Below are 57,252 nucleotides of genomic sequence, written 5' to 3'. Positions count from 1 at the left end.
GACTGGACTCAATGGTCACATTGCCGCTCAGTGCCTGCGCAATGGAGTGAACAATCGCCAGGCCGAGTCCACAGCCCCCTGTGGCGCGATCGCGGCTGGGGTCAAGCCGGACAAAGGGTTCAAAAACCCGTTCACGTTCCTCGGGTGGAATGCCAGGACCGTCATCCTCCACCTGCAGACACCCAACCGGACCGTCGAACCACAGACTGACGCGGAGGCGCTGCTGCGCATAACGCAGCGCGTTATTCACCAGGTTATCCAGCACCCGCTCCATCAGCCGGGTGTCAGAAACGCCGATGTTTTCACGCTGCGGCAGGTCAAGATCAAGCCGCACGTCGGGATTAATGGTGCGGAAATCGTCAAGCCGCTCGCGAAGCCAGCTGGCAAGATCCAGCGATTTCAGGTTGAGATCAACGCGCGGGCGGTCAAGGCGCGCATAGGTCAGCAGTTCCTCAATCAGGCTTTCAAGCTGACCGATATCACGATTCAGCGCTACCCGTTCGCCATCGGTGAGGTTGTCACTCATCTCCAGCCGGTATCGCAGGCGCACCAGCGGTGTACGCAGCTCATGCGCAATGCCGTCAATCAGCTGTTTCTTGCTGACGACCAGCGTATTGATGTTCTCGGCCATCTGGTTAAAGGCGATGCCAAGCCGGAACAGGCTGGAGGTGCTGTCAAAATGGGTGCGCACATCCAGCTCGCCCCGGCCAAAACGCTGCGCCGCTTTTTCCAGTCGCTGCATCTCCTGCCAGTGAGGGCGGAGCCAGATAAATACCGGCAGCGCCAGCGACATGCCAATAAACACCAGCAGCGCAATATCCAGCAGTCGCATCTGATGCAGATAGAAGAGATACGGAATCGGCCCTACCGACAAGACATAGTGGCTGCGCGGAATATGCTGCAGAAAGGTGTATTGATCGTCCAGCGCCACGATCTCCCCGGCGCGTAACCGGCGCATGTTGGCTTCATCAAGCTGATATTTGTTCATCGGCTCAATGTGCAGGTCGAACGACAGGCCAAGATCGAGGCTCTTAATGGTTTTGTTCCAGTCGCGCGGCGGGATCTCTCGCAGTTCACTGCGGATCAGGTAGAGCGAGCTGGCCATCAGGTCATTCATTGACTGTCTGCCCGCACGCTCAGCGGTGAACTTGTAGACCAGCCCCACCAGCAGCGCCATTACCAGAAAGCAGACAAACAGCAGCAGATAGAACTGAATAAAGAGCTTTCTCATAGGTCGCGGGTGTCCCAGGCCTGGGGCGCAAACAGATAGCCTTTGTTACGGATAGTTTTAATGCGGAAGGGCTCGGTGGCGCTGTCGTGGAGCTTTTTGCGCAGACGTGAGATGGCGACGTCAATGCTGCGATCCAGCCCGTCGTAACTGACGCCACGCAAGGTTTTCAGCAGCGCATCCCGGTTAAGCGTCTGACCCGCATGACTGGCGAGGACCCACAGCAGATCGAAATCTGCGGTGGAGAGGGCGATCTGCTCATCAAACAGCGTCACCTGGCGATTCAGGGCATCAATGGTCAGCGAGCCAAAACGCAGCATACGGTTTGCAGCCGGTGCGGTGGGCGTATCTTCCGGCTGCCCATGCTGGGACTGACGCAGATGCAGACGCAGGCGGGCCAGCAGTACGGCCGGTGGTGTGGTTTTCAGGATGTAATCCTGTGCCCCCATCTCCAGGGCCAGAATATGGTTCATATCGCTGTCCAGTGAGGTGAGCAGCACAATCGGTCCCTGCCAGTTGGCCCGCAGGTCGCGACAGATGGTCATGCCATCTTTGCCCGGCAACATGATATCCAGCATCACCAGGTCGGGCTGCTGTTCAGCGATTACCGCTTCAGCACGGTCGCCACGTGTTTCAACAATCACCTCAATATCGTGACGGCCCAGATAGGCCGCAATCAGTGAACCCACTTCGGGTTCATCTTCTACATAAACAATTTTGTTCATAGTTCACAAGGCAGAAACAGGGATGGGTGAAAGCATATCTTTTCCTGGTCCTGAGCTCTACGTTACCGCACGAAATATCCGTGGCTTGCTGGTATATAACCGGCAAAATGTGCAATCATTAGCGCGGCCTTTTTGCGCCAGGTTTGGGATATTGATGATTACCATGAGGAGCGTTAGTGTGTCTGATAAAGAGCTGGCATCAGCCATATACCCCGACCGCATCTGCTTCAATTACAGTGACTTTCTTTCCGCTTCCTGCAAAAAGCGCTGGAGCTTCGTCGATGCTATTTATGGTGTGATGCCGATATTTGGCATGGTGACACGTAAATCGGCACACCGCTTACAGGGCAGTGACGACCCGTTAAAAGAATTAGCATTACAAATCATTTCGACCCAGGTCAGCGACGAAATTAACATCGCTCGCCTGATTACGCTCGCAGAACAGCAGCAGATTAGTCGCTTCGATATCCAGCTCCCTTATCCGCTTTCGCTGGAGCAGCTGGACGCCATCCACTATGAATATGCGAAGCCGCTGAATCTCGCACAGCAGGATGACCTGCTGTGTGTCTCCCTTCCGGTACAGTCACACTAAGCGCCACTCCCCATCGGGTTTTTTATTCGGCAGACTGAACCCGGGCAGTGCTCACGATCCTTACGTATCAGGTGTACGCCAGGCTGTTTCGCACTGCCTGAATCAGGCCGGAAAAAGCGCTACGCTGTCAGCTGCCACACCGCGGGCAGCGTGGCGGCAATCAGCAATCCCATCGCAATCCGCTCCAGCGAAGTCAGCGCAACATCTGCGCGGCCGCCGCGTCGTGCAAACAGAAACAGCAGCAGGCCCGGCGTGTAGAGCACCACTGACATCATCAGGTGTAAGGGGCCCGAGGCGTACAATAACCAGATGCCATACAGACTGGCACCGAGGCCAGTCGCCATCGCCAGCGGCTTACGCTGTCCGCGCACGACTTTAATCAGGTATAACCCCACCAGCAGATAGGGCACCAGGATCATTTCAGAGGCGATGGTCAGCAGGTTGTTGTAGTCAGCCCCGGTCAGGGCAATCAGGATCAGGCATAACTGAATGCTGCCGTTGGTCAGCCACAGCGAGGCAGCCGGGGCGTTATGGCGGTTTTGCCGGGCGATACTGCGTGGAAAGGCGCCCTGTTGCGCGGCAATCAGCGGCACTTCCGCAGCCATGATCGTCCAGCTCAGGTAGGCACCGCACACAGAGATAATCAGGCCTGCCGCAATAACGGCATCGCCCCAGTTGCCCATCAGGCGGGTCATCAATCCGGCCATTGACGGGTTACGCATCTCTGCCAGCTCAGCGCGGGGCACTACGCCCAGCGACAGCAGCGTTACCAGCAGATAAACCAGTAGCGCAGCCAGCACGGCGAACAGGGTTGCACGGCCCACATCTTTTTTCTGGCGTGCGCGCGCAGAGACCACCACGGCACCTTCAACCCCGATAAAGACCCACAGGGTAATCAGCATCGTTTGTTTGATTTGCTCCCAGAGTGGTTTTCCCAGCGTGACGCCGGAAAAATCGAAGCGAAAGCGATCATAGTTGAACGCCATCACCGCCAGCACAATAAACAGCAGCAGCGGCACCAGCTTGCCCATCGTTGCCATCAGATTGATGCTGGCCGCGGTCTGCACGCCGCGCAGCACCAGCCAGTGAACCAGCCACAACAGCACAGACGCACCCAGCATCGCCTGCCAGGTGTTGCCATCCCCGAAAATTATCCGATCGGGCGTATCGGTGAAGAAGCTCAGGGCGGAGAAGACAATGACCAGATAGGAGACATTGGCGATAACGGCGCACAGCCAGTAGCCCCAGGCTGAACAGAAGCCCATCAGTTCGCCAAATCCGGCGCGCGCGTAGGTAAAGATGCCGCCGTCCAGTTCGGGTTTAAAGCGGGTCAACAGCAACATCGCCAGCGACAGAAAAATGATGCCGACACCGGTAATCAGCCACCCCAGCAGCAGCGCCGCCGGACCGGCTACTGCGGCCATGTTTTGCGGCAAACTGAACACCCCTGCGCCCAGCATTGAGCTGAGTACCAGCGCCGTCAGCGCACCGAGACCTAATTTTTTCTCCAAAACAACCTTCCCGCTAGCATATATGGCTGGGTAAATCGGATTTCATCACTGGGTTATCGCAGCGCAGCGGCAAATGACAGGGACAATATCCGGTAAAACAGGCGGAGGATTTTACGGAGAGTGGCAGGGGATGGCAATGCGTGACTATGCATAACAGCGCAGGAATTATGCAAACAGCAGGGCGGCAGGTGCCGCCCTGAGGGGATTACTTAAACAGGTCAGCCGTGACGGTCAGGTTACCGCCACTCTGGTTCTGCCACTGGCGGGTAACGTGATAGAACTTCGCACCTTTGTCTGCCGCACGCTTCGCCACTTCTTCAGAGATGGCGGTTGGCGTACCGAAGTGACCGGTGAAGGTAACCGTATCAAACGGCTGCATCTGTGCGGCAGTGACGGCGTTCACTTCCTGCACGGATTTACCGTTTGGCAGATTCACCGTGTAGCGCTTACCGGTAGAGCTTTGAGTTTCGAAGAAACGGCCCACTTTATTGCTGGGGGTTTCAGACGACGCGACGCCAGGAATTTCAACGTTAGCTGCCGCAGCGCCACCGGTTGCCAGCGCGGCTTTACCCGCTTCTGAATCGGCTGGAATGGCATTTGGGGTCTGGACCTTACGTTCTTTGGCATCCGCTTTGTAGACATAGGCAGTGACATACTGATTGCCGCCGCTGTTGGCATCGATCTGGCGAACGATAAAGAAGGAGGCCGCGCCTTTCTGTCTGGCGGCTTTCGAAATTGCGTCATTCACATCCGGCTGGCTGGCGAAGAAGCCGCTGACCGACACGGTATCGAACGGTTCGAGCTTGTAGGCTTCTGCTTTTGGCAGTTCATTCACGCCGTTGAAACGACGGTATGTCGTGGACTGCGTGGCAGCCGGGGCATCCGCTTTATAAAGGTCAGCGGTGACGCGCCAGTTTCCGCTGTTGCCGTTGCTGTCGTTGATCGCCTGGATGTAATAAGAGGCAGCGCCCATCTGATCTGCACGCTTAGAGACCGCATCGGCTGCGTCGCCAATTGCGTTGAAACGGCCGGTGATATTAATACGTTCGAATGGCTTCAGCGCGGCCGCTTTTTCTGGCGTTAACTCCTGCGCAGCGAATGCATTGGCTGCCAGCAGGGACAACAGAGTGGACGCCAGAATAGTGTTCTTCAGCTTCATAAAAATAATCCTTCGCCTTACGCAAAAATGAGTACGAAAACGTGCTGGACTCTTGATGTATAACAGATTAGGCGCTGATTATTGCATGTTATAAACAGACTGTCGCAGCGATTTTTTGTGTCAGATCGCGTTATTCAACCATGATTTTTTCATTTGTTTGTCATCAAACGCAGTTATGGCCCGTTTTAACGAGGGTTACCACTAAAAGCGGTAACTATTAACGCTTAAACAGTTAATGCATTGTTAAATAAAGGTTTTTATTGTTGATAAATTCGGCGGGTGACATTTTTTTCCGGCAGAATATCTGCCCGCGAGACTGTTTGGCAGTGGGATAAGGCCGGTTTTATACCGGAATCCTGAATAATCAGGTGAATATCATTACTGTGCGCGGACGCTCTGGATCGCTCGTCACATTTTCAGTAGGTTATAAACACTTTGAAATACATGCATTCCGACTATAAGCAGCTGAAAAGCGGTTTCAGTTGCGCTGTCGCAGTGCAGATGCGGGCCATCATCCTTAACCGATGAAAGGAAACACTATGTTAATTGGAATCCCCAAGGAAAGGTTGCCAAACGAGTCTCGCGTGGCCGCCACGCCAAAGACCGTTGAACAACTCATTAAGCTGGGTTTTAGCGTCACACTTGAGCATGACGCCGGTAAACGCGCCAGCTTCGATGATGAAAGTTACAGCGCTGCGGGTGCCACACTCAGCGACAGGGATCAGGTCTGGCAGGCCGATATTGTGCTGAAGGTGAATGCACCGGATGAGGATGAGATTGCACTGACCCGTGCGGGCAGCACGCTGGTCAGCTTTATCTGGCCTGCACAGAATCCTGCACTGCTGGAGACGCTGGCGGCGCGTCAGGTCACGGTGATGGCGATGGACTCAGTGCCGCGTATTTCGCGTGCGCAGTCGCTGGATGCCCTGAGTTCCATGGCGAACATTGCCGGTTATCGCGCTATCGTCGAAGCCGCGCACGAATTTGGTCGCTTCTTTACTGGTCAGATTACGGCCGCCGGTAAAGTGCCACCCGCCAAAGTCATGGTGATTGGCGCCGGTGTGGCCGGGCTGGCCGCGATTGGTGCTGCGGGCAGTCTGGGCGCGATCGTCCGGGCCTTTGATACCCGCCCTGAAGTCAAAGAGCAGGTGCAGAGTATGGGCGCCGAATTCCTTGAGCTCGACTTTGAAGAGGAAGCGGGCAGTGGCGATGGCTATGCCAAAGTCATGTCCGAGGCGTTCATCAAAGCAGAGATGGCGCTGTTTGCCAGTCAGGCCAGGGAAGTCGACATCATTGTTACCACGGCGCTGATTCCCGGCAAACCGGCCCCCAAACTGATCACCGAAGAGATGATTGCCAGCATGAAGCCGGGCAGCGTGATTGTTGATCTGGCGGCCCAGACCGGGGGCAACTGTGCCCTGACCGTGGCTGATCAGGTTACCGTAACCTCTAACGGCGTGAAAATCATCGGTTACACCGATCTGCCCAGCCGTCTGGCGACACAATCCTCCCAGCTTTACGGCACTAATCTGGTCAACCTGATCAAACTGCTGTGTAAAGAGAAAAATGGCGAAATCCAGGTCGACTTCGACGATGTGGTGGTGCGGGGCGTGACGGTCGTGCGTGAGGGTGAAATCACCTGGCCGGCACCGCCGATTCAGGTCTCCGCTGCGCCACAGGCTAAACCGGCAACCGCGAAACCCGCAGAGAAGAGTGAAGCAAAGCCCGTCTCACCGTGGCGCAACTATCTGCTGATCGCCCTGGCTATTGTGCTGTTTGGCTGCCTGGCCAACGTAGCGCCTTCAGGGTTCCTCTCTCACTTTACCGTGTTTGCGCTCGCCTGTGTGGTGGGTTACTACGTGGTCTGGAACGTCAGCCACGCACTGCATACACCGCTGATGTCGGTGACCAATGCTATCTCCGGCATCATCGTCATCGGTGCAGTGTTGCAGATGGGCCACGGTGGCTGGGTCACCTTTATCTCCTTTATTGCCGTGCTGATTGCCAGCATCAATATCTTTGGTGGCTTTACCGTCACCCAGCGCATGCTGAAAATGTTTCGTAAGGGGTAATACATGTCTGGCGGATTAGTCACGGCAGCCTATATTGTGGCTGCAATTCTCTTTATCTGTAGCCTTGCCGGTCTCTCGCGTCACGAGACGGCTAAGCGCGGGAATGTTTTCGGTATCAGCGGCATGGCGATTGCGCTGATTGCCACCATCTTCGGCCCCGACAGTGGTCATGTCGTCTGGATCCTGCTGGCGATGGTAATTGGCGGCGCGATTGGCGTTCGGCTGGCGAAGAAAGTTGAAATGACAGAAATGCCGGAGCTGGTGGCGATTCTGCACAGCTTCGTTGGCCTTGCTGCGGTGCTGGTGGGCATCAACAGCTACATCGATCATGCGCCGGGTCTGCCCGCCGTGCTGGAGAATATCCATCTGAGCGAGGTGTTTATCGGGATCTTTATCGGTGCCGTGACCTTCACCGGCTCACTGGTGGCCTTTGGTAAGCTGTGCGGCAAAATCTCCTCACGGCCACTGGCGTTACCGCACCGCCATAAGCTGAATCTGCTCGCGCTGGTGGTCTCATTCCTGCTGCTGCTATGGTTTGTTAACACCAGCAGTACCGCTGCGCAGGTGTTTGCACTGCTGCTGATGACGGTGATCGCGCTGGCGTTTGGCTGGCATCTGGTTGCTTCTATTGGCGGCGCGGATATGCCGGTTGTGGTGTCCATGCTTAACTCCTACTCTGGCTGGGCCGCTGCCGCTGCCGGTTTCATGCTAAGCAACGATCTGCTGATTGTGACCGGTGCGCTGGTGGGGTCATCCGGTGCGATTCTTTCCTACATCATGTGCAAAGCGATGAACCGTTCGTTCATCAGCGTGATTGCGGGCGGGTTTGGTACGGAAGTCAGCAGCAGCAATGAAAGCCAGGAAACGGGCGAGCATCGTGAGATCACTGCTGAGGAGACCGCAGAGATGCTCAAGGCATCCAGCTCGGTGATTATCACGCCAGGCTACGGTATGGCAGTGGCGCAGGCGCAGTACCCGGTCGCGGAAATAACCGCCCGTTTACGTGCGCTCGGCATCAACGTGCGATTCGGCATTCATCCGGTGGCGGGGCGTCTGCCGGGTCACATGAACGTGCTGCTGGCCGAGGCCAAAGTACCTTATGATGTGGTGCTGGAGATGGATGAGATCAACGAAGATTTCAGTGACACCGACACGGTGCTGGTAATTGGCGCTAACGACACCGTCAACCCGGCGGCGCAGGAAGATCCTCGCAGCCCGATTGCAGGCATGCCGGTGCTGGAAGTCTGGAAAGCGCACAACGTTGTCGTGTTTAAACGCTCGATGAACACCGGGTATGCTGGCGTGCAGAACCCGCTGTTCTTTAAAGAAAATAGCCAGATGCTGTTTGGCGATGCCAAAGCCAGCGTAGAAGCCATTCTTAAAGCGCTGTAACAAAAAAACGGGCGGCTAATCAGCCGCCCGCTTTCTCAGATAGGATTATTCATCCTCATCTTCTTCATCATCCAGATCAATTGGCGATTTGAAATCGTCAGGCTTGAGCGCCAGCAGATCGCAGCGCAGATGATCAATAACCTGTTCCGCCGTGTTGCCCAGGAAGGCTGCCGACAGGCCGGTACGTCCAATGGTGCCCAGCACGACCACACCAGCACCCAGGTGCGCCGCCAGATCGGGGATGACCTCTTCCGGCAGACCTTTAGCCACATGGGTGAACTCTTCACCAATCGAGAATTTCTGCCGCAGCGCTTTCATCGCCACCAGATGCTGACCCCGGATAGCATCGTTGTAGACGCTGGGATCAAAGTCGGGCAGTTCAATAGCGATGTTGATAGGGGTAATCGGATAAGCGCCAACCAGATGCACTTCAGTCTGGTTCACTTTTTCTGCCAGCTTCACCGTTTCCCGAATCAGCTTCTGATTCAGGCCATCGTGATGCGGCTCTTCACTGGCAAGATTGACCGCGACAATGGCTTTGCCGCCTTCCGGCCACGGCTGATCCTTCACCATCCACACCGGGCAGGGGCATTTACGCAGCAGATGCCAGTCGGTCGGGGTGAAAATCACGGATTCCAGTCGGTCATGCTGATGCGCCATCTTGAGCACCAGATCATGCTGATGGGCGAGCACTTCCTGGATAATGGCTTCATAGGGTCGGTTGTGCCAGATGACTTTGATGTCAATTTCGACACCGGCATCCAGATAAGCGCGGGCCTGCTCACGGATCCATTCTGTGCGCTGGCTGATGACGCCCTGGCGCATCGATGCGCGCTCATCCGGTGAAAGCAGGGTGGTCATCTCGTATGAGAAGTCATAGATAGGCAGGAAAGCTTTGATCCTTCCGCCAATACGTTGATTCAGATAGACCGCCCGTCGCAGCGCGGGCTGATCGTCTTGCTGGGCATCAATGGCGACCAGAATATTTTGGTACTGGGACATGAGGCGTTCTCCTTAAACCAGAGCGACTGGAATAAAGATAGCCTATGTTGCACAGCGGAAGAAGTGAAAAAGTTACTGCCGGATCAACAAAATAAGATTTATTGATCCGGCTACGGATCAGGCGGCCTGGTGGCTCTGACCCGCTAACTCTTCCAGCAGGGCGTGGTTTTCAATGGTGATGTATTTGCCTTTCACCGCCAGCATACCGGACTTCTGAAAACGGCCCAGCAGGCGGCTGATGGTTTCAACCGTCAGGCCCAGGTAATTACCGATATCGCCACGCGTCATGGTGAGGCGGAATTCGCGCTGTGAAAAGCCGCGCTGGCCGAAACGACGTGACAGGTTCCAGATAAACGCCGCCAGACGCTCTTCGGCATTTTTCTTCGACAGCAGCAGGATCATATCCTGGTCGCCTTTGATTTCACCGCTCATCAGACGCATCATCTGCTGACGCAGGGCCGGCATTTTGCCCGACAGGTCATCCAGCGTTTCAAACGGGATTTCACAGACCATCGCTGTTTCCAGCGCCTGCGCAAAGCTGGGATGGTTTGAACCCATAATGGCATCAAAGCCAACTAAGTCACCCGCTAAGTGGAAACCGGTGATCTGCTCATCACCCTGTTCAGTGATGGTGTAGCTTTTAATGGTGCCGGAGCGAATGGCATACAGCGACTTCAGTTCGTCTCCTGCTTTGAAAAGGGTTTGCCCTTTCTGAATCGGTTTTTTACGCTCAATGATGTTGTCGAGCTGATCCAGCTCATGTTCATTTAACGTGAAGGGGATGCAGAGCTGACTGATGCTGCAATCCTGGCAGTGAATGGCACAACCGCCCGACTGAATACGACGAATGCTGCGTTTTTCAGGGATCATAATGGTATGCTCGACGATTATTGACTGGGGTCAATTTTACCACTTTTCAGGCTGAAGGGAACTCATCCGAGCAGTTTAACACCCACAATCATTATGGATGAAGCACACATCGACAAACGCTGATGTGACGGGCTTCTCAGAATGCCGCTACAGAATCGTGTAACGAAAAGTTTCCGGTTTAATGATCCGTTACGCCTCAATTTCTCAGTAACACCCTTCGCAAAAGCGGGGTAGTCCGGTCATGGCAGCTTTTGCTACGCTAATGACTGAGACCTGTTTTGCATGTTCCATCAATTTAATCAGGTGTGAGAAAACCATGAACCTTGATGATAATGATCTCTTTCGGGATGCCATGGGCGATGTCACGCCGTTAAAAGACACCACCACAACCTTATGGCTAAAATCCCCCTCGACCAAAGCGCCGCGCAAACCACCGGGGGAGTCGGAGCAGGAGAATTTCCTGACCCGGGGTTATCTGGAGATCGTTCCGCTTACTGCACCGCTGGAATATAAAGCCGACGGCATTCAGCAGGGGATTCTGGATAAACTGCGCAGAGGGGAATATCCGCTGGATGCCAGTCTGAACCTGTTACGGCAGCCGGTCGAAACCTGCCGTCAGGCGCTGTTTAATTTCATGATGCAGGCGCACAAGCAGGGATTACGAAACCTGATAATCATTCATGGCAAAGGCCGTGATGACGAATCACATGCCAATATTGTGCGCAGCTATCTGGCGCGCTGGTTGAAGCAGTTTGATGACGTGCAGACTTTTTGCACGGCCCAGACGCGCCACGGCGGGGCCGGGGCGCTCTATGTAGGATTGCGTAAAACCGACAAAGCGCGTCTTGAAAACCGTGAGCGGCATGCGAAACGCAGCCGCTAACTGTGAAACTTACGGATGGTGGACATCAACACTTCGGCGCTCAGGCTCAGCTCTGCGCCGCTGCGGGTAATAATGCCGACCGGTTCGCCCGGTCCGGACGAATTGATCGGCAGCGCACAGACGGCATTGTGGCTGAGGTCCTCTTTAATTGCCCCGGAAGGGACAAACCAGATGTAGTCGTAGCGAAGCGCCAGCTGCCGTGCCAGTGAAGTCGAGGATGTTTCAATGCAGTGGGGCGGCAGAGAGCAGCCCTGTTCATCCAGCATCTGCTGGGCGATCCGGCGCGGCGCGGTGCCTTCGGGAGAAATCACCACCGGCCACTGCATCGCGCGGGACAGTGTGACGTTGTCACTTAAAAGCGGATGCTCAGGCCTCACAACCAGCTTCAAGGACTCCAGAAACAGCAGTTCATAGGTCAGCCCGGTCATCATGTCGCTGTCCGCCATCCGGCCGATACCAATGTCAAACTCGCCAGCGCGTAAGCCTGCCAGTAACACATTATTATGCAGCGTCGCCACCTGAATGGTGGTGTTGGGCTGCAGCTGATGAAAACGATCAAGGATGCGTGGCAGCATGCCCATCGCTGCGGTGGTCAGTGCGCCAAGCCGGATAATCACCGGCGCATCCCCTGGTTGCTCATTGAAGCTCTGCCCGGCATGGTTCAGCGCATCGAGCACCCGCACCGCATGGGTCAGAAACTGTTCGCCCATCGTGGTGAGCTGCGCACCCAGGCGGCCACGCTCAAACAGACGAACGCCCGTCAGCTCCTCCAGCTCATTCAGGGTCTTGGACAGGGCAGGCTGACTCAGGCTAAGCGTCTCTGCTGCCCGGCCCAGTGTGCCTTGTTGCGCTACGGCAACAAAGGTATGTAAATGGCGCAAGCGAATGCGCTGATTGAAAAGGATATTTTTTTCCATATCGTCAACTTAATGAGAATGACCGCTCTGAGGCAACTGTTTAAAATGAAATTTGTTAACTTTGCTGCAAATTTATTTTAACAAACAGACCAGGATGAGTGCATTATCCGTTAACTGACTGATAAACAAGCACTCGTCGTAAATGCCTGCTGATCCGGCTGATTCCGGACGTACCGTAATTCAGGAACTTAACCGCTCAAAGCTGAATAATTCTCACTATCAAATAAAAATCTGACCGCTTAAGGTTAACGATGGGCTATCATAAGCGCCGTTTTTTTTACTTAAACTGATGTCAGACTGCGCAATTGCCAGGGAGTGTTCATTGACCAGCGTCGAGACGGTAGATGTCCGCCAGCTTATTAATCAGCAGGGCCTGAGCCACTGGCAAAAGCGGCTCATTGCGCTCTGCTTTATTGTGGTGGCACTCGATGGCATGGATATTGCGATCATGGGATTTATCGCGCCCACGCTTAAAGCCGCATGGGGCGTAACGAATCATCAGCTCGGGGTTGTCATCAGCGCAGCACTAATCGGGCTGGCGCTGGGGGCTATGGTCGCGGGGCCGCTGGCTGATCGCTATGGTCGTCGCATGATGATCATCTGGAGCGTTTTCTTTTTTGGCCTCTGGACGCTGGCAACGGCGCTGTCTCAGAACATTGAGCAGATGATGCTGTTCCGCTTCCTGACCGGTCTGGGACTGGGAGCGGCCATGCCCAACGTCGGCACGCTGGTGGCGGAATATGCGCCTGAACGCCGCCGGGCCTTCATCATCACCATCGTGTTCTGCGGGTTTACCTTTGGTGCCGCCAGCGGCGGGTTTGCCGCGTCCTGGCTTTTACCGCGCTACAACTGGCACTCGGTACTGCTGCTGGGGGGCATCCTGCCGCTGCTGGTGTTGCCCCTGCTGATCCGTGGCCTGCCGGAGTCGGTGCGATTTCTCATCAGCCGCGGTGCACCGGCTGCACGCATTCACGCCATTCTCGACCGGATGATGCCGGGCAAAACCGCGCCCGATTGCGCGTTTCACGCCCCTGAGGCCATCCTGCCCGCAGGGAGCGCGATCGGCACCGTCCTGTCACGCCGCTATCTGTTTGGCAGCACGATGCTGTGGGGCGGCTATTTCATGGGGCTGTTCCTGGTCTACCTGATTGGCAGCTGGCTGCCGTCACTGGTGAACACCCTGGGCATGTCAGTCACCGAAGCAGCGATTATTACCGCAATGTATCAGGCAGGCGGAACGCTGGGGTCACTGTTTGCGGGCTGGATGATGGATCGCTTCAACGCCAACCTGGCGCTGGCGGTGATTTACGGCTGTGGCGGGCTGTTCATTGTGGCACTTGGCTTTTCGCCAGCGGAAGTGGGCATGATGAGCGCCATCGCTTTTTGCAGCGGCTTCTGTTTCAACGGGGCCAATACCGGCATGAATGCCTTATCCGCCAGCTATTATCCTACCCACGCACGCGCCACCGGCTCCAGCTGGATGCATGGTGTGGGACGCATTGGCGCAATATTAAGCGCTTTTACAGGGGCCGAAATGCTGTCACTCGGCTGGTCCTTTAACCTTATCTTTCTGCTGCTGGCGATACCGGCTGTGATCACCACCCTGATGCTGCTGTTAAAAAACCGCTACGGCTTTAAGCCGATCACAGATTCATGATTTTTTCCGCTGAGGCCAGCGCGTTGCATTACATTAGCAGCAACGCTCATGGTGTCAGGTGGATAAGATGGACAAGTTTCTCAGTGCGGATCTCATCCGCACCCGTTTCTCTCAGGCAATGTCAGCGATGTATCAGCAGGAGGTGCCGCAATATGGCACGCTGATGCAGTTGGTCGCCACCGTAAACGATCGCACTCTGGAAGCCGATATCGCGCTGAAGGATCGTCTCACCGCTGCGGATGAAATTGGCCGACTCAGCCTTGAACGTCACGGCGCAATTCGCGTAGGCACGGCAGAGGAATTAGCCACACTGCGGCAGCTGTTTGCGGTGATGGGAATGTACCCGGTGGGCTATTACGATCTCTCTCAGGCGGGTGTGCCGGTTCACTCCACGGCGTTCCGGCCGGTCACCGATGCGGCGCTGCGGCGCAATCCCTTCCGGGTCTTTACCTCGCTGTTACGCCCTGAACTGATCGACGATGACGCGCTGCGTCAGAAAGCCATGGAGATTCTGGCTGCGCGCAACATTTTCACCGCCCGTTGCCGGGCGCTGTTGCAGCTGCATCAGCAGCAGGGCGGATTAACCGACGATCAGGCCACCGAGTTTGTTACCGAAGCACTGGAAACCTTCCGCTGGCATGCTCACAGCAGCGTGGACAGTCAGACCTATCAGGCGCTGAACCAGCAGCACAGGCTGATCGCCGATGTCGTCTGCTTTCCCGGCTGCCATATCAACCACCTGACCCCGCGCACACTCGACATCGACCGCGTCCAGCAACTGATGCCGTCGCGGGGCATCGATCCGAAAACCCTGATTGAGGGACCACCGCGTCGTCAGGTGCCGATCCTGCTGCGTCAGACCAGCTTCAAAGCACTTGAAGAGCCGATTATCTTTAAGGATGGTCATCAGGGAACCCACACGGCGCGCTTCGGTGAAATTGAGCAGCGCGGCGCGGCGCTGACGCCTGCAGGGCGCGCACTCTACGATCGGCTGCTCAGTGAAGCGGGCAGCGGGCAGGACAATCAGCAGCACCAGCAACAGCTGGCGGCCATTTTCCGGGACTTCCCCGACGATGAGACCACACTGCGTCTGCAGGGGCTGGCCTGGTTCCACTATCGCCTGAGTGAAAAGGGCGTCATGACGCCGCCGGATCAGGATGAATCGCTGGAGGATCTGATCCGGGAGGGGCGTGTGCTGGCAGACCCGATTGTCTATGAAGATTTTCTGCCTGTCAGCGCAGCGGGGATTTTTCAATCCAACCTTGGCGATCGGGCGCAGGTCCGTTCGGCGGGACAGGCGAGCCAGCAGGCATTTGAAGCGGCGCTGGGGTCTGCAGTCCTGGATGAGATGGCATTGTACGAAGAACGACAGCAGCGCTCGCTGGCGCAGTGCGGAATACGGACGGCCTGATTCACTCTCCGGGCAACACCTCTGTTGCCCGCAACCCTTTTATTGTGTCGGTTTAGCCAGCGCTCATGGTCCTGAAGCGGCGCAATAAGGAAGAATAGTCTTACCTCTGAACAGAAAAAGGACGCTTTACCTGCCAGCGCAGGTTTCGCGGTGTGAGTATCTTAATTCGTTAATAATCTGACTGCTTCACGCTCGCGGAACGGCCCCGGTTCGCGGCTGGATAACGCTCAGCGGCGAACTGGCACGGCATTTATCGCGGGCAAAAAGATAAACAATGTTTAACCCTGGCTACAACTGACGCGCTGAACCTGTTGATGCGCAGATTCATGCCTGCCTCTGGCTCTTCGGCATATTCTGCAAATCCCCTCTGTACCTGGACAATAGTGGTGGGCCTGCAAATAATGGAGGAACGTCTGAACAGGGAAACAGGAATGAAAAACGAAACAGGTCTGAGGATCATGACGGCCGAGGGGGAGTTGCGTGGATGCATGGACGATGACCTTTTCGTATTCAAAGGCATACCTTATGCGGCGGCTCCGGTTGGCGCACTGCGCTGGCGTCCGCCGCAGCCGGTCACACCCTGGCAGGAGGTACGTGATGCCACCGCTTTTGGGGCGTCCGGCTGGCAGAATCGCACTTACTGCCAGGCCGTGGGTGGCGGCGATCCCGGTGAGTTCAGTGAAGATTGCCTCTACCTGAACGTCTGGACACCCGATGTCGCACCGTCAAAACCGCTGCCGGTGATGGTGTGGCTGCACGGAGGAGGCTTCACCATAGGCGCTGGCGGGCTGGCACCCTATAACGGCAAGCCGCTGGCTTCACGCGGCGCGGTCGTAGTCACGCTCAACTACCGTCTGGGTCACCTCGGTTTCTTTTCTCATCCCGCCCTGGATGCTGAGTATCCTGTTGCCAGCACGGTAAACAATTTTGGCCTGCTCGATCAGATTGCCGCCCTGCAGTGGGTACAGCGCAACATTCCGGCATTTGGCGGAGACCGTCGCAATGTGACCCTTTTCGGTGAATCCTCTGGCGCGCGCAGTGTACTGTCACTCTGCTGTTCGCCGCTGGCTGAAGGACTCTTCCATAAAGGGATCGTGCAAAGCGCCTACAGCCTGCCGGATACGCCGCTGAAAAAAGCGCGTCAGCAGGGAGTCGCCGTGGCCCGCCATTTCGGGTTGCCGCCTGATGCCAGCGCGGAAGATCTGCGGGCACTGCCTGCCGATGCCTTCTGGCCGCTGGAAGGGGCGCTGGCGATCCCGCCAGTTCCGATTGCCGGTGATGCTGTCCTGCCTGAACCGATGCTGAAAACCTTTATGGCAGCAAAACAGCACCGTCTGCCGCTGATGGCGGGCAGTAACAGCGATGAGGCCAGCGTACTGGAATATTTTGGCGTGGATGCCACCGCAGTGTTGCAGCAGTGGCGCGCTAAAAATCGTCTCACTTACCGGACGCTGAAATGGATGTATGACATCCATGACGATAGGCTGCTGGGTCGTGCCGTGGCGCGTGATATGGCCTTCAGCCTGGTGCCGTGGCTGGTCATGCGGGCGCAGCACAATACCGGCATGCCGGGCTGGCGCTACTGGTTCGATTATGTTTCGGAGCATGCTCGCGATCTCTATCCCCACGGTACCTGGCACGGAAACGAAGTGCCTTATGTTCTGAATACCCTAAGTCAGATGCCGGACCCTGATGAAGCGCGGCCCTTCAGTGAAGCCGATCGGACCTTTGCCGCGCGTGTCAGCGACTACTGGTTTACCTTTGCCCGCGATGCCACAGAATATAAGCATCAGCTTGAAGGCGAGCCCGTCTGGCCAGCGTGGCACTCCGGTAATGACGTGACAATGTCACTAGGTGAGGGGCGTCAGAGCGGGCTGGTTCTGAAGCGAAACTTTATGCGCGCCCGCATGCGACTCTTCCGGCTATTAATGACGCGGATGGTCAGGCTTTGAGTCGCAAGTGATAGTTAATCTGCTAACCATTAAATTGCCTGAATGGAATTTTTCTGGCAGCTGAAGACTAACTCACTGAAAATATTGCGCTTTAGCGAAATGCACCCAGAATGACGCTGTAAAAAATCAGGTAACAAAACAGTTACATTTTCACTATCCCATGCCGATAAATCTCCTATGCCCGACGCTTACGGGTCAACGTGTATAGGATTTTGGTATGGGAATGCTCAAAAATTTTACCATTCGCGCAGTGATGCTCTCTATTCTGGGCCTGTTTTGTTTACTGTGGAGTGGCGTCGGGCTGTACAGCATCCACTCTCTTGGCGCGCTCAGCGAAGGCAACGATGTTGACCGTCATCTGGTTGAGCAAATGACGGTGCTGAGCAAAGGTAACGATCAATATTTTCGTGTTGTCACGCGGCTGTCCCGTGTGATGGAAAGCAAAGCCGCAGGAAAACCCCTGACCGATGAGGCTTATGCCCCTGTGCAGCAGGCGCTGGACAGCATGACTCAGCAACTGGCGCGTTTCAAACAGCTGGCACCCGGTCCGATGAACCCGGACGTGGTGGATGGCGTGATTCAGAGCTGGCAAAAGCTGCTGGACGAAGGCGTCACGCCACAACTTCAACTGGCCCGTCAGGCGTCACCTGATGCCTATCGCCAGCAAGCAAATAACGTCACACCGCCTCTCAGCCGGGCTTTTGGCGTCAGCGCAGAGAAATTTAACCAGGGCGCAGCCGAAAAGCTGGATACAACGCGTATTGAAGTTGACCATCTCACCGCGATGACCAAAACGATTATTACCATCACGGTGATTATCGGCCTGCTTATTCTGCTGTTTACCGACCGCTATCTGGTGGCGATGCTGGTGCGTCCGCTGGAAAGCATTCGAACCCACTTCGCGGTGATCGCGACGGGCGATCTCAGCCAGCCCGTTTCCGATTTCGGCCGCAACTGTGTCGGTAAACTGGTGCCGCTGCTGAGCGCCATGCAGGACAGTCTGCGTGAAGCGGTCAGCGCTATTCGCAGTGGTACCGAAAACATCTCGCGGGGTGCAGCAGAGATTTCTGCCGGTAACAATGACCTCTCTTCACGTACCGAAGAGCAGGCCGCTGCGCTGGAGCAGACTGCGGCCAGCATGGAGCAGTTGACGGCCACGGTGAAATTCAACGCCGACAATGCCCGTCAGGCCAGCCTGCTGGCAGAAACGGCCACCACCACGGCGCAACGTGGCGGTCAGCTGGTCAGTGAAGTGGTCAGCACCATGGATGGCATCTCCGGCAGCTCGAAGAAGATCGCTGAAATTACCAACGTGATTAACGGCATCGCCTTCCAGACCAACATTCTGGCATTGAACGCTGCTGTTGAAGCAGCACGTGCGGGTGAACAGGGCCGTGGTTTTGCGGTCGTGGCGTCTGAAGTGCGTAACCTGGCACAGCGTAGCGCCAACGCCGCCAAAGAAATCGCGACGCTGATTGAAGATTCGGTACAGCGTGTCGGTAAAGGTGCCGAGCTGGTCAGCACGACCGGTGGCACGATGAATAACATCCTGAAATCGGTGCAGGATGTGGATGCGATTATGAAACAGATCGCCTCTGCGTCGGAAGAGCAAAGCAAGGGCATTTCGCAGGTGGGCACTGCGGTCACCGAAATGGACAGCGTGACGCAGCAGAACGCCTCACTGGTTGAGGAGGTCTCTGCCGCCGCGAGCGCGCTGGCACTGCAGACGGAAGCACTGCAGGCCTCAGTATCGAAGTTCCGCCTCTCCGGCAACCGCCAGACCGCGCCTGCTGTCAGCAATAAACCTGCTGCGCCAAAAGCCCCCGTGCTGAGTACGCCTCAGGCTAAACCTGCTGATAATGGCGACTGGGTAACGTTCTGATCCCGGCAGAGCCACGTCACCAGTTCTGCCAGCAACGGTGACGCCTCCTGCGTGGGCCGTTGCAGTAAACTGTAAACGGCTCCGGTTTTGACCTCGCCAGCGAACGGCTTAATCAGCCTGCCGCTGGCGATATCACTCTCCACCAGATTGCTGTCGGCAATCGCCACCCCGAATCCCTGAATCGCTGCACTTATCGCTAAATCCATGGTGGAAAAATGCTGGTTTCGCTTCATGCTGAGCGTCACCTGCTGCGCCTGTAACCAGCACTGCCAGTCACGCGTATCTGCCGTGGGATGCAAAAAGGTCATTGCGGCCAGCGCCGCCGGCGTATCCGGGCAGGGCTGATCAGCCGCCATCACGGGCGTCAGCGACTCGCTGAAGAGGGCGATCCCGTCCGGATGCGGTTTGCCATAGACAATCGCCGCATCAAAATTCTCAAGCTGCACCGCGTGATCCAGGGTGGTCGTCAGGGCGACATGCAGTTCAGGGCGGTGAAGCTCCAGCGCCATCAGCCTTGGCACCAGCCAGCGCATTGCACAGGTCGGCGCTTTCAGGCGAAGGCTGAGCTGACTGCGACGGACCTTCTCGCTGGCCTGAACCATCAGCGCAAACCCCTGGCTGAGTTCGGGCAGCAGGGCGGCACCCTGCGGGGTCAGCCGCAGGCCGCGCGCGTGGCGGTCAAACAGCGTCACGCCCAGCCACTGCTCCAGCGCAGCAATTTTACGGCTGACAGCACCCTGCGTCAGGCACAGCTCGCGGGCAGCATGGGTCAGATTGAGATAACGGGCCGTCACCAGAAAGGCGTGAATGGCATTGAGCGGCAGCGATGCGCGTGACACGGTGAACCTCAGCTATGCGTTTTTGTCATGGCTATTATGACGACATTTCGCTTGCCGACTCAAGTCGCAGCCCGTTGAATAATGTCTTATCCCATCTGACCGGTTATGCACCTGACGGAGAAAATATGTCCCTGAAAACGCCTGTCGCTATCCACTCAAAATTGCCGGACGTCGGCACCACTATTTTTAGCGTCATTGGCCAGCTTTCGGCGCAGCATCAGGCGATTAACCTGTCGCAGGGCGCGCCAAATTTCCCCTGTGATCCAGTGCTGATCGAGTCAGTCAGTCGTGCGATGCAGGCGGGGCATAATCAGTATGCCGCCATGATGGGCCTGCCCGCCCTGCGCGACGCCCTCGCCAGCAAAGCCGAGGCGCTTTATGGGCAGAAATATGACGCCGCCAGCGAGGTGCTGATTACCGGCAGCGCCAGTCAGGGGCTTTATATGGCGATTACCGCGCTGGTTCATCAGGGCGATGAGGTGATCTTCTTTGAACCGGCATTCGACAGCTATGCGCCGGTGGTGCGACTGCAGGGCGGTACGCCCATTGGCCTGAAGCTGCAGGTGCCGTCGTTTGCTATCGACTGGGATCAGCTGCGGGCCGCCATCACGCCGCGCACCCGGATGATCATTATCAATACGCCGCACAACCCCAGCGCGCAGGTGCTGACCCCCGACGATCTCAATAAGCTGGCAGCCCTGATCCGCAATACCGGCATCGTGGTGCTCTCCGATGAGGTTTATGAACATATTCTGTTCGATGATCGCCCGCACTGTGGGATGGCGACGCATCCGGAACTGGCGGCGCGTAGCGTCATCGTCTCCTCATTTGGTAAAACCTTTCACGTTACCGGCTGGCGGGTAGGCTACTGTCTGGCACCGGCAGAGCTGATGACCGAGCTGGTGAAAGTGCATCAGTTTATGATGTACGCCGCCGATACGCCGATGCAGGTAGGGTTCGCGCACTATCTGCAAACCCCGGAGAACTATCTGTCGCTCGGCGCTTTCTATCAGCAGAAGCGCGATCGACTGATCGCCCTGATGGAGAACTCCCCGTTCCGGCTGCTGCCGGGTGCCGGTTCGTTCTTTATGCTCGCCAGTTATGGACATTTCAGTGACGAACCTGACAGTGAAATGGTAAAACGTCTTATCGTTGATCACGGTGTGGCAACCATACCGCTGTCGGCGTTTTATATGGATGGCACAGACAACAAACTGATTCGTCTCTCTTTTGCAAAAGACGAGGCGACACTAGAGGCTGGCGCGGCTGCGCTATGTGCCTTTTCCCACTGAATCGCGCCATCGCGTGAGACAGTTCGGGGAACAGGTAACCAGGACTTTTCGGGGTAAATGAATAATGAGAAAACTGAACGCGCTTTTTCTGGCTCTGGGCATGATGACAACGGTACAGGCCGTGGCACAGGATTTACGTTACGGCGTAGAGTCACAGTATCCGCCTTTTGAGAGCCGCAATGCCAAAGGGGAGCTGGAAGGCTTTGATATTGAACTGGGCAATGCCATCTGTAAGGCAGGCAATTTTAGCTGCCATTGGGTCGAGAGCAGCTTTGATGCGCTCATCCCGGCACTGCAGGCAAAAAAATTCGACGCCATTAACTCGGCGATGAACATTACCGAAGCGCGCGCCAGAAGCATCGCGTTTACGCAGCCGATCTACCGGATTCCGACCATGTTAGTGGCGAAAAACGGTGAAAACCTGGCACCGACCGCTGAAAGTCTGAAAGGTAAAAATATCGGTGTGCTGCAGGGATCGATTCAGGAAACCTATGCGAAGAAGCACTGGGAAACGCAGGGCGTGACAGTAACTTCGTATCAGGATCAGAACCAGGTCTATAACGACATGGTCGCAGGTCGTCTTGATGGCACTCTGGTGATGTCGGCTGCGGGGCAGTCTGGCTTCCTTGATAAGCCACAGGGCAAGGGCTTTGGCTTTGCCGGCAAACCTGTCGAAGATGATGCGATTCTGGGCTCAGGCATCGGCTACGGACTGCGTAAAAATGACGTACAGCTCAAGCAGTCACTGGATGGTGCCATCGCCAAAGTGCAGGGCGATGGCACCATCAAAAAGCTGGCTGAAAAATATTTCCCGGGTATTGATGTGAGTGCTAAGCCATAACGTTAATCGGGCGCGTTCAGCGCCCGATTTCTCCGCTTAACCCGCCGCCAGATAACACAGTTTTTCCGCCACCTGATAAGACTTCACAAACGACGTAACCGGCAGAAATTCAAAACGGGAATGGAAGTTATGCGCGCCGGTAAAGAAGTTCGGCGTCAGCAGCCCTTTGGCTGAGAGTGCCGCGCCGTCCGTGCCGCCACGCATAGGAATGACCTTCGGCTCGATCGCCAGCGCGGCGAAGGCGCTGAAGATCAGGTCTATAGCCCGACGATCTTCACCCAGTGCATTGCTGATGTTGCTGTAAATATCGCTGATGGTGATGCTGACCTTGCCGGTCGGGTAGCGTGCTGCAAGCTCTTCCGCGGCCTGTTGCAACTGCTGCTTACGGGCCGCGAAGCTGGCGAGGTCAAAGTCACGGATTGAGACCTTCAGCGTTGCCTTGCTGGCGTTAGCCTGAATCTCATTAAACCAGATATAGCCCTCACGGCCTTCGGTATGTTCCGGGGTCTGCTGCCGATCAAACAGGCTGATATAGTCATGGGCCATCAGCAGCGGATTGACCAGCACGCCTTTGCCCGACATCGGGTGAGCCGGTACGCCGGTAAACTCAATTTCAGCCGCCGCACCATTAAAGTTTTCATACACCACTTCGCCCAATTCGCAGCAGTCGATGGTCCAGGCAAAATTGACGTTGAAGCGCGTTTCCAGATCCAGCGCTTTTGCACCGCGCAGGCCAATCTCTTCGTCCGGTACAAAGGCCACCACGATATCGCCGTGGTCACCTTTAAGGTTCGCCATCAGCGTCATCACCACGGTAACCGCCGCTTTGTTGTCCGCGCCAAGCACGCTGGTGCCGTCGCTGAAGATGACCTGCTGGCCCAGATAGGGCGCGATTTCCGGATGTTCATCGCGGCGCAGCCAGATATCCTGCTCCGGATTCAGACAGAGATCTTCGCCCTGCCAGGTGAGGATCTGCGGGTGAATATCGGGCGATAAACCCACATCAACGGTATCGATGTGCGTAATAAACCCGATGCGCGGCGCGTCTGGACGGTTGCCGCGTTTCACCGCCGTTACCGTGGCATGCTTATCAATGACCACGTCATCCAGGCCCAGCCCACGAAGTTCGTCCGCCAGCAGTTCCGCCATGGCGTGCTGGCTTGTTGTGCTGGGCAGAGTAGTGGATTTTGCATCGCTCTGACTGCTGACGGCGAGGTAACGGAAAAAACGTTCGGTGAGTTGCGACTCAAGTTTGTCTGTCATCACTATTCCTTATTAGTCAGCCACGGGCGGGGTTCGTTATGGTGCCGAATCGTGCTATCAATGAAGCATCTGAATGATTCATTTAGATATTGTGATCACCGGAAGTCAATACAAAGCGAGGATGATAATGAAAATCAAGATAGCCACCTTAGCGCTTGTTACTGCTGGGATAGCGCTGGCTGGCAGCGTGAACGCAAAAACGCTGGTCTACTGTTCTGAGGGATCGCCAGAGAATTTTAACCCTCAGCTCTACACCTCGGGAACCAGTGTTGACGCCAGTGCGGTGCCGGTGTTTAACCGTCTGGTGGACTTCACGCCGGGCACTACCGACCTGGTGCCCAGCCTGGCGGAACGCTGGGAGATCAGCCCGGATGGCACCGTCTACACCTTTCATCTGCGCAGGAACGTGAAGTTCCAAAGCAACAAACAGTTCAAACCCACCCGCGATTTCAACGCCGATGATGTGATCTTCTCTTTTATGCGCCAGATGGACCCGCAAAATCCTTACCACAATGTGTCTGGCGGCACCTACTCCAACTTTGAAAGCCTGGAGCTTTCCACGCTCATCAAAGGTATCGACCGGGTGGATGACCATACCGTGCGCTTTACGCTCGCCCATCCTGAAGCGCCGTTCCTTGCCGACCTTGCCTGGTATTTCGCCTCAATCCACTCAGCAGAATATGCCGACGCTATGCTGAAAGCGGGGACGCCGGAAAAGGTCGATATGAACCCGATCGGAACCGGCCCGTTTGAGCTGGTGCAGTACCAGAAAGATTCCCGCATCCTCTACAAAGCGTTCCCGGACTACTGGCAGGGCAAGGCGAAGCTCGACCGGCTGATATTCACCATTACGCCGGATGCCTCCGTGCGCTATGCCAAGCTGGAAAAGAATGAGTGTCAGGTGATGCCATTCCCTAATCCCGCCGATCTCGACAAGATGCGCGCTAACCCGGATATCACCCTGGAACAGAAGGCGGGTCTGAACACCGGCTTCCTGGCGTTTAACACCACCAAAGCGCCCACCGACAACGTTAAAGTGCGGCAGGCGCTGGCAATGGCAATCAACAAACCGGCGATCATCGAGGCGATATTTAAAGGCACCGGCACGGTTGCAAAAAACATCCTGCCGCCGGGCGTCTGGAGTGCTGATAAAGATCTGAAGGATTACGATTACGATCCCGTGCAGGCCAAAGCGTTACTGCAACAGGCTGGTGTGAAACCGGGCACCGAAATTGCGCTCTGGGCAATGCCGGTTCAGCGACCTTACAACCCGAATGCGCGTCGAATGGCGGAGATGATTCAGGCGGACTGGGCCAAAGTCGGCATTAAAGCCAGTATCGTCAGCTATGAGTGGGGCGAATACCTGAAACGCGTGCGCAGCGGCGAGCATCAGGCGGCGCTGATGGGCTGGACCACGGCGACCGGCGATCCGGATAACTTCTTTGGGCCTCTCTACAGCTGCACCTCTGCTCAGGGCGGCTCGAACTCCTCGAAATGGTGCTATAAGCCGTTTGAAAAGTTGATTACCGAAGCGCGTGCCGAACCGGAGCAGGGCAAACGCACCGCGCTCTACCTGCAGGCGCAGCAGATGATGCATGATCAGATGCCCGCCGTGATGATTGCGCACTCCACCATCTTTGAACCGGTGCGTAAATCAGTCAGTGGCTATGAGGTCGATCCGTTCGGCAAGCACATTTTCTATCAGGTGGATATTAAGCAGTAACGGATAGAAGCCCATACGCGTTGAGCTTCTGTGGTTCAACTTAACGGAGATCTGCCGCAATAAATAAACTCAACGCGAAGGGAACATGACCCGAAGAAGAAAGCGTCCCACGCCAGGACGGTGTGGGCCGGGCATGCCAGGGAGGGCGGCCTTTACGACTTTCCGACCGGGTCGTGTTCCCTTCGCCAGCACGAGCTGACAGCTATCCGGCACAGATTCAGATACCAGTCGCCATGCCCACGCCAGGGTCACCCTTATCCCATCCTTACCTGCTGACCCATCTCCGTCAGCCGCTGCTGCAAAAACTGCAGGAACAGCGTCAGGGCGGCGTTGCGCTGACGGCCCGACACCGTCTGAAGCTGCAGCGTGCGCTGACTCAGTTGATCCACGCCCATCGAACGCAACACCAGATTTTGCGTATCACGCTCAAACAGCAGGGTAAAAGCGCTGCAAATCGTTACCGCCTGCGGCGTGTGCAGCAAAAAGTGATAGAGGGTAGCGAAATAGTCGCAGGTCAGCACCGGCTCGACCACGCAGTCATTCATCTGACAGGCGAGATCAAACAGCTGTCGCACGGTGGTGTGATGGCCCGGCAGCGCCAGCGGCCAGCGATGAAGATCGGCCAGCGTGACCTCACGCGACGCCAGCGGATGTGACTGATGCATCGCCAGCAACACCGGCGCAGGCCATGAGCCAAGCACCTCAACGCTGCGCTCCGGTTGCAGACTGAACTGAAGTGCCACATCGCATTCGCCCGCCCTGACGCACGCCGCCACGCCCTGCGAGTGCGTCACGTTAATGGCAAACAGTGCGCCAGGGTTCGCCAGCCGGAACGCTGCCAGCAGGCCGGGCAACAGACTGAATGCCATTCCATCCGTGCAGGCGATACGGATCAGGCTACGCCGTACCGCTTTTAACCCCTTAATTTCGGCCAGCGCATATTCCATATCGAGCTGACTCTTGCGCACATGATGGGCAAAAATCTCACCTGCCTCATTGAGCACCATACCGCGCGCATGGCGCTCAAACAGCGGCACACCGACCTGCGCTTCCAGCCGCTGAATCTGACGACTGATTGCTGAAACCGCAACAAACAGTTGCTCACTGGCGGCGCTGAGCGAGCCGCACTCAACAACCGCCAGGAAATAACGAATCTCGCTGCTTAACATGGTCACTCCGGCTGGATGCCTCATAAAAGGGCAGAACAGCGTTGCTTTAAAAGCAACGTTCACTCGATAAATTGATAATTGTGGCAAAGGGGGAAGTTTGTCAAAGATAAAGCACGATAAAAATAACAGACAGGGCAAACATGACAGAACAACAGGCAGTTGACCAGGCAATGCACTACATTGACAGCGGTGAGTTTCAGCAACTGCTGGCACGGCGTGTCGCCTGCGTGACCGAAAGCCAGCACGCCAGCCAGCAGGCTGCGCTGCATCACTATCTTGAGCAGGAAATAGGCCCGCAGCTGGCGGCGATGGGGTTTACGCTCCATCCGTTTGAAAATCCCCAGCCTGGCAGCCCACCGTTTCTGATTGCCACCCGCATAGAAGATCCACGAAAACCGACGCTGCTCTGCTACGGCCACGGGGATGTGGTGTCAGGTGACGATGAAAACTGGCGCGAAGGGTTATCGCCGTGGCAACTCACGGCGGAAGATGACTGCCTGTATGGCCGCGGCAGCGCGGACAACAAAGGCCAGCACTGCATCAATCTTGCGGCGCTCGAGCAGGTGTGGCAGGCACGCGGGGGTGCGCTGGGCTTCAACTGCAAAATCCTGTTTGAAATGGGCGAAGAGATCAGTTCGCCGGGCCTGGCGGCAATCTGCCAGCAGCAACAGGCGCTGTTGCAGGCCGATCTTTTCATCGCCTCTGATGGCCCGCGACTCAACGCGCTGCGGCCGACACTGTTTCTGGGTTCACGCGGTGCCGCTAACTTTCGTCTGACGATACGGGCGCGTGACAACGCTTACCACTCCGGTAACTGGGGCGGGCTGCTCAGTAATCCCGGCACCCAGCTTGCCAGTGCGATCGCCTGCCTGGTGAATGCGCAGGGTGTATTGCAGGTCGCTGCGCTGAAACCGGACTCGCTGACCGACGCCGTACGCGGCATCCTCAGTGACATTGAGGTCGGCGGCATGCCGGGCGATCCGGCACTGGCTGAAGGCTGGGGCGAGCCAGGTCTGACGCCTGCCGAGCGGCTCTACGGCTGGAACACGCTGGAGGTGCTGGCGTTCGAAACCGGTAATCCGGCGCAGCCGATGAATGCCATCCCTGGCAGCGCTACTGCGGTATGCCAGCTACGTTTTGTGGTCGGCACCGACTGGGAAAATCTGGTGCAGCATGTCGAAAGTCATCTGCGTCAGCACGGCTTCGATAACGTCAGTGTGGAATTTTTGCGCGGCTCAACGGCAACGCGGCTCGATCCGCAGGATCCGCTGGTGGCGTGGGCGCTGGATACGCTGGCGCGCAGCAGCGGTAAAAACCAGCGCTGTTGCCTAATCTTGGTGGTTCACTGCCCAATGAGGTGTTCGCCGATATTCTGGGCCTGCCGACGTTATGGGTGCCCCATTCCTATCCCGCCTGTGGTCAGCACGGCGTTAACGAACACCTGCTCACTTCGATTGCCCGTGAGGGGCTGGCGATCATGACCCGGCTGTTCTGGCAACTGGGTGAAGAGGGGGAACAGCTGATGACGCGCCACCATCAGTGGCGGAGAGGTGAACAATGAGCAGCATCACGCAATTCACCGCGCAGGTAAAACCGAGCCTGCACAAAACGCTGTTCGCGACCTGCATCGGTAATGCCCTGGAGTGGTTCGACATCGCGGTTTATGGTTTTTTCGCCAGCTACATCGCGCACGTCTTCTTTCCGGTCAGCGATCCCTCGGTGTCGCTGCTGCTGACTTTCGGCAGCTTCGGCATCTCCTTTCTGATCCGCCCCCTGGGTGCCATTGTGCTGGGCAACTATGCCGATCGTCATGGCCGCAAAAAGGGGCTGCTGCTGTCGATTAATCTCATGATGCTGGGCGGGGCGATCATTACTTTTATGCCGGGTTACGCCACGATCGGTCTGGCGGCACCGCTGTTGATCATCCTGGCGCGTCTGATTCAGGGCTTCTCTGCCGGCGGTGAATTTGGCAGTTCGACCGCCTTTCTGGTGGAACATTTTCCCGAGCGTAAAGCCTTTATCGCCAGCTGGCAGTTCGCCACCCAGGGGGCCAGTACGCTAATGGCATCAGCGTTCGGACTGGGGCTGACCCACTGGCTGAGCGAAAGTGAGATTCTGGCGTGGGGCTGGCGCATCCCGTTTGCTTTCGGTCTGCTGATTGGCCCGCTGGGGATCTACATTCGCCGTCATGTGCAGGAACCTGCCAGCTTTGCGTCGCAGGAGAAAGAAGCCGCACCGCTTAAATCCCTGTTCGGACGGCAGAAAGCACTGATCATTCTGGCGATTGGCGTGATGGTGATTTCGACTGCGGTCAACTACATGCTCAACTACATCCCGACCTATGCCACCAAAACGCTGCATCTGCCGGGGTCGGTTGCTTTTACCGCCACGCTGGTGGCGGGGATGATCCTGACGGTCGTGACGCCCATCATGGGATTGTGGGCCGAGCGGATTGGCCGGTTGCCGCTGATGTGGGGATCGCTGCTGTTGCTGGTGGTCACCATCTATCCTGCTTTCAAATGGATGGTTGATCACACGACGCCCACCACGCTGATCCTGCTGGTGGCCTGGATGGCGCTGCTGAAGTCGATCTACTTTTCCACGGTGCCGTCGGTGATGGCGGATCTCTTCCCGGCAACCACGCGCGCCAGCGGCATGGCGATCAGTTACAACGTGGCCGTGACCGTATTTGGCGGGTTTGCGCCGCTGATTTGCAGCATGCTGATTACGGCCACGGGCAGCAGTCTGGCACCAGGCTATTACCTGATGGCGGTAGCGGTGCTGAGTGGCATCGCGCTGCTGCGTTGCAGTAAGCGGGTGGCCTGACACGGTAGCTGATGAGAAAAGTATCCCGCGTCAGGGACGACGCGGGACGGGCATGGCATGAAGGGCAGATTTTGAAGCTTTCCGATGTGCCCCGGCTTTCTGTGCAGGCCCGATCTCACCATGAAACGAACCTGACTGCGTCAATCATTACACCGGGCCGGTAAACCGGCCCGTTTTTAGTTAACTGAACTGCACATAAGCAACATGGGTCTGCAGATACTCCTCCAGACCATGTTTACCATCGGCACCGCCAACGCCTGATTTACGCCATCCGGCATGAAAACCCTGCATCGCCTCGAAGTTTTCGCGGTTAACATAGGTTTCGCCGAACTTCAGCTTTCGCAGCGCAATCAGGGTGGTGTTGAGATTCTGCGTATAAATTGAAGAGGTCAGCCCGTACTCGCAGTCGTTAGCCAGCGCGATGGCCTCATCCAGCGTTTTAAACGTCATCACCGGCAGCACCGGGCCAAAAATCTCCTCCTGCATGATCGCCATCTCCTGACGCACATCTGTCAGCAGCGTGGGCTGGAAGAAGAAACCTCTCTCTCCGGCACGCTTGCCGCCCAGCAGCACTTTTGCACCTGCGGCAACGGCATCAGCCACTTTCTGCTCGACCCGGTCCCGTGCGGCGGCATTGATCAGCGGTCCCATATCGATGTCACTGCGTTCGGCGGGATCGCCAAAGGTCACCTGTTGAAACGCGGCAGAGAGTGCGCTGATAAAACGATCGTAAATGCCTTCCTGCACATAGACGCGTTCCACGCAGTTACACACCTGACCACTGTTAATCATGCGTGAGCTGATAATGGATCGCACCGCCAGATCCAGGTCAGCATCTGCCATCACGATGGCGGGGGCTTTGCCGCCCAGTTCCAGCGACACTTTCGTTACATTCTTCGCTGCGGCTTCCATGGTGGCGATACCTGCGCCAACGCTGCCGGTCAGACTCACCAGCCCGACCTTCGGGTTTGCCGCCAGTGCCTGTCCCACTTCCGGCCCCAGGCCATAGACAACGTTGATCACGCCAGCGGGCAGGCCCAGCGTCTGAATGATACCGGCAAACAGTGCCGCATTGTTCGGCGTCAGCTCGCTGGGTTTAATCACGATCGTGTTGCCGGTGATCAGGGCTGGTGCCGCTTTGCGGGCAATCAGGAAAAAGGGGAAGTTCCACGGTAAAATTCCGGTGGTCACGCCAATCGCTTTTTTAAACAGGAAGATGTTTTCGTCAGGCCGGTCGCTGTTGATGATCTCGCCTTCATAACGCCGTGCCCACTCTGCCATGTAATCGAGGTAGTCGGCAGTGAACAGCACTTCTGTCTTCGCGAGTCCCTGGGTTTTTCCACCCTCCGCCACAATGGTTGCCGTCAGCTCCGGTTCGCGCTGGCGGATAGCGTCGGCGATTTTGTGCAGCCAGATGCCGCGCTCGACCGCGGGCAGCGCTTCCCACGCTGGCTGAGCGGCTTCTGCGGCACTGATGGCAAGGTTTGCCTCTTCACGACTGCCCTGGGGAATGCGTGACAGCAACGCTTCAGTGGCCGGATTGATGACGTCAATCCACTGGTCACCCTGATGGGCGACAAACTCGCCATTAATGTAATGTTGATGATGTGTTGTCATTCGCTTAACTCTCCGCTATCGATACGTTGCAGTAATGTGATGGCAGGGTGAAGCAGAACGCCAGGCGTGACCTTTTCCTGATTGCCAGTTGCCGGGATCGGCTGGCAGCCAATCACAGATATCGGTGAGTTCTGCGGCAAAAACGTCAATCTGTTGTAGATTTAAAGGAGTGAAGTCGTGAAAAAGGGGTTAAATCATGGCAAATGGATGGGCGTCAGAAGGCGCTGTTCAGGAACAGATTGATAGCACCGTTAACGACGGGATTGAGCGGGTAAGACAATCGCTCGGGCAGGGCGAAAGCGCCACCGAATGCGAGCTGTGCGGCGAACCGATTCCGGAAGCGCGCCGTCAGGCACTTAAAGGGGTGCATTACTGCGTGGCGTGTCAGGAAAAAATTGATAAGCAGCAGCAGACCAGCAGCTTATATAACCGTCGGGGCAGTAAAGACAGTCAGCTGCGCTGACCATCAGGAGCCTGGCATGGCCAGGCCGCTGCCGATAAACCATGCCAGAAAACCCACGCCCGCCACGATGATGGCGATTGGAAACAGAATGCCTATTCTCATATTCAACCTGCTGTAAACAGCTATTTCAAAAGCGCGATCTTATCATGAGATCCGGAGGACTGCGCGGTGGGTTTTCAGCAACGTAAAGAGCTGAAACTGCGTGGCATCGTTCTCCTCACGTAACACTTCGCCTTTTTTATAAAGTATGTGATGCACATGACCGAGCTGGCGCCAGACCACGATCGCTGAGGCAATCAGGGCGCAATGTTGCTCAGCCTGTACACACTCGATGGTGGCATAGTGCGTTTCATCCAGACCATTTATAAACACCTTTATCGCATCTGCAGGCAATATTGCCCGGAGATCATCCAGCATCACCTGGCTGACTGACTGCGAAAGAAACAGCGTTAACCACTTCGTTGTCATCTCAATCCCTGATCCCAATCAATTTGATCCAGTTTATACGACCTTGTCCGGCGTAATGAAGGCTTCTTTATTTTCTTGCCACCATACCAGCTTAAATGGCAGTCAGCTCAAAAGTGGGCTGCGCCACACAGCAAAACGGTAAAAAAAGCCCAATAATAAGTCACTTACCTGAATGGTTGTCCAATTATCTCACAACTGTGAAATTGTGATCCCCAACGTTAATAAAGGGTAAATATTGCCACTCCGTTACGGCTTCCGGCATTTATCCAAAGGCTGAGGAATTCCTGCAAAACGTAGACTGCCTGCTGAACGGAAGCTTAACGGTTTCCGACAGGACTCAACCTAACCGGGGAATAACAATGAACAGTGCCATTATTGCAGGTATCTTCTGGCATTTTGTCGGCGCTGCCAGCGCCGCCTGTTTTTACGCGCCGTTTAAACAGGTAAAAAGATGGTCATGGGAAACCATGTGGTCGATTGGTGGCCTGATGTCGTGGCTGATCCTGCCGTGGGCGGTCAGTGCCATTTTACTGCCTGACTTTATGGCCTATTACAGCAGTTTTACGCTGACGCAACTGACGCCGGTGTTTCTGTTCGGCGCGATGTGGGGCATTGGCAATATTAACTACGGGCTGACCATGCGCTATCTCGGCATGTCGATGGGAATCGGTATCGCGATTGGCATTACTCTGGTGGTTGGAACACTGATGACGCCGCTTTTGCAGGGGCGTTTTGGCGAGCTGTTCGCTTCGGCAGGGGGCCGTTTAACCCTGCTGGGCGTGCTGGTGGCGCTGATTGGCGTAGGGATTGTGACACGCGCCGGGTTATTAAAGGAGCGGGCGCTGGGGATAAATGCCGAGGAGTTCAATCTCAAAAAAGGACTGGTACTGGCGGTGATGTGCGGCATCTTCTCTGCCGGTATGTCCTTTGCGATGGATGCGGCGAAACCGATGCATCAGGCCGCAGCCAGCCTTGGTATCGATCCGCTCTATGTAGCCTTACCCAGTTACGTCATCATCATGGGTGGCGGCGCACTGGTCAATCTGGCCTTCTGTTTCTGGCGGCTGGCCACCCGGCCAGAGCTGTCGCTGCGTAAAGACCTCTCCGTCGCAAAACCGCTGCTAATCGCGAATACGGCTTTTGCGGTGCTCGGTGGCACCATGTGGTATCTGCAGTTCTTCTTTTACGCCTGGGGACACGCCAGAATTCCGGCGCAGTATGACTATGTCAGCTGGATGCTGCACATGAGCCTTTACGTCCTGTGTGGGGGGCTGGTGGGCCTGCTGATGAAAGAGTGGAAGTCAGCGGGGCGTCGCCCGGTCAGCGTGCTATCGATTGGCTGCGTGGTGATTATCATTGCCGCTAACATTGTCGGTCTTGGTATGGCGGCCTGATTCTTACGCAAAGGCTGTCTGAATAGAGAAGGGGTCTGCTTTGCAGGCCCGTTAAAGCAGAAGAAAGGCAGTTACATCGTGCTGGTCAGATTGTTGAATCGTAACACTGCTCTTCAGTGCATGCCTGACCCACGCGGCTACGCCCCTCATGAGGGGCGTCCGCTGGCGGCGTGTGCATAGTTCAAAATGCTCCAGACATTTACCTTGGCGCTGGCCGCTTTCTTCTTAACGTGTTCCCCGGACTTTCTGGCTGATTTATTACGGCTGTATTTTTCACGGCTGAATTTTTACGGCTGAATTTTTTACAGAAAAAATCACGCCGGAAGGGTTTGCTTCAGCGCTCACTGCTGACCCGGATTATTCAGATTCAGCACTTTTCAATGTCTGCCGTGGTGCGATAAATCGCTGACGCCAGGCGCTGGGGGTTAAACCGGTATCACGGGTGAATACCACCGAAAAATAGTTACTGTCATCAAACCCGCAGCGGGCGGCGACCTCACTGATCAGACAATCCCGGGTGCGCAGCAGATATTTTGCCTGACAGAGCTGCAACTGACGCAGGTAATGACCGATGGTCATCCCGGTCTGCTGACGGAACAGCTGCCTCAGTGCCCGTTCGCTGAGCTGGTTATGCTGACAAAACGCCGCGAGATCAAAGGGGCGGGCAATCGCGCCCTGCAAGGCTGACATCAGCAGGTCGAGCTGCTCGCCCTCCGGCAACGCCCAGGGGCGATCGGCGGCGTAGCCATGGCGGCGCAGAATCAATGCCAGCTGCAGAAACAGTGCTTCAGAGAGCTGGACTGACAGCGGATCGCTTTTGCGGCTTTCACGCTCCAGCTGGCTGATAACGCCACGGGCCAGTGACATGCCCCGCGTAGTCAGACGCCAGCAACCGGGCGAATCTGGCCCCTGTTGTGGCAGCAGCTGACTCCAGTCCAGGCTAAGACCAAAGCGGTCACGGCAGTAGAGGATATTATCCAGCACCAGATTATTGACATTATCAAAGCTGTGGCAGTCACTGTCGCGGATATAGAAAACGTCGCCGCAGGTTATCAGCCAGGGACGATCGTTGAGGACATGCAGGCCGTTACCGCGCCAGACAATCACGATTTCACTGAACTCGTGTTGATGAGGCGGAAAAGAGGGTTGGGGCATCCTTTCGGCAACCGCCACCGGTAAACTGGCGGCGGGAAAATAGTCATCCCGACTGAGTATCAACGCCATATTTTGCTCCTTTACAACATCTGCTGGCGCTCCGCTCGCGGTGCGCAGCCAAATTCGCGCCTGAACAGGGTTGAGAAATGGTTACTGTCACCAAACCCACACTGGAAGGCGATATCGGTAATTCGCATATCACTGTGACGCAGCAGATGACGAGCCTGTAGCAGCCGTAAACGGTTCAGATAGCGCTGCGGCGTACTGCCGGTTTGCTGTTTCATTTGCCGATGCAGAGTGCGCAGCGACAGGGAGAAGCGATCAGCCAGTTCATCCCAGACAATTTCATCACTGTAATGCTCACCCAGCCAGTCGAGCAGGCGATGCAGCCGTGCCTCCTGATCCTGACTCTGTCCGTCAACACACGCTTCACGCAACAGCACCAGCAACTGTAAAAAGAGCTGTTCCTGGTACGCCTGTTTCCCGAGCGTCCAGGCATCATCCTGCTGCATCTTCGCTGCCACACTCAGCGCCTGTGCCATCACCTTGTGGTTGATACGCCAGTGAGAGGTATATTGCCCGTCCCGATCGCAAGGCAAAAGAGCCTGCAGCCCGGAGAGAAAGCGGAACGCGCCGGGACTGCGATAAAGCACATTGGTCAGGCAGAGGTTCTCGGTCTGCTCATAGAGATGACGATCGTGATCGCGCACAAAGCAGACACACCCTGCACACAGCGTTTGCGGCTGGCCATTAAACACATGAATGCCGGAGCCCTGTTCCACCAGTACAATTTCATGGAAATCATGATGATGTTCCGGGAAAGCGGCCTGCGGTATGCGGGGTTCAATCGCTATCGCGTAATCGCCTTCGGGAAAAAAATCTGCACTGTGCAATATGGTCATGATCGTCTCTCGCTGCATAACAAAATCGTAACGCAGTCTAATCAGGACGCTGTTACCTTACCTTGAATTTTCAGCTGAACTCAGCAGGAATCATGCTGATTTTTCAAGAAATCCCTGGCAGTTAACAGATTTGCGGCAGGGGTCACATCGCCTTTGCACTCATCTCTGTGATCTCCCTCACGAAGTTCTTTGCCCATCTGCCAGCCACCTGCGCCTGTTGGCATTCTCGGGAAGGTGACGACCGGACAAGATTTTTTACTCTGTGACCACTTAATCATAGGGAAAAGTCGCCATGACCAGGAGAAACATTGTTGCTATCGATCTCGGCGCGTCCAGCGGACGGGTCATGCTCGCAAGCTGGGATGCCGCGCAGCGCCAGCTGGCATTGCGTGAGGTCCGGCGCTTTACAAATAAGCGCCAGCGTCGTGCCGGTTATGACTGCTGGGATCTGGCGATGCTGGAGCAGGAAATACGCGCCGGGCTGGCTCAGTTAGATGAAGACGAGATTGTCCCTGACAGCATCGGCATCGACACCTGGGGTGTGGATATGGTGCTGCTGGATGCAGAGGGTGAGCAGGTGGGTGAGGCGGTCAGCTATCGCGATGCGCGCACACACGGCCTGATGGAGCAGGCGCAACACGAGCTGAGCCGCAGTGCCATCTACGCCCGAACCGGCATTCAGTTTCTGCCGTTCAACACACTCTATCAGATGCGCGCCTTGCATCAGCAGCAGCCCGACTGGCAGGCCCGCGTGGCGCATGCGCTGATGATACCGGACTATCTGCATTATCGCCTGACCGGAAATCTCAACTGGGAATACACCAACGCGACCACGACCCAAATGCTCAATATTCACAGCGGTGAGTGGGATCGTGATTTGCTTGCCTGGGCCGGTGTTGACCCGCAGTGGTTTGGTCATCCGCAGGCACCCGGCAATACCGTGGGCCACTGGATTAATCGCGCGGGCCACGCGGTTCCGGTGATTGCCGTCGCCACCCACGACACCGCCAGCGCCGTTCTGGCGACGCCGCTGATGCTCGACAACGCTGCCTATCTCAGCTCAGGAACCTGGTCGCTGATGGGCTTTGAAAGCCTGCAGCCCTTCGCCTGCGATAACGCACTGCGGGCCAACATCACCAACGAAGGCGGCGCTGAAGGTTATCGGGTACTGAAAAATATCATGGGGTTATGGCTGTTGCAGCGTATCTGCGGCGAACTGCAGATTGACGATCTCAGCCTGCTGATTGAAGAGACAGCACAGCAGCCCGCCTGTGTTTCACTGATCAACCCTAATGATGCGCGTTTCATCAATCCCGACAGCATGGTCAATGAGATTCAGAACGCCTGTGCCGGGCAGGGGATGCCAGTGCCGCAATCTGCGGCGGCTCTGGCTCGCTGCATATTTGACAGCCTGGCGCTGCTCTACCGTGAAGTGCTCCAGGAACTGGCCCGGTTACGCGGCAAGCCTTTCAGCCAGTTACACGTGGTGGGAGGGGGCAGCCAGAACCGTTTTCTTAATCAGCTCTGCGCCGACGCCTGCCAGATCCCGGTGCTGGCAGGCCCGATTGAAGCCTCCACGCTGGGTAACGTCGGTTGCCAGCTGATTGCATTGGGCGAACTGACGGATGTGGCTGATTTCCGCTGCAGCGTCATCAACAACTTCCCACTCGAAAAATTCGAACCGCAAACACACAGCGTCTTCGGTGCCAGTCAGGCACGCTTCGCGACGCTGAGTCAACCCGCTAAGGAACCCGCTTATGACTAAGCAGATTGAACAGGCTTTTGAACTGGCTAAACAACGCTACGCTGACAACGGGGTTGATGTTGAAGAGGCTATCCGCCAGCTGGACCGCATTCCGGTCTCCATGCACTGCTGGCAGGGGGATGATGTCCGGGGATTTGAAAACCCGCAGGGCGCACTGACCGGCGGCATTCAGGCCACCGGCAACTATCCGGGGCGGGCACGGAATGCCGGTGAACTACGCAGTGATATCGACAAGGCAATGTCGCTGATCCCCGGCGCAAAACGGCTGAACCTGCACGCAATCTACCTTGAAAGCGACAAGCCGGTAGACCGGGATGCCATTGAGCCAGCCCATTTCGCCAACTGGGTTGCCTGGGCCAAAGAGAACAAGCTGGGCCTTGATTTTAACCCGAGCTGCTTCTCGCATCCGCTGAGCGCTGATGGTTTTACACTGTCGCACAATGATGACACTGTGCGTCAGTTCTGGATCGATCACTGCAAAGCCAGTCGCCGCATCTCCGCCTCGTTTGGTGAGCAGCTTGGCACACCGTCAGTGATGAATATCTGGGTGCCGGACGGTATGAAAGATATCACCGTGGATCGGCTGGCCCCGCGTCAGCGCCTGATGAGTGCGCTGGATGAGATCATCTCAGAAAAACTGAATCCGCAGCATCATATCGATGCCGTTGAGAGCAAGTTGTTTGGCATTGGCGCAGAGAGCTACACCGTCGGGTCAAATGAGTTTTACCTGGGTTATGCCGCCAGCCGCCAGACGGCGCTCTGCCTGGATGCAGGGCATTTTCATCCTACGGAAGTCATCTCAGACAAAATTTCCGCCGCCATGCTTTATGTGCCGCGTCTGCTGCTGCACGTCAGCCGTCCGGTACGCTGGGACAGCGATCATGTTGTGCTGCTGGATGATGAAACGCAGGCTATCGCCAGTGAAATCGTCCGTCATCAGCTGTTCGACAAAGTGCATATTGGCCTCGACTTCTTCGACGCCTCCATTAACCGGATTGCCGCCTGGGTTATCGGCACCCGGAATACCAAAAAAGCGCTGCTGCGTGCCTTGCTGGAGCCAACCGACCGCTTACGCCAGGCCGAAAACAGCGGCGATTACACCGCGCGACTTACCCTGCTGGAAGAGCAAAAATCACTGCCGTGGCAGGCGGTCTGGGAAGCCTGGTGCCTGCGCCATGACGTCCCGGCTGATGCCAGCTGGTTAGGCGATGTCCGTCATTATGAACAACAGATCTTGAGCCAACGTTAAGGATTTACTATGCAAAGCATTCTTTCTTCCGGGTTTGTTAAGGGAATGGTCAAAGCGACCAGCGATATGTGGCTGAAGGGCTGGGACGAACGTAACGGCGGCAACGTCAGCCTCCGTCTGCTGGAAGAGGAGGTTAAACCCTTTGCCGCCGATTTCTGCCAGGAGCCTCGCTGCATTGAGCTGACCCAACCTGCGCCTGCGCTGGCAAACGACTGGTTTCTGGTGACCGGTTCAGGAAAATTCATGCGCAACGTTCAGCTTGATCCAGCGGATTGTCTGGCGCTGCTGCAGGTCGACGACAAGGGATTGTCCTATAAAATTCACTGGGGCCTGTCGAATGGCGGTTTGCCGACCTCTGAGCTGGCTTCACACTTTCAGTCTCATGCGGTACGTAAAACCGTCAGCAATGGCGCAGATCGGGTGATTATGCACTGTCACGCGACCAACTTTATGGCCCTGAGCTACGTGGTTGAGATGGACTCTGCACGTTTTACCCGTTTGCTGTGGGAAGGCAGTACCGAATGTCTGGTGGTCTTCCCGGATGGTGTGGGTGTGCTGCCATGGATGGTGCCGGGCACCGATGAAATTGGTACGGCGACTGCCGGGCAGATGCAGTCACATACTCTGGTGATGTGGCCATTCCATGGTGTCTTCGGGACTGGCCCGACACTGGATGAAACCTTTGGTCTGATTGATACGGCAGAGAAATCGTCAGAAGTGATCGTCAAAGTGCTGTCGATGGGGGGGATTCGTCAGAGCATCACTACCGAGCAGCTGGTCGCGCTGGGTGAGCGTTTCGGCGTGAAGCCGTGGCAACCGGCACTGGATGTGGGACCGGCAAATGCTGCGTAAAGCCTTTGTGATGCAGGTGAATGCCGACTGCCATGAGGAATATGAGCGTCGTCACTCGCCGATCTGGCCTGAACTGGCAGAGACGCTGAAAGAACACGGCGCACACCATTATGCCATCTGGCTGGATGCAGAGCGGAATCTGCTGTTCGCAAGCGTTGAGATTGAATCTGAAGCGCGCTGGGAAGCAGTGGCGAAAACAGAGGTGTGTCAGCGCTGGTGGGCATCAATGAAGGATCTGATGCCGTCGAATGCGGATAACAGTCCCATCAGTCAGCCGTTAAAACCCGTGTTTTTTCTGAGCTAAAAAATGCAGGGCGGCACAGCCGCCCTGCATCACTATCCTTTGACCTGACATAAACCAGTCAGCGTTGGCCACATCGCCATCAATGTATCAATAATACTTTCAAGATCGTCACGCTCTGCGCCTTCACGCGCCCGCACCGACATACCCTGAAGCATACAGCCCAGATAACGTGAAAGCGCCGGTATATTCACGGACGCACTCAGTTCACCACGCTGCTGACGCGCCAGCAGAAAATCACTCAGCACGTGCTCCTGCGACTGATGCTGCTGTTGCAGCATGGCTGCAATCTCAGCCGAAGCCGCCGACAGGGCCGTTGAGGTGCAGATAAAGAAGCATCCACCGGGGGAATCGCGTTCGGTAAAACAGGCTGCAGTAGCGCGGAAATAGGCTTCAATAGCCTGATCAACCGGTCGCTGATCGTCGCCTAATGCCGCTTCACGCCACGCGCTGAACTTCTCTACATAGCGCTCCATGGCTGCGCGAAACAGCCCCTCTTTATTCACAAACTCTGCGTACAGGGTTGGTGCTTTTGCGCCGGTTGCGGCCACCAGATCGGCCAGAGAGGTTCCCTCGTAACCGTGTGTCCAGAACAGGGTCAGAGCTTTATCGAGCGCGGCTTCGCGATCAAACACTTTGGGTCGGCCACGGCATTTTTTTACATCACAATCCTGAACCTGACTCATACACCCTCGCTGACAGTCAAACACCCTAATAAATTACCGATCATTATAAAAATGTGCAAGGCCCGGTGGAAATGACCCCGCCAGGCATTGCCATTTTGTGCGCCTGCGCATCTTTACCGCCCCTATGGTTAAGTCGGAAAGGGGGCTGAAGCCCATATTCCCGCCACTTCGCTAATAAAATAACGCTCATTAAATAAATATTGACGACGAACAGGAACGGGGTCTATCATTTATTTAACGGTCGTTAATTAAATAGCGACAACCTGATTCAGACCAACCAGATTTAAATACTTAAGCGAGAAAATTATGAAAACCATTAAAACCACCCTGGCAGCACTGGCACTGACTACCCTGGCTTTTGGCGCATCTGCAGCTGAACTCGTCACCAGTGAACCGGCAAATCAACAGCCCGTGGGCACCATCTCCGTACTGGGGGGAACCAACCTGACTTCCGTAGAAGCGCAACTGAGTGCCAAAGCGGACGAAGCCGGTGCGAAATCGTTCCGTATTACGTCAACCAGCGGTCAGAACAAATTGCATGCACGGCTGTCATCTACCAGTAATGGGGCGTGCATCAGATAATCTGAGAAGGGGTTCGTTATGAAACGTATCAATATGATAGTGACAGCGGCGGTACTGAGTGGCCTCTCCTTTGCCAGCCTGGCGGCTCAGCAGGTCAGCAGTACGCCGTTAGATCAGCAAAAAATCGGTGTCATCAGCGCAACGGGCAGTACGAATCTGACCTCGCTGGAGCAGCAACTGTCAGAGAAGGCCAGCGATGTCGGAGCAAAGTCTTTCCGCATCACTTCGACCTCTGGCAGCAACAACCTGCATGGCACAGCCGTTCTTTATAAGTAACAAGCGCGACAGACCCTCATCAACAGGCTTCAGATAAACCAGCTTATCTGAAGCCTTTTTTGCAGGCGTTAAACGGTACTTCTCTCTATCCGTTGCTGCGTAACTGCGGATAGCGCCGGAAAATATAAACACACCATAGCAACGCCACCAGACCAATCATCCCGCCGACATTGCCGACTTCAGCCATGCCCAGATGCAGACTGACCTGATTACCCAGCAGCGCGCCCGCGCCAATGCCAATATTGTAGATACCGGACATCAGCGACATCGCCACATCGGTGGCATCCGGAGCCAGCGAAAGCACCCGCACCTGCATAGCCAGCCCGATCATCATCATCGCCACTCCCCAGACAACGCACAGCGTTGAGATAGCCGCGGGGCGGACGGCGGCAAAGATCAGCAGTCCCATGCAGAGGGTGATCAACGCAATGGCAGCAATCAGCAGCGCGGAAGGAAACTTATTCCCCAGCGTGCTGAAGAGCAGACTGCCGACAATGCCCGCTGAACCAAACAGCAGCAGCAGCAGCGTCGTGAAATTGCCGCTGGAGTGCGCGACGTTCTGCATAAATGGCTCAATATAGCTGTAGGCGGTGTAATGCGCGGTCACCACCAGCGTCACCAGCAGATACATGCTGACCAGCGCCGGACGGCGGAACAGCATCGGCACACTGCTCAGTGAACCAGTATGCTCACTCGGCAGGCGCGGCAAAATGCGCACCAGCATAATCATCAGCACCAGTGCTGAAAGACCAATAGCGCCGAAGGTGGTGCGCCAGCCAAGATACTGACCCACTACGCGGCCAATTGGCACGCCCAGCACCATCGCCAGTGCCGTACCGGTTGCCAGCATACTCAGCGCCTGGGTTTTCTTGCCCGCCGGGGCAACACGAATCGCCAGCGAGGCGGTGATCGACCAGAACACCGCGTGAGACAGGGCGATGCCGACGCGCGACACCATCAGCGACCGGAAATCCCAGGCGACGGTTGAAAGGACGTGGCTGACAATAAAAATCAGGAACAGCACGCCCAGCAGCAGTCGTCGCTCAATATTGCGGGTCAGCAGCATCAGCGGCAGTGAAAGGAGCGCGACCACCCAGGCGTAGATGGTCAGCATGATCCCCACATCAGCCGTCTGCATTGAAAAGTCAGCGGCGATATCGGATAACAGGCCAACCGGCACGAATTCGGTGGTATTAAATACAAATGCGGCGATGGCCAGCAATACCACGCGTAGCCAGGCAGTTTTACGTGAAACAGTTGTTGGTTGCATGAGGCGTCAAATCAGTCAGCACAGCGAAATCGGATGTGGCAGACACATCCAGCGAAAGTGACCTGCGTCACAAATTACAGACCATTGTAGTGAATAAAGCGGGAAGCGAAACCTTATAAATGCCTTTTAATGCTGATTTTTTATTATCACTTCCCTGCAGAGCGATAGCCTGACGTTATCAACCGCGACAACGTGCAGGCACCCTGTTCAGCAGGGTGTTCTTATTAAACCGTCAAAGATGAGAAGGTGCAGCATGCAGCCCTGACAGCCAGCGCTGTCAGCGTTTCATGCCCGTCAAACAGACGGTCTGTCTGATCAACGCCCGGCTCAGGCATGTACACAGCCCTAAGCCGAACCAGGTAAATGGCAGTCCGCTGAAATGCTTAAGTCGCAGCGGTAACGGTTTTCATCCAGGGCCTGCCGGGGTGGATTAGCGCGGTGGCGGTGTATGTTTCAGGGCCACGCTGAGCTGACTGGCCTGCGGATCGCTGTTATTAAGCGGACAGCAGTTTTCGCAGCCGATGGCACCCGCATAATATTTTTTTGCCTGCAGAATGGCGGCGTTCACATGGTAAAAACTGCCCAGAAACAGTCGGTTATCCATGTCGGGAAGATGAGGGCAGCCTGCGGCATGCACCACATGGTTGTCGTTATATCCCGATTGTTTATTAACGTAATAGTAGAGAGCCACAGGCGGTCCTTGTTGCCGTGTTAAAAGGCAAAGCAGATGAATTATGACAATAAAAAGGATTATAGCGGGAAACGCACGCTTTGTTTGCTCTGGATCGGAAGGGGACAGACAGCGTGAGAAGCCGCCAGGCCCGCCGGAAAGAGCGGGGCCTGGCAAGAAACATCCTGTCAAAGCTTTCTGCTGTGAAGACGCCAGGCAACCAGCAGCGCCAGGACCAGAAGGACGCTGATAAACAGCGTAATTCCGCACCAGCCAAAGTTATGCCAGAACAGACCGCCCAGCGTGCCCGCCACGCTTGAACCCACGTAGTAGCTGAACAGATAGAGCGACGAAGCCTGACCACGCGCCCTGCGCGCACGGGGACCAATCCAGCCGCTGGCGACCGCATGGGCAGCAAAAAAACCGGCGGTGAACAGCATCATGCCGGGCAGAATCAGCCACAGCGAGTTAAATGCCGTGACCAGCAAACCCAGCAGCATGATGGCTGTAGCGCCCAGCATCACCGGCCCGCGTCCCAGGCGACCGGTCAGCGCACCCGCTTTAGGTGAACTCCAGGAGCCGGTGAGGTAGACCACCGACAACAGACCCACCACGGCCTGACTGAGATGCCAGGGCGCATCCAGCAACCGATAGCCAATATAGTTAAACAGGGTAACGAAGGCACCCATCAGCAGGAAGCCTTCGGCAAACAGCCACGGCAGACCCGGATCGCGCCAGTGCAGCCGGAAGTTAATCAGCAGATTACGCGGACGCAGCGTGATAGGCCGGAAATGGCGCGAGGCAGGCAGGATCTTCCAGAACATCAGCGCTGAGGCCAGTGAAAAACAGCCGATCACTGCCACAGCGATTCGCCAGGAGAAGAGGTCGGTCAGGACACCGCTCAGCAGACGCCCGCTCATCCCGCCAATCGAATTACCGCTGATGTACAACCCCATTGAAAAGGCGACGACCCGCGCATCCATCTCCTCACTGAGGTAGGTCATCCCCACCGCCGCCACACCGCTGAGCGACATGCCCATCAGCGCCCGCATAATCAGAATGCCGTGCCAGCTGGTCATGGTCGCTGAGATCAGCGTGCAGATGGCCGCCAGCATCAGCGCCGTCACCATTACCGATTTTCGCCCGATAGCATCAGAGAGCGGCCCGGTCACCAGCAGGCCCAGTGCCATCAGGCCGGTTGAGATAGAGAGCGACAGGCTGCTGGTTGCCGGAGAAACGCCGAACTGCTGTGACAGCACCGGCAGAATCGGCTGCACGCAGTAAAGCAGGGCAAACGTCGCCAGACCCGCAGAGAAAAGCGCCAGCGTGACGCGCATAAACTGTGGCGTTCCCCGCCGGATATAACTTTCAGCAGCAACAGAGACTTGCGGTTCAGATACCGTTTTCTCATCCACGGTTGCCTGTATTGAGCGACTCACACATCTTCCTTAAAGTCAGAAACCAGTCGTCAGCTTAGGAAAGCGGCATTATGCTGTCTAATATATTAATAATCTCAAATAAGACGTTTAAGATATGAATATTGAACTGCGTCATCTGCGCTACTTCATTGCGGTCGCAGAGGAGCTCCATTTCGGGCGGGCAGCCCAGCGTCTCAATATTTCCCAGCCGCCGCTCAGCCAGCAAATTATTCAGCTGGAAGCGGAGACCGGCGCAAGGCTGTTTAATCGCACCAACCGCAGCGTGCAGCTCACCGCTGCCGGAGAGCAGCTGCTGAATGATGCCCGCACGATACTGTTGCAGGTTGAGCAGGCGGCCGATCGCGCCGCCCGGCTGCATCGTGGCGAAGAGGGCGAGTTGCGCATCGGCTTTACCTCATCAGCGCCGTTTACCGCTGTCGTGTCTGATGCGCTCTTCCGGTTCCGCCAGCGCTGGCCGCAGGTCCATATTCAGATGCAGGAGATTAACACCCGTCAGCAACTGGCACCGTTGCATGACGGACGGCTCGATCTGGGTGTGATGCGCAATACGCCGCTGCCCGCTGACCTGCGTCATCAGCTGCTGCTGAGCGAGCCGCTTTATGCCGTGGTGCATAAGGCGCATCCGCTGGCAGATGCTGACACTATCTCTGTGACTGCGCTGGCCGCTGAGCCTTTTGTGTTTTTCGATCCGCAGGGCGGAACCGCGCTCTACAGCGACATTCTGGCGCTGCTGCACCGTTACCACATCAAGCCCTACATCACACAGGAAGTGGGTGAGGCGATGACCATCCTGGGTCTGGTGGCAACCGGTTTAGGGGTTTCCATTCTGCCCGCCTCATTCCGCCGGGCGCGGCTGGCCAATCTGGTCTGGCTGCCATTATCGGAAGAGGATGCGGTTTCAGAGCTGTGGCTGGTGTGGTCAGCCGGACGCGAAATGAATGCGCAGATGGAGAATATGATGGCGTTACTGCGGGAAAACCGGGCCTGAAGCAGGCGTGACACGACGTCAATCTGTGCGATAAATCACATTTCTAATCAAATATTTGACGCTGTCGCCTGATCTGCCTCACCATAGCGCATGTTTATTTAGAAGCGCGAAAATAACCGGGAGCAGGGTTGTGAATCCGGACAGTCAACATGGCCATATCGACCAGATCAAGCAGACCAATGCAGGTGTCGTATATCGTTTAATTGACCATTACGGTCCCATTTCGCGTATCGAACTTTCCCGCCGTGCCCAGCTTGCTCCGGCCAGCATTACCAAAATTGTGCGTGAAATGCTGGACGCGCATCTGGTGCAGGAGACCGAGTTTCAGGATCCCGGCAGCCGGGGCCGTCCGGCGATTGGACTGATACTGGATACCGATGCCTGGCACTATCTGGCGATTCGTCTGCATCGCGGCGCGATGACCTTTACGCTACGCGATCTCAGCAGCCGTGAGCTGGCAGAAGAGAGCCTGCCGCTGCCTGATGAGTCCGCTCAGCCCTTACTGACTTCGCTGATTGAACAGGTTGATGCTTTCTTTATCCGTCATCAGAAGAAGCTGGAACGTCTCACGGCCATCGCCATTACGCTTCCGGGATTGATCAACGCTGCGTCAGGCGTGGTGCATCGGTTGCCGGGCTATCAGGTCCGCGATATGCCGCTGGGCGATGCGCTGGCGGCGCGAACCGGCTTACCGGTGTTTGTGCAGCACGATATTTCAGCCTGGACGCTGGCGGAGTCGCTGTTTGGTGCCTCGCGTGGTGCGCAGGACGTTATTCAGATTGTGATTGATGAAACCGTGGGGGCGGGCGTTATCAGTGGTGGTCAGCTGCTGCATAAAAGTGGCCGGGCGCTGGTTGAGATCGGCCATACGCAGATCGACCCTTATGGTCAGCAGTGCTATTGCGGAAATCATGGCTGTCTTGAAACGGTCGCAAGCACCGGCAGCCTGCTGGCGCTGGCGGCGCAGCGTCTGCCTGCCCAGCCCGACAGCCTGCTCAATAATCAGCCGCTGACGCTGGAGTCCCTGTGTGCGGCCGCGCAGTCGGGCGATCGCCTGGCCCGCGACACCATTGCCAGCGTCGGACATCACGCCGGACGGATTCTGGCTATGATGGTCAACATCTTCAATCCACAACATATTCTTATCGGTTCACCTCTGAACGCCGCCGCAGATGTGCTCTTCCCGGCGGTGAGCAATACCATTCTGCAGCAGTCACTGCCTGCCTACAGTGCGGGCATCCAGCTGGCACCCACTGAATTCAGCGAGCCGGGAACGCTGGGCGGTGCCGCGCTGATCAAAGACGCGCTCTATAACGGACACCTGTTAGTCAAACTGTTACAAGGTTAAGCAGGCCTTAACTTGCGCTAACGCAATCCATTCTCATCCTCCATTCCTTAAAATGCCGATTCGCAGAAAGGTTAATCACCGATTAACCGCAACGGTTCGAGAGGAGAAGTGAGTGAACAGACTATTTGTTACCGGCACCGACACCGCAGTGGGTAAAACGGTGGTGTCACGTGCGCTGTTACAACGTTTTATCCAGTCCGGATACAGTGCCGTCGGCTATAAACCCGTCGCACGCTGTGCCGTCAAAACCGCTGATGGCCTGCGTAACAAAGATGCACAGGTTCTGCAAAGCGCCTCATCCATCGACCTGGCTTATCAGGCGATCAATCCACTGGTCTTCCAGGAAGAGGAGATCTGCACCCATCCGAGCCAGATTATCGATTACGCCTTGCTGACCCGGGGCTTAACCAGCCTGACGCAGCAGGCCGATCGCGTGGTCGTCGAGGGCACCGGCGGCTGGCGTAGTTTGATGAACGATGGCCGTTCGCTTTCCTGCTGGGTTGTTGAGCAGCAACTGCCGGTGGTGTTGGTGGTTGGCATCCAGGCGGGCTGTATCAGTCATGCTCTGCTGACGGCAGAGGCGATAGCACTGGACGGACTGCCTCTGGTCGGCTGGGTTGCAAATCGCATCAATCCCGGACTGGCACAGTACAGCGACATCATTGAAATTCTGCGCGAGAAAATTGCTGCGCCCCTGCTGGGCGAACTGCCTTATCTGCCGCGCGCTGAACAGCGCGATCTGACATCCTGGATCGATATTTCCCTGCTTGAGCCGGATGCGATGCACGCTGTGAGTGCAAAGATCGCCTGAATATGAAACAAAACAAGTCATCTGAGTCGGCGGTGAGCCTAAAGTTTCAGGCTCATCGCAGGCTCTCTGTAATTATTTCTGTTTAGAATTGAAAGACCTGGAACGGAAATCACCCAACCCTGACGTCATGGCGCAGAAAATGCATTAACTCCGCTTATCACACAGAGCCGGAGCACCACCATGTCGCACTCGCACGAGAAAGGTTTGTTATATGGGCTTGAAGCCCGCATTGGCCCCGTACCGGCGTTTTTTGCCGCGCTGCAACATCTGCTGGCCAGCGTGGTGGGGATTATTACACCACCGCTGATTATTGGTTCGGTTCTGGGATTGCAGGCCTATATTCCTTATCTGATCAGCATGTCGCTGTTTGTCTCCGGCTTAGGAACGTTTATGCAGGCCCGGCGCTTTTATGGCGTTGGCGCGGGCATGATTTGTTTACAGGGCACCAGCTTTGCTTTTCTGGGCGTGATTCTCTCCGGTGGCCTGATGGTGAAAGGGCGCGGCGGTTCGCCGGAAGAGATTATGGCGATGCTGTTTGGCTGCAATCTGGTGGCAGCGCTGATCCCGGTTCTGATCAGCCGCTGCGCCGGTACGCTGCGCAAAGTGCTGACGCCGGTAGTGACCGGCACGGTTATTACCCTGATAGGCATCAGCCTGATTAAAGTGAGCATCACTGACTGGGCGGGCGGGCACAACGCCACGGATTTTGGCTCACCGGGAAATCTGGCGCTGGGTGCGCTGACGCTGCTGGTGATTGTGGCGCTGAACCGCGCGCGTAACCGCTGGGCGCGGCTTGTGGCGGTGGTAGCGGGCATTGCCGTGGGATGCATTGCAGCAGCCTTAACTGGCCATCTGCAACTGAAGATCGCGCCGGAGAGCAGCTGGCTGGTGCTGCCTGCCTTCTTCCGGTTTGGTTTCGCCTTTGACTGGACCATATTTCTGCCGATCGCGCTGGTATCCGTGATTGCGGTGATTGAAGCCGTCGGCGACCTCACCGCTAACTGCCTGATTTCACAACAGCCAATTACCGGCAAGCCTTTTCAGCAGCGGCTGCAGGGCGGCATTGTTGCTGACGGCCTGAGCTGCGTGCTGGCCGCAATGTTCTCTGCCTTTCCCAACACGACATTTGCGCAGAACAATGGCGTTATCCAGATGACCGGCGTTGCCAGCCGTTATGTCGGCATGCTGCTGGGGATTATGCTCGCGCTGCTGGGACTGTTTCCTTATGTTGGCTCGCTGCTGCAGCAGATCCCGCCGCCCGTACTGGGCGGGGCGACAGTGGTGATGTTTGGTAGCGTAGTCGCCGCCGGGATCCGCGTCATGACCCAGACGCCACTGGGCCGCCGCGAAATGCTGATTGTCGCCATCTCATTCGGAATCGGTCTGGGTGTGGAAGCGGTGCCAGAGGTGCTGAAACAGTGCCCGCCGCTGATTAACAATTTATTTGGTCATGCGGTGACAACCGGCGGCATTCTGGCGATTGTGCTCAATCTGGTGCTGCCAGACGAGGCACCTGCGGTGGACGAGGTTGAGGCGGAAACACTCACCGAGAGCTAAAAGCTATAAGCCGTTAAATGCAGAAGGGCTGATGTTGTCCTTACAGACAACACAGAAGTTAAAGCGATGGGAGCATACGCCAGTAGCAAAGCATAGCGGCCAGGGATGGCCCGCGCTGAGCCCGCCAGGGATAGCAGGTTTTGCGTATTTGCGGAGGGCGTATGCTCCCTGAGCCATTACCTGAAACACCAGAAAGAATGGTCCGATACAGCCAGTAAACTGATTCGCTTTAAGAACGAGCCTGCTCAGGGAACAGGGTCAGATCGGAAAGTCGCAAAAGCCGCCATCCCGGGCACGCTCGGCCCGCGCCGTCCTGGCGCGGGACGCTTTCCTCCTCTGACCTCATTCCCTTCGCGTTAAGCTTATTTGTTGCTGCCAGACTGATCAGAGTTTAAGTTTGCCAGCTATTTTAAAGGGCCTGAGAGACCCTTTTAAGTGACAAAATTACGGATTCAGACGACGACGGGTGCGCCCTGAGCTGAGGTAATCCGCAATATAATCCTGCGAAATCTCCCCGCTGTAGCGACCCTCTTCATCGACAATCGGCATCCAGACCGTATTGTGCTCATAGAGTTTTGACAGCACCACGCGCAGGTTCTCTTCCGCTTTGCCGGTCACCTTAAAGGTATGCAGTTTCTCTTCGCAGCGGCCGCTGACGTTTCGCGCCTCACGACGCTTCACGAAGCCCAGCGGTTTACCATCCTCGTCGACCACGGTAATGGAGCGCATATCGTTCTCGTCCATGGTGCCAAAGGCTTCGTCCAGCGGCGTCGAGCGGCGCACGGTGATGGTCGGCTGTTGATCGGTTACATCGCCTGCCTGCACCAGTAACAGGCGCTTGAGCGTTCGGTCCTGACCCACAAACGAGCCGACAAATTCATTCGCCGGGGTCGCCAGCAGTTCATCCGGGCTGGCACACTGCACAATTTTACCCTGACCAAACACCGCGATGCGATCGCCCAGCTTCAGCGCCTCGTCAATGTCGTGGCTGACCAGCATGACGGTTTTCTTCAGCTGACGCTGCATGTCGAGGAACTCGTTCTGGATCACTTCGCGGTTAATCGGGTCGACAGCACCAAACGGCTCATCCATCAGCAATACCGGTGGATCTGCTGCCAGCGCACGAATCACGCCGATACGCTGCTGCTGACCGCCGGACATCTCACGCGGATAGCGGTGCAGAAACTTTTTAGGATCCAGCGCGACCATGCTCATCAGCTCCGTGGCGCGCTCATGGCACTGCTTTTTATTCCAGCCCAGCATGCGCGGCACCACGGTAATGTTCTCCTCAATGGTCATGTTAGGAAACAGACCGATCTGCTGGATCACATAGCCAATGTTGCGGCGTAAAGTGGTGGTGTCCTGCGTGCTGGTGTCTTCGCCATTAATCAGGATACGGCCGCTGGTGGCGGGGATCAGACGGTTTATCATCTTCAGCGTGGTGGTTTTCCCGCAGCCAGAGGGACCGAGCAGCACGCACATCTCACCGGCGGGCACATGCAGGCTGACGTTATCGACGGCTTTATTCGTGGTGCCGTTTTTCTGGGTAAAGGTTTTCGTCAGGTTTTCCAGCGTAATCATTATCGAATCCCCTTTGGAGTCAGCGCCTGCTGCAAACGGTGCAGCAGCCAGTCAAGAAAAATAGCCAGCAGACAAATCATCAATGCCCCGGCAATTAACATACGAATATCACTGCCGCTGATCCCATCCAGCAGCAGCTGGCCCAGACCGCCCGCGCCAATGACGGCCGCAATCGCCATCACGCCCACGTTCATTACCACGGCGGTTCTGATGCCGCCGAAAATCACCGGCAGTGCCATCGGGATTTCAACCCAGCGCAGACGCTGCCAGAAGGTCATACCGATGCCGCGACCCGCTTCACGCAGGCCGCCTGGCAAATTCTCCAGCGCGGTGTGGGTATTGCGGACAATCGGCAGTAGTGAGTAAAGAAACACGGCGGTAATCGCGGGCAGCGCGCCGATGCCCTGACCGATCAGCGAAAACAGTGGGATCATCAGACCAAACAGCGCAATGGTCGGAATGGTCAGCACCACGGTGGCGATACCCAGAATCGGCGTTGCCAGCCATCTCACGCGCACAATCAAAATGCCGAGCGGCACGCCAATGACAATGGCCAGGCCGACCGCGACCAGTACCAGCCAGCTGTGCTGCCAGCTCAGGGTGAGCAGGGTGCTCCAGTTATCCATGATGTAGTGAAGGGTATCCACAGTGCCTCCTTACAGCATGTTTTTGGATTGAAGGAAATCACGCGCCACTTTTTCCGGTGACTGATGATCGATATCGACCCGCTTGTTCAGCTCGGTAATCGCCTCATCGGTGATCTGTGCAGAAAGCTGGTTAAGTGCAGTATCCAGCCCCGGATGGCTCGCCAGCACATCCTGACGCACGACCGGCGTCACGTTGTAGCTCGGGAAGAAATGCTTGTCATCCTCCAGGACTTTCAGGTCGAAGCCTTTTACCCGGCCATCGGTGGTGTAGATCAGACCGGCATCCACAAATCCGTCGCGAATCGCGTTATAAACCAGCCCCGGGTCCATCTGGCGAATCTGCGGGCGATCCAGCGTCAGGTTGTAGGTCTTCTGCAGCGGCTTCATGCCGTCGGAACGACCGGCAAACTCCAGGTCCAGGCCCAGCCGCCAGTTATGATCCGGGTCAGACTGACGCACCTGTTCTATCTTCGCCACCAGCTGCGACATGGTGCTGATGCCCTCTTTTTCGGCACGCTCGCGGGTCATCGCAAAGGCGTATGTGTTGTTCATCGGAGCCGGGTTAAGCCAGATCAGCCCCAGTCTGGCATCCAGCTTTTTCACCGTGTCATACGCCTGCTGAGAAGACATCGGCTGGCTGATGTGGTTAAAGATAATCAGAGACGTACCGGTATATTCCCAGACCATATCTATCTGCCTGTTCAGCAGCGCATTACGGCCAATGGTGGTGGCGATATTGCGTTTAGGCACGACCTCAAACCCTTTCTTCTTCAGCCAGAGCACGGTCATGGCTGACAGGATATGCTGCTCGGTAAAACTCTTGGTGGCCATCACCAGCGGGGCAGCCGCCTGTGCCGTCTGGCTTAGCAGCAGCGTCGCGGTCAACGCGACAGCGCTTTTCTTAATCCACTTCGTTAGCATTACAAAATTCCTTGTGGTCAGGCCGCAGCGTGCGGACTCAGAAAGCGGCCCAGCGCGGCCAGCATCATATCCAGCACCAGTGCGACCAGCGCGGTAGCGACGGCACCCAGAATCAGCGTCGGGAAGTCGTTCAGATAGATACCGGGGAAGATCAGCTCGCCAAAGCTGCTGGCACCAATCAGGAAGGCCAGTGGCGCGGTGCCGACATTGATCGCGGTGGCAATACGCACACCAGAGAGGATGACCGGCATAGCATTGGGCAGCTCGACCTGGCGCAGGCGTTGCCATTTGGTCATGCCGATGCCGTTGGCGGCCTCAATCAGCGAGGGTGGAACCGCACTCAGACCCGAGAAGGTGTTGCGGACGATGGGCAGCAGCGAGGCCAGAAACAGGGCAATCAGCGCCGGACGGTCGCCAATCCCGATAATGACCATCGCCAGCGCCAGCACCGCGAGAGGTGGCAGGGTGTTACCGACGTTGAAAATCTGCATCACGTACTCAGCCCAGCGACGCGCAAACGGGCGACTGAGCAGGATGCCGCTGGGGATACCAACCAGCAGGGCGAACAGCATTGACCAGAACACTAAGAAGAGGTGTTGTTGCCCAAGATAGATCAGGTCAACTTTACGGGCGACCAGCTGATCCCAGCCCAGGCCCCAGATCAGCACCGCAATCACCGCGACCACTGCAAGCAGTGCCAGACCGGCGCGTCGGGCCAGTGAAGCATTTTGCATAGGAGAATCTCCCTGATAACGATCTCAATTGTTATAAAAACCTTAAACAGCCCGACAGGTGCGGCAAAAACTGCCGCCGCGCCCAATACCGAAACTGCGATAAAATGTGGATAAAATGACTGTTTATCCACTCTTTTTCAGTGAATACCGAATAAGATGATGTAATGCTATAGCAGGCCTTTTTTGCACAAGCCAGCTTTCAGGCCCAAAATCAGGCAGATAGAAACAGGTTAAAATGGTGTTAAAGCCGCGTAGCCGCTGGGCTAATGCGACAATAAAAAAAATTCATCGACTTTAGGTGACACCGTCACAGATGGTGCAGGAAATGCGCACGCGTGGGAAACTGCACGGGCTGTTTTTCAGCTAGCCTTGCAAATAAAAAAGGAACCTTATGACTGACAGCGCACAACTTCAGACCGGACATCGCCACTGGATCTTAATTGCCTGCATGCTGGCGATGTTTATGGCCGCGATTGAAGTCACCATTGTGGCCACCGCGATGCCGACCATCATTGCTGACCTGGGCGGTTTTTCGCAGTTTGGCTGGGTCTTTTCCATTTATCTGCTGACCCAGGCGGTCAGCGTGCCGCTCTATGGGCGGCTGGCAGATATGGTGGGTCGCAAAACCATGTTTTTCATCGGCACTTCGATATTTCTGGTGGGATCGGTGCTGTGTGGCTTTGCCCATACGATGATCTGGCTCATTCTTTTCCGGGCGTTCCAGGGCCTGGGCGCGGGTGCCATCATGCCGCTCAGCTCCACCATCGTGGCAGACATTTACTCGCCGCGTGAACGTGCCAGCGTACAGGGCTGGCTCTCCAGCGTCTGGGGGGGCGCGGCGATAGTGGGGCCGCTGACCGGAGCCTGGCTGGTGCAGCACTTTAGCTGGTCGGTGATTTTCTGGGTCAATCTGCCCATAGGGCTGATCAGTATGCTGATGCTGGCGCGCTGGTTACCGGCGCATCAGAAAAAAGAGACATCGCAGCCGCTGAATCTGGCGGGCAGCAGCTGGCTGATGCTGTGCGTGACGGCCCTGCTGATTGCGCTGTTGCAGGCGGAACCGCTGGGCGTCTGGCTGGTTCCGTTTCTGCTTTTCTCGCTGTTCGCGGGCTGGCAGCTTAAGCGCCACGAGCAGCACGCTGCGGCACCGCTGTTTCCGCTGGTGATCTGGCGCAGCCGCCTGATCGTGGCAGGCAATGCGGGCAACCTGATCATCGGGGCGGCCATGATGGGCATCAGCGCGTTTCTGCCCACGTGGATTCAGGGGATCAGCGGCGGCTCACCGTTACAGGCAGGCAGCGTGCTGGCGATGATGTCGATTGGCTGGCCGCTGGCCAGCACCTTAAGTGGCAGGCTGATGCTTCACACGTCCTACCGCTTTACCGCGCAGCTCGGCGCACTGCTGCTGGTCGCCGGTAGCGCACTGTTGCTGTTTTTACAGCCCGCCAGCTCCCTTTATCAGGCGGGCTTTACGGCGTTTCTGATTGGCACCGGTATGGGGATGACCAGCACCACCTTCCTGGTCTCGGTCCAGAACCAGGCGGACTACGCGATCCGCGGCATCTGTACCGCCTCAATCATGTTCAGCCGGATGATCGGGTCGGCGGTGGGAACGGCGATCATGGGGGCCGTGCTGAACCTTAATCTGCAGTGGCGTCTGCCACAGGTTCAGGATCCGGTGCAGCAGATTATGTCTGAGCCGGGTCGCCAGCAGTTGCCGCCGGAAAGCCTGCAGCAGATGATCGCTGCGATAGCCGCATCACTGCACTGGGTGTTTGTGGTGGCACTGGTGATTGCGCTGTTCGCGGTAGGGGTGGCCTGGATGATGCCGCGTCAGCGGCCAGAACAGGCAGATTAACGGTCAGGGCGACAGAATGTCGCCCTGACTGGAGTCTCACTACTGGGCAGGCGCGTCCTGCGAACTGCCTGCACTGGCGGGGACGCTGGCTTCGTCGTCACGGCCTGTACGCTTATAAACAATCTTTTGTGTGTCGTTTTCACAATGTCCGACGACCTGACCGCCCGCCTGATCAACCTGATCGTTGGCAACGATGTCGAGGCTAAACCCCGACTCAGGTACACCGTTCTGAATAATCTTCTGGCTGATATCGGCTTTAACCGTTTCGCAGGATGCCTGCGCCATCAGCGGCAGAGCAAATAACGCCGCGCTCAACAAAACCCTCTGTAGCTTCATCACGTCTTCCTTATGTTAGTCGTCCGTCATTACTATAGCTCAAATTTACGGCGCTACCGGGCGACCCGAACGGCGATCCAGGCAACGCAGGGTGTTGGGTTCCCAGTAGGCGTTGAGATTGAGGCTCTGCTCGCACTTGTCGCGGGTATCAAACGCGCGATCGGTTTTATCAAACTCTTTTTCGACGCGGGTGTTCACCTTATTGCGCAGCATGCGCGTGTCATTCCATTGCTCTTTATTCTGACGCGCTGCTTCGTTGCCCAGCGCAGTGCTGCCGTCTTCAATGATCAGGCGGTTGGTGGTCGCACCCGCCGTCAAAGCCGTACCGGAGAGCAGGATCAGAAGCAGAGCGGGGATCATTTTTTTCATCACATTATCCTTTAGTTAACGCTGACATTGCCATCCGCGAGGGCGGTTGCAGCGGTTATGCTTAGAGCCTATCCCATCAGGCGTAATGATTGCAGCAATCGTGTACGGACAGCGCGCAACAACCGCAACGCAGTAAAATACGTGAAGATTGTGCGCACTGCCCGGGTTCAGACTGGCAAATAAAATAGCCTGATGGCATAGCCTCTTAGTATATCATCGCCGTTTCTTTGCTCACCAGCGGTGAGTCGTTTGTTTACGTTCAGGAGAGGTCAGGGTGCTGATTAAAACCGCCTTGCTGTTTTTTATTACCGCGCTGGCGGAGATTACTGGCTGCTTTCTGCCGTGGCTGTGGCTGAAAAAAGGCGGCTCTGCCTGGCTGTTACTGCCCGCCGCAGCGAGTCTGGTGCTGTTCGTCTGGCTGCTGACCCTGCATCCTGCCGCCAGTGGCCGGGTGTATGCCGCCTATGGGGGTGTCTATGTGCTGACTGCACTGCTCTGGTTGCGGGTGGTGGATGGCATGAAACTCAGCGCGTGGGACTGGAGCGGCGCACTGATTGCGGCCAGCGGCATGCTGATTATTGTGATGGGCTGGGGACGCAGTTAACGCCAGCCGTGCTGGCTGGCGCGGCAGAGGCTTACGGCTTATGCACTTTCAGACCCGCCAGCGTCTGGCTGACCGGCATCATCTCCAGGCTATTAATATTGACGTGCTTCGGCAGCGTGGCGACCCACCAGACGGCTTCTGTCACATCTTCCGGCGTTAATGCGGTTGCACCTTCGTAGACCTGACCGGCTTTGTCATCATCGCCTTTAAAGCGCACGTTGGAAAACTCGGTGCCGCCGACCAGACCCGGTTCAATATCGGTTACGCGCAGCGCGGTGCCGTGCAAATCCGTACGCAGGTTAAGGCTGAACTGGCGCACAAAGGCTTTGGTCGCCCCGTAAACGTTCCCCCCCGCATAAGGCCAGCTACCCGCTATTGAGCCGATGTTGATGATATGACCTGCGTCACGCTCCACCATCTGTGGCAGCAGGGCGCGGGTCATATAGACCAGGCCTTTGGTGTTGGTGTCGATCATGTTTTCCCAGTCTTCGACGTTGGCTTTGTGCGCAGGCTCAATGCCCAGCGCCAGACCGGCGTTATTGACCAGTACGTCGATATTGCGCCAGTCAGCCGGTAACTGCGCGACTGCCTCTTCGATGGCGGCCCGGTTACGGACATCAAGCTGCACCGTATAGAGGTTATCGCCCAGCTCATCCTTTAACGCTTTCAGACGCTCAGCGCGTCGGCCAGTCGCGATCACTTTGTGACCATTCTCAATAAAGCGGCGGGTGATGCTTTCACCAAAACCGGCGGTCGCGCCGGTGACAAAAATAATCATCTCACTGTTCCTTATGCCATTTTCAGAGTCGATGGCTTCACCATAGCATTTCATTTCTGCTTCTGCGCGTGGAAAAGCGACCAGGCCGGTAAACCGACATCCCCGGTGGCCCGGCTGCGCCTTTTCAGGGCAGGCTGCACCGTAAAAGAGCAGAGCTGCGGACGACCAGCCATACTTAGATTAAACAATTTACGCGAAAGTGAATGGCAACCGTTTGCATCTGCCCCGCAAACGGTTGCGGGACTCTCAGAGGCCACTTTTGTTGCGCAACGCCTCTGAAAGTGAGCTATTCCACTGATAATTAAGTGATTTATTGGATTTCAAATCTGGCACGCAGGTTGCAAGGTTTTAACAAGGCACCATCAGCCCCTATTCAAACTGTGTTTTCAGTAAGGACATACCATGCTATCAGCAACCGACACGGC

The 57,252-nt window shown here is 56.3% G+C and carries 52 protein-coding genes and 2 pseudogenes (2 of these 54 running past the window's edge); 28 read left to right on the top strand and 26 right to left on the bottom strand.

All coding sequences use genetic code 11. The annotated features are described in order from the left end of the window. On the bottom strand, positions 1 to 1,231 hold the 5' portion of the coding sequence (rstB, locus tag N5J69_RS01625) for a two-component system sensor histidine kinase RstB (RefSeq protein ID WP_279767660.1). 71 nt of this gene lie to the left of the window's left edge; the window shows 1,231 of its 1,302 coding nt (coding positions 1-1,231); it begins with the start codon at positions 1,229 to 1,231; its stop codon lies beyond the left edge, outside the window. Continuing rightward, positions 1,228 to 1,953: a two-component system response regulator RstA gene (rstA, locus tag N5J69_RS01620; RefSeq protein WP_279767659.1), complete on the bottom strand. Its 726-nt coding sequence runs from the start codon at positions 1,951 to 1,953 to the stop codon at positions 1,228 to 1,230. Before rstA ends, rstB begins: the two co-directional genes overlap by 4 nt. A 178-nt stretch (positions 1,954 to 2,131) precedes the next feature. Between rstA and N5J69_RS01615 the strand changes: the two genes are divergently transcribed. Further along, entirely contained in the window at positions 2,132 to 2,545 is a 414-nt protein-coding gene (locus tag N5J69_RS01615; protein ID WP_279767658.1) for a hypothetical protein, read from the top strand. 119 nt (positions 2,546 to 2,664) lie between these two features. Here N5J69_RS01615 and N5J69_RS01610 read toward each other — a convergent pair whose 3' ends face one another. Together N5J69_RS01610 and ydgH are read right to left on the bottom strand one after the other, a co-directional pair. Further along, a complete protein-coding gene (locus N5J69_RS01610) occupies positions 2,665 to 4,056 on the bottom strand; it encodes a basic amino acid/polyamine antiporter (RefSeq protein ID WP_279767657.1) in 1,392 nt (463 codons plus the stop codon). Positions 4,057 to 4,261: 205 nt separating this feature from the next. Continuing rightward, positions 4,262 to 5,215 (bottom strand): DUF1471 family protein YdgH, encoded by a 954-nt coding sequence (ydgH, locus tag N5J69_RS01605; protein ID WP_279767656.1) that lies wholly within the window; start codon positions 5,213 to 5,215, stop codon positions 4,262 to 4,264. 539 nt (positions 5,216 to 5,754) lie between these two features. On the opposite strand from ydgH, the gene pntA reads away from it, so the two are divergent. Both pntA and pntB read left to right on the top strand, forming a co-directional pair. After that, a complete protein-coding gene (pntA, locus tag N5J69_RS01600; RefSeq protein WP_279767655.1) occupies positions 5,755 to 7,287 on the top strand; it encodes a Re/Si-specific NAD(P)(+) transhydrogenase subunit alpha in 1,533 nt (510 codons plus the stop codon). 3 nt (positions 7,288 to 7,290) lie between these two features. Next, positions 7,291 to 8,679 carry a Re/Si-specific NAD(P)(+) transhydrogenase subunit beta gene (pntB, locus tag N5J69_RS01595; RefSeq protein WP_279767654.1) on the top strand — a complete coding sequence of 463 codons (1,389 nt, stop codon included), beginning with the start codon at positions 7,291 to 7,293 and terminating at the stop codon, positions 8,677 to 8,679. A 45-nt stretch (positions 8,680 to 8,724) separates the two neighbouring features. On the opposite strand, the gene uspE is transcribed toward pntB, so the two are convergent. Together uspE and N5J69_RS01585 are read right to left on the bottom strand one after the other, a co-directional pair. Next, positions 8,725 to 9,681, bottom strand: coding sequence for a universal stress protein UspE (gene uspE / locus N5J69_RS01590; RefSeq protein WP_279767653.1), 957 nt, complete (start codon positions 9,679 to 9,681; stop codon positions 8,725 to 8,727). A gap of 117 nt (positions 9,682 to 9,798) precedes the next feature. Then, the gene (locus N5J69_RS01585) at positions 9,799 to 10,551 is read right to left on the bottom strand and encodes an FNR family transcription factor (protein ID WP_279767652.1); all 753 of its coding nucleotides are present in this window, start codon (positions 10,549 to 10,551) and stop codon (positions 9,799 to 9,801) included. Between the two features lie 316 nt (positions 10,552 to 10,867). Between N5J69_RS01585 and smrA the strand changes: the two genes are divergently transcribed. Continuing rightward, complete coding sequence (smrA, locus tag N5J69_RS01580) at positions 10,868 to 11,434, top strand: DNA endonuclease SmrA (RefSeq protein ID WP_279767651.1); 567 nt, start codon at positions 10,868 to 10,870, stop codon at positions 11,432 to 11,434. Here the strand turns inward: smrA and N5J69_RS01575 are convergent. Continuing rightward, on the bottom strand, positions 11,431 to 12,351 hold the full coding sequence (locus N5J69_RS01575; protein ID WP_279767650.1) for a LysR substrate-binding domain-containing protein: 921 nt from the start codon (positions 12,349 to 12,351) through the stop codon (positions 11,431 to 11,433). The genes smrA and N5J69_RS01575 overlap by 4 nt on opposite strands. Positions 12,352 to 12,673: 322 nt before the next feature. Here N5J69_RS01575 and N5J69_RS01570 point away from each other — a divergent pair, with 322 nt between their 5' ends. The 4 genes from N5J69_RS01570 (at position 12,674) to N5J69_RS01555 (ending at position 19,253) form a co-directional block, all read left to right on the top strand. Next, complete coding sequence (locus N5J69_RS01570) at positions 12,674 to 14,008, top strand: aromatic acid/H+ symport family MFS transporter (protein ID WP_279767649.1); 1,335 nt, start codon at positions 12,674 to 12,676, stop codon at positions 14,006 to 14,008. 67 nt (positions 14,009 to 14,075) lie between these two features. After that, on the top strand, positions 14,076 to 15,419 hold the full coding sequence (locus tag N5J69_RS01565) for a VOC family protein (RefSeq protein WP_279767647.1): 1,344 nt from the start codon (positions 14,076 to 14,078) through the stop codon (positions 15,417 to 15,419). Between the two features lie 431 nt (positions 15,420 to 15,850). After that, on the top strand, positions 15,851 to 17,371 hold the full coding sequence (locus N5J69_RS01560; RefSeq protein WP_279767645.1) for a carboxylesterase/lipase family protein: 1,521 nt from the start codon (positions 15,851 to 15,853) through the stop codon (positions 17,369 to 17,371). 217 nt (positions 17,372 to 17,588) lie between these two features. After that, a complete protein-coding gene (locus N5J69_RS01555; RefSeq protein ID WP_279767643.1) occupies positions 17,589 to 19,253 on the top strand; it encodes a methyl-accepting chemotaxis protein in 1,665 nt (554 codons plus the stop codon). On the opposite strand, the gene N5J69_RS01550 is transcribed toward N5J69_RS01555, so the two are convergent. After that, positions 19,211 to 20,092, bottom strand: a complete 882-nt coding sequence (locus N5J69_RS01550; protein ID WP_279767641.1) for a LysR substrate-binding domain-containing protein — start codon at positions 20,090 to 20,092, stop codon at positions 19,211 to 19,213. The two genes, N5J69_RS01555 and N5J69_RS01550, sit on opposite strands and share 43 nt — an antisense overlap. A 125-nt stretch (positions 20,093 to 20,217) precedes the next feature. On the opposite strand from N5J69_RS01550, the gene N5J69_RS01545 reads away from it, so the two are divergent. Further along, a complete protein-coding gene (locus N5J69_RS01545; protein ID WP_279767639.1) occupies positions 20,218 to 21,384 on the top strand; it encodes a methionine aminotransferase in 1,167 nt (388 codons plus the stop codon). Between the two features lie 64 nt (positions 21,385 to 21,448). Further along, the gene (locus N5J69_RS01540) at positions 21,449 to 22,225 is read left to right on the top strand and encodes a transporter substrate-binding domain-containing protein (protein ID WP_279767638.1); all 777 of its coding nucleotides are present in this window, start codon (positions 21,449 to 21,451) and stop codon (positions 22,223 to 22,225) included. A gap of 36 nt (positions 22,226 to 22,261) precedes the next feature. On the opposite strand, the gene pepT is transcribed toward N5J69_RS01540, so the two are convergent. Continuing rightward, positions 22,262 to 23,488 carry a peptidase T gene (gene pepT / locus N5J69_RS01535; protein ID WP_279767637.1) on the bottom strand — a complete coding sequence of 409 codons (1,227 nt, stop codon included), beginning with the start codon at positions 23,486 to 23,488 and terminating at the stop codon, positions 22,262 to 22,264. A 127-nt stretch (positions 23,489 to 23,615) separates the two neighbouring features. Here pepT and N5J69_RS01530 point away from each other — a divergent pair, with 127 nt between their 5' ends. Beyond that, positions 23,616 to 25,211 (top strand): ABC transporter substrate-binding protein, encoded by a 1,596-nt coding sequence (locus N5J69_RS01530; protein ID WP_279767636.1) that lies wholly within the window; start codon positions 23,616 to 23,618, stop codon positions 25,209 to 25,211. Between the two features lie 254 nt (positions 25,212 to 25,465). Here N5J69_RS01530 and N5J69_RS01525 read toward each other — a convergent pair whose 3' ends face one another. Continuing rightward, positions 25,466 to 26,380 (bottom strand): LysR family transcriptional regulator, encoded by a 915-nt coding sequence (locus tag N5J69_RS01525; protein ID WP_279767635.1) that lies wholly within the window; start codon positions 26,378 to 26,380, stop codon positions 25,466 to 25,468. 140 nt (positions 26,381 to 26,520) lie between these two features. Here N5J69_RS01525 and N5J69_RS01520 point away from each other — a divergent pair. Both N5J69_RS01520 and N5J69_RS01515 read left to right on the top strand, forming a co-directional pair. Then, positions 26,521 to 27,941, top strand: a pseudogene (locus N5J69_RS01520) (M20 family metallopeptidase). Continuing rightward, complete coding sequence (locus N5J69_RS01515) at positions 27,938 to 29,206, top strand: MFS transporter (RefSeq protein ID WP_279767634.1); 1,269 nt, start codon at positions 27,938 to 27,940, stop codon at positions 29,204 to 29,206. The pseudogene N5J69_RS01520 and the gene N5J69_RS01515 overlap by 4 nt, the downstream one beginning before the upstream one ends. Before the next feature lie 180 nt (positions 29,207 to 29,386). On the opposite strand, the gene aldA is transcribed toward N5J69_RS01515, so the two are convergent. Beyond that, positions 29,387 to 30,823: an aldehyde dehydrogenase gene (gene aldA / locus N5J69_RS01510; RefSeq protein ID WP_279767633.1), complete on the bottom strand. Its 1,437-nt coding sequence runs from the start codon at positions 30,821 to 30,823 to the stop codon at positions 29,387 to 29,389. 196 nt (positions 30,824 to 31,019) lie between these two features. Here aldA and N5J69_RS01505 point away from each other — a divergent pair, with 196 nt between their 5' ends. After that, positions 31,020 to 31,286, top strand: a complete 267-nt coding sequence (locus N5J69_RS01505) for a DksA/TraR family C4-type zinc finger protein (protein ID WP_279767632.1) — start codon at positions 31,020 to 31,022, stop codon at positions 31,284 to 31,286. Positions 31,287 to 31,289: 3 nt separating this feature from the next. Here the strand turns inward: N5J69_RS01505 and N5J69_RS01500 are convergent, their stop codons facing one another. Continuing rightward, positions 31,290 to 31,388: a YoaK family small membrane protein gene (locus tag N5J69_RS01500; protein ID WP_008925225.1), complete on the bottom strand. Its 99-nt coding sequence runs from the start codon at positions 31,386 to 31,388 to the stop codon at positions 31,290 to 31,292. A 42-nt stretch (positions 31,389 to 31,430) separates the two neighbouring features. Continuing rightward, entirely contained in the window at positions 31,431 to 31,754 is a 324-nt protein-coding gene (locus tag N5J69_RS01495; RefSeq protein ID WP_279767631.1) for a hypothetical protein, read from the bottom strand. 359 nt (positions 31,755 to 32,113) lie between these two features. Between N5J69_RS01495 and rhaT the strand changes: the two genes are divergently transcribed. Beyond that, positions 32,114 to 33,148, top strand: a complete 1,035-nt coding sequence (gene rhaT, locus N5J69_RS01490) for an L-rhamnose/proton symporter RhaT (RefSeq protein ID WP_279767630.1) — start codon at positions 32,114 to 32,116, stop codon at positions 33,146 to 33,148. A gap of 357 nt (positions 33,149 to 33,505) precedes the next feature. Here rhaT and rhaR read toward each other — a convergent pair whose 3' ends face one another. Then, positions 33,506 to 34,372 (bottom strand): HTH-type transcriptional activator RhaR, encoded by an 867-nt coding sequence (gene rhaR, locus N5J69_RS01485; protein WP_279767629.1) that lies wholly within the window; start codon positions 34,370 to 34,372, stop codon positions 33,506 to 33,508. A gap of 11 nt (positions 34,373 to 34,383) precedes the next feature. Next, a complete protein-coding gene (gene rhaS, locus N5J69_RS01480) occupies positions 34,384 to 35,205 on the bottom strand; it encodes an HTH-type transcriptional activator RhaS (protein ID WP_279767628.1) in 822 nt (273 codons plus the stop codon). Between the two features lie 292 nt (positions 35,206 to 35,497). On the opposite strand from rhaS, the gene rhaB reads away from it, so the two are divergent. From rhaB to rhaM, 4 genes are read left to right on the top strand one after another with little or no spacing between them, the layout of a single operon-like run. Next, positions 35,498 to 36,970, top strand: coding sequence for a rhamnulokinase (gene rhaB / locus N5J69_RS01475; RefSeq protein WP_279767627.1), 1,473 nt, complete (start codon positions 35,498 to 35,500; stop codon positions 36,968 to 36,970). Next, positions 36,963 to 38,219 (top strand): L-rhamnose isomerase, encoded by a 1,257-nt coding sequence (locus N5J69_RS01470; protein WP_279767626.1) that lies wholly within the window; start codon positions 36,963 to 36,965, stop codon positions 38,217 to 38,219. Before rhaB ends, N5J69_RS01470 begins: the two co-directional genes overlap by 8 nt. A 9-nt stretch (positions 38,220 to 38,228) precedes the next feature. Beyond that, positions 38,229 to 39,071, top strand: a complete 843-nt coding sequence (gene rhaD, locus N5J69_RS01465; RefSeq protein WP_279767625.1) for a rhamnulose-1-phosphate aldolase — start codon at positions 38,229 to 38,231, stop codon at positions 39,069 to 39,071. Further along, entirely contained in the window at positions 39,061 to 39,375 is a 315-nt protein-coding gene (rhaM, locus tag N5J69_RS01460) for an L-rhamnose mutarotase (RefSeq protein WP_279767624.1), read from the top strand. Before rhaD ends, rhaM begins: the two co-directional genes overlap by 11 nt. A 32-nt stretch (positions 39,376 to 39,407) precedes the next feature. Here the strand turns inward: rhaM and N5J69_RS01455 are convergent, their stop codons facing one another. Continuing rightward, entirely contained in the window at positions 39,408 to 40,058 is a 651-nt protein-coding gene (locus N5J69_RS01455; RefSeq protein WP_279767623.1) for a TetR/AcrR family transcriptional regulator, read from the bottom strand. Between the two features lie 306 nt (positions 40,059 to 40,364). Between N5J69_RS01455 and N5J69_RS01450 the strand changes: the two are divergent. Both N5J69_RS01450 and N5J69_RS01445 read left to right on the top strand, forming a co-directional pair. Continuing rightward, positions 40,365 to 40,621 (top strand): annotated as a pseudogene (locus N5J69_RS01450) (DUF1471 domain-containing protein). 37 nt (positions 40,622 to 40,658) lie between these two features. Then, positions 40,659 to 40,916 (top strand): YdgH/BhsA/McbA-like domain containing protein, encoded by a 258-nt coding sequence (locus N5J69_RS01445; RefSeq protein ID WP_279767622.1) that lies wholly within the window; start codon positions 40,659 to 40,661, stop codon positions 40,914 to 40,916. Positions 40,917 to 41,001: 85 nt separating this feature from the next. On the opposite strand, the gene N5J69_RS01440 is transcribed toward N5J69_RS01445, so the two are convergent. The 3 genes from N5J69_RS01440 to N5J69_RS01430 form a co-directional block, all read right to left on the bottom strand. Then, on the bottom strand, positions 41,002 to 42,186 hold the full coding sequence (locus N5J69_RS01440; protein WP_279767621.1) for a sugar transporter: 1,185 nt from the start codon (positions 42,184 to 42,186) through the stop codon (positions 41,002 to 41,004). Between the two features lie 430 nt (positions 42,187 to 42,616). Further along, positions 42,617 to 42,877, bottom strand: a complete 261-nt coding sequence (locus N5J69_RS01435; RefSeq protein ID WP_279767620.1) for a hypothetical protein — start codon at positions 42,875 to 42,877, stop codon at positions 42,617 to 42,619. Positions 42,878 to 43,044: 167 nt separating this feature from the next. Further along, positions 43,045 to 44,295, bottom strand: coding sequence for an MFS transporter (locus N5J69_RS01430; protein ID WP_279767619.1), 1,251 nt, complete (start codon positions 44,293 to 44,295; stop codon positions 43,045 to 43,047). Between the two features lie 94 nt (positions 44,296 to 44,389). On the opposite strand from N5J69_RS01430, the gene N5J69_RS01425 reads away from it, so the two are divergent. The 4 genes from N5J69_RS01425 to N5J69_RS01410 all read left to right on the top strand — a co-directional run bounded on the left by N5J69_RS01425 (position 44,390) and on the right by N5J69_RS01410 (position 48,999). Further along, positions 44,390 to 45,283, top strand: coding sequence for a LysR family transcriptional regulator (locus tag N5J69_RS01425; protein WP_279767618.1), 894 nt, complete (start codon positions 44,390 to 44,392; stop codon positions 45,281 to 45,283). A gap of 130 nt (positions 45,284 to 45,413) precedes the next feature. Continuing rightward, positions 45,414 to 46,631: an ROK family protein gene (locus N5J69_RS01420; RefSeq protein ID WP_279767616.1), complete on the top strand. Its 1,218-nt coding sequence runs from the start codon at positions 45,414 to 45,416 to the stop codon at positions 46,629 to 46,631. Between the two features lie 112 nt (positions 46,632 to 46,743). Further along, complete coding sequence (bioD, locus tag N5J69_RS01415; protein ID WP_279767615.1) at positions 46,744 to 47,442, top strand: dethiobiotin synthase; 699 nt, start codon at positions 46,744 to 46,746, stop codon at positions 47,440 to 47,442. A 180-nt stretch (positions 47,443 to 47,622) separates the two neighbouring features. Continuing rightward, positions 47,623 to 48,999 carry a nucleobase:cation symporter-2 family protein gene (locus N5J69_RS01410; RefSeq protein WP_279767613.1) on the top strand — a complete coding sequence of 459 codons (1,377 nt, stop codon included), beginning with the start codon at positions 47,623 to 47,625 and terminating at the stop codon, positions 48,997 to 48,999. A gap of 444 nt (positions 49,000 to 49,443) precedes the next feature. Here N5J69_RS01410 and osmV read toward each other — a convergent pair whose 3' ends face one another. Genes osmV through N5J69_RS01390 form a run of 4 tightly spaced genes read right to left on the bottom strand, consistent with a single transcriptional unit; the run spans position 49,444 to position 52,882 of the window. Next, positions 49,444 to 50,580, bottom strand: coding sequence for an osmoprotectant ABC transporter ATP-binding protein OsmV (osmV, locus tag N5J69_RS01405; protein WP_279767612.1), 1,137 nt, complete (start codon positions 50,578 to 50,580; stop codon positions 49,444 to 49,446). After that, positions 50,580 to 51,227 (bottom strand): osmoprotectant ABC transporter permease OsmW, encoded by a 648-nt coding sequence (gene osmW, locus N5J69_RS01400; RefSeq protein ID WP_279767611.1) that lies wholly within the window; start codon positions 51,225 to 51,227, stop codon positions 50,580 to 50,582. Before osmW ends, osmV begins: the two co-directional genes overlap by 1 nt. Before the next feature lie 9 nt (positions 51,228 to 51,236). Next, entirely contained in the window at positions 51,237 to 52,148 is a 912-nt protein-coding gene (locus N5J69_RS01395) for a glycine betaine ABC transporter substrate-binding protein (RefSeq protein WP_279767610.1), read from the bottom strand. 17 nt (positions 52,149 to 52,165) lie between these two features. Next, positions 52,166 to 52,882 (bottom strand): ABC transporter permease, encoded by a 717-nt coding sequence (locus N5J69_RS01390; protein WP_279767609.1) that lies wholly within the window; start codon positions 52,880 to 52,882, stop codon positions 52,166 to 52,168. 391 nt (positions 52,883 to 53,273) lie between these two features. Between N5J69_RS01390 and N5J69_RS01385 the strand changes: the two genes are divergently transcribed. Next, positions 53,274 to 54,740, top strand: a complete 1,467-nt coding sequence (locus N5J69_RS01385) for an MDR family MFS transporter (RefSeq protein WP_279767608.1) — start codon at positions 53,274 to 53,276, stop codon at positions 54,738 to 54,740. 39 nt (positions 54,741 to 54,779) lie between these two features. Here N5J69_RS01385 and N5J69_RS01380 read toward each other — a convergent pair whose 3' ends face one another. Continuing rightward, positions 54,780 to 55,076: a DUF1161 domain-containing protein gene (locus tag N5J69_RS01380; RefSeq protein WP_279767607.1), complete on the bottom strand. Its 297-nt coding sequence runs from the start codon at positions 55,074 to 55,076 to the stop codon at positions 54,780 to 54,782. A gap of 45 nt (positions 55,077 to 55,121) precedes the next feature. After that, on the bottom strand, positions 55,122 to 55,445 hold the full coding sequence (locus N5J69_RS01375) for a DUF1283 family protein (RefSeq protein WP_279767606.1): 324 nt from the start codon (positions 55,443 to 55,445) through the stop codon (positions 55,122 to 55,124). 277 nt (positions 55,446 to 55,722) lie between these two features. On the opposite strand from N5J69_RS01375, the gene N5J69_RS01370 reads away from it, so the two are divergent. Further along, entirely contained in the window at positions 55,723 to 56,049 is a 327-nt protein-coding gene (locus N5J69_RS01370) for a YnfA family protein (RefSeq protein WP_279768091.1), read from the top strand. 31 nt (positions 56,050 to 56,080) lie between these two features. Here the strand turns inward: N5J69_RS01370 and ydfG are convergent, their stop codons facing one another. Further along, positions 56,081 to 56,827 (bottom strand): bifunctional NADP-dependent 3-hydroxy acid dehydrogenase/3-hydroxypropionate dehydrogenase YdfG, encoded by a 747-nt coding sequence (gene ydfG, locus N5J69_RS01365; protein WP_279767604.1) that lies wholly within the window; start codon positions 56,825 to 56,827, stop codon positions 56,081 to 56,083. 402 nt (positions 56,828 to 57,229) lie between these two features. On the opposite strand from ydfG, the gene guaD reads away from it, so the two are divergent. Continuing rightward, on the top strand, positions 57,230 to 57,252 hold the 5' portion of the coding sequence (gene guaD, locus N5J69_RS01360) for a guanine deaminase (RefSeq protein ID WP_279767603.1). It continues 1,306 nt past the right edge of the window; 23 of the gene's 1,329 nt are visible here — the first part of the coding sequence; it begins with the start codon at positions 57,230 to 57,232; the stop codon falls past the right edge of the window.

It is taken from the genome of Pantoea sp. GD03673 (genome assembly GCF_029844725.1).
GTDB lineage: Bacteria > Pseudomonadota > Gammaproteobacteria > Enterobacterales > Enterobacteriaceae > Pantoea.
This window is presented reverse-complemented; position numbering and strand designations above follow the sequence as displayed.

Excerpts from the sequence above, each read along its gene's own strand:
- uspE (WP_279767653.1), bottom strand. The coding sequence starts at position 9,681 with ATGTCCCAGTACCAAAATATTCTGGTCGCCATTGATGCCCAGCAAGAC.
- N5J69_RS01410 (WP_279767613.1), top strand. The coding sequence starts at position 47,623 with ATGTCGCACTCGCACGAGAAAGGTTTGTTATATGGGCTTGAAGCCCGC.
- rhaR (WP_279767629.1), bottom strand. The coding sequence starts at position 34,372 with ATGGCGTTGATACTCAGTCGGGATGACTATTTTCCCGCCGCCAGTTTA.
- rhaT (WP_279767630.1), top strand. The coding sequence starts at position 32,114 with ATGAACAGTGCCATTATTGCAGGTATCTTCTGGCATTTTGTCGGCGCT.
- N5J69_RS01585 (WP_279767652.1), bottom strand. The coding sequence starts at position 10,551 with ATGATCCCTGAAAAACGCAGCATTCGTCGTATTCAGTCGGGCGGTTGT.
- N5J69_RS01505 (WP_279767632.1), top strand. The coding sequence starts at position 31,020 with ATGGCAAATGGATGGGCGTCAGAAGGCGCTGTTCAGGAACAGATTGAT.
- N5J69_RS01375 (WP_279767606.1), bottom strand. The coding sequence starts at position 55,445 with ATGAAAAAAATGATCCCCGCTCTGCTTCTGATCCTGCTCTCCGGTACG.
- N5J69_RS01540 (WP_279767638.1), top strand. The coding sequence starts at position 21,449 with ATGAGAAAACTGAACGCGCTTTTTCTGGCTCTGGGCATGATGACAACG.
- N5J69_RS01385 (WP_279767608.1), top strand. The coding sequence starts at position 53,274 with ATGACTGACAGCGCACAACTTCAGACCGGACATCGCCACTGGATCTTA.
- pntB (WP_279767654.1), top strand. The coding sequence starts at position 7,291 with ATGTCTGGCGGATTAGTCACGGCAGCCTATATTGTGGCTGCAATTCTC.
- N5J69_RS01565 (WP_279767647.1), top strand. The coding sequence starts at position 14,076 with ATGGACAAGTTTCTCAGTGCGGATCTCATCCGCACCCGTTTCTCTCAG.
- N5J69_RS01555 (WP_279767643.1), top strand. The coding sequence starts at position 17,589 with ATGGGAATGCTCAAAAATTTTACCATTCGCGCAGTGATGCTCTCTATT.
- rhaS (WP_279767628.1), bottom strand. The coding sequence starts at position 35,205 with ATGACCATATTGCACAGTGCAGATTTTTTTCCCGAAGGCGATTACGCG.
- rhaD (WP_279767625.1), top strand. The coding sequence starts at position 38,229 with ATGCAAAGCATTCTTTCTTCCGGGTTTGTTAAGGGAATGGTCAAAGCG.
- N5J69_RS01575 (WP_279767650.1), bottom strand. The coding sequence starts at position 12,351 with ATGGAAAAAAATATCCTTTTCAATCAGCGCATTCGCTTGCGCCATTTA.
- ydgH (WP_279767656.1), bottom strand. The coding sequence starts at position 5,215 with ATGAAGCTGAAGAACACTATTCTGGCGTCCACTCTGTTGTCCCTGCTG.
- N5J69_RS01445 (WP_279767622.1), top strand. The coding sequence starts at position 40,659 with ATGAAACGTATCAATATGATAGTGACAGCGGCGGTACTGAGTGGCCTC.
- aldA (WP_279767633.1), bottom strand. The coding sequence starts at position 30,823 with ATGACAACACATCATCAACATTACATTAATGGCGAGTTTGTCGCCCAT.
- N5J69_RS01495 (WP_279767631.1), bottom strand. The coding sequence starts at position 31,754 with ATGACAACGAAGTGGTTAACGCTGTTTCTTTCGCAGTCAGTCAGCCAG.
- rhaM (WP_279767624.1), top strand. The coding sequence starts at position 39,061 with ATGCTGCGTAAAGCCTTTGTGATGCAGGTGAATGCCGACTGCCATGAG.
- rhaB (WP_279767627.1), top strand. The coding sequence starts at position 35,498 with ATGACCAGGAGAAACATTGTTGCTATCGATCTCGGCGCGTCCAGCGGA.
- N5J69_RS01560 (WP_279767645.1), top strand. The coding sequence starts at position 15,851 with ATGAAAAACGAAACAGGTCTGAGGATCATGACGGCCGAGGGGGAGTTG.
- N5J69_RS01390 (WP_279767609.1), bottom strand. The coding sequence starts at position 52,882 with ATGCAAAATGCTTCACTGGCCCGACGCGCCGGTCTGGCACTGCTTGCA.
- N5J69_RS01380 (WP_279767607.1), bottom strand. The coding sequence starts at position 55,076 with ATGAAGCTACAGAGGGTTTTGTTGAGCGCGGCGTTATTTGCTCTGCCG.
- N5J69_RS01425 (WP_279767618.1), top strand. The coding sequence starts at position 44,390 with ATGAATATTGAACTGCGTCATCTGCGCTACTTCATTGCGGTCGCAGAG.
- smrA (WP_279767651.1), top strand. The coding sequence starts at position 10,868 with ATGAACCTTGATGATAATGATCTCTTTCGGGATGCCATGGGCGATGTC.
- N5J69_RS01525 (WP_279767635.1), bottom strand. The coding sequence starts at position 26,380 with ATGTTAAGCAGCGAGATTCGTTATTTCCTGGCGGTTGTTGAGTGCGGC.
- N5J69_RS01530 (WP_279767636.1), top strand. The coding sequence starts at position 23,616 with ATGAAAATCAAGATAGCCACCTTAGCGCTTGTTACTGCTGGGATAGCG.
- N5J69_RS01395 (WP_279767610.1), bottom strand. The coding sequence starts at position 52,148 with ATGCTAACGAAGTGGATTAAGAAAAGCGCTGTCGCGTTGACCGCGACG.
- N5J69_RS01515 (WP_279767634.1), top strand. The coding sequence starts at position 27,938 with ATGAGCAGCATCACGCAATTCACCGCGCAGGTAAAACCGAGCCTGCAC.
- osmV (WP_279767612.1), bottom strand. The coding sequence starts at position 50,580 with ATGATTACGCTGGAAAACCTGACGAAAACCTTTACCCAGAAAAACGGC.
- ydfG (WP_279767604.1), bottom strand. The coding sequence starts at position 56,827 with ATGATTATTTTTGTCACCGGCGCGACCGCCGGTTTTGGTGAAAGCATC.
- pepT (WP_279767637.1), bottom strand. The coding sequence starts at position 23,488 with ATGACAGACAAACTTGAGTCGCAACTCACCGAACGTTTTTTCCGTTAC.
- rstA (WP_279767659.1), bottom strand. The coding sequence starts at position 1,953 with ATGAACAAAATTGTTTATGTAGAAGATGAACCCGAAGTGGGTTCACTG.
- pntA (WP_279767655.1), top strand. The coding sequence starts at position 5,755 with ATGTTAATTGGAATCCCCAAGGAAAGGTTGCCAAACGAGTCTCGCGTG.
- N5J69_RS01455 (WP_279767623.1), bottom strand. The coding sequence starts at position 40,058 with ATGAGTCAGGTTCAGGATTGTGATGTAAAAAAATGCCGTGGCCGACCC.
- N5J69_RS01440 (WP_279767621.1), bottom strand. The coding sequence starts at position 42,186 with ATGCAACCAACAACTGTTTCACGTAAAACTGCCTGGCTACGCGTGGTA.
- N5J69_RS01470 (WP_279767626.1), top strand. The coding sequence starts at position 36,963 with ATGACTAAGCAGATTGAACAGGCTTTTGAACTGGCTAAACAACGCTAC.
- N5J69_RS01500 (WP_008925225.1), bottom strand. The coding sequence starts at position 31,388 with ATGAGAATAGGCATTCTGTTTCCAATCGCCATCATCGTGGCGGGCGTG.
- N5J69_RS01545 (WP_279767639.1), top strand. The coding sequence starts at position 20,218 with ATGTCCCTGAAAACGCCTGTCGCTATCCACTCAAAATTGCCGGACGTC.